We start from the raw sequence: 57,671 nt of genomic DNA, 5'->3' as shown, positions 1-57,671 counted from the left end.
CGGGGCCTCGACGGCCAGGTAAGGACCACGGCGGTCTCTTTGGACCCTCCTCCGGCTACCATCAGGGCCGAACCGGGTCGAGCTCTGATACGGTATAATCTTACTTTACCTCCCCATAAGAAAGTTTACCTCCATTTCCGGGTAGATCTGGATAAGGAAATCGCTGAGGACCCGGCCCTCATTTCCACCGGATTTTCTGCCGCCACCATCATGCTGGCGGGCCGCTATCACCAGTGGGAACGGGAATGCACCCAATTCCACACGGACAACACCTCTCTAAACAACATGTTGCAGACGGCCCTGACGGACCTGGCTGCCCTCCAGACCGATTACCCGGGGGAAGGGCGCATCCTTGATGCCGGCATACCATGGTATGCAGCTCCCTTCGGCCGCGACTCCCTTATTACTTCCTGGCAGACCTTAATCGTCAATCCGGATATTGCCAGAAATACTCTCCGCTTCCTCGCCCGCTACCAGGGAAGGCGGGAGGATAAATGGCGGGAGGAAGCACCCGGCAAGATCTTGCACGAACTCCGCCGGGGAGAAATGACCCGTTGTCGGGAAGTCCCCCACAGCCCCTATTATGGTTCCATCGATGCCACCCTTTGGTTTGTGATTCTTCTCGGTGCCCTCTACCGCTGGACCCTGGATAAAGACCTCCTGAGGGACATGGCCGAGCCCCTGCGACGCTGCATCCGGTGGTGCCTTTGGTACGGGGACCTGGATAACGATGGCTACCTGGAGTACCTGCGGACATCTCCCGCCGGGCTAACCAACCAGGGTTGGAAGGATTCCTGGGACGGCGTAATTGACCCTGAAGGCCGTGTCCCCGCCGGCCCCATTGCTCTGGTAGAGGTGCAGGCCTATTATTACTTGGCCCTGCAGGAAGCGGCCTACCTGCTGCAGGTCCTGGGGGAAGGAATGGTAGCCGCCAGCCTGCTCCGGAGGGCCCACAGGCTAAGGGAGCGGTTCATAAGGGATTTCTGGCGGGAGGATGAGGGCTATCTTATTTTTGCCCTGGACGGGTCAAAACGGCCCATTACTACTCTCGTCTCCAACGGGGGGCACTGCCTGTTTACTGGCATTCTGTCGGAGGAACAGGCCCAGCGGGTGGTACGCCGCCTCCTGGCCGAAGATTTTTATTCCGGCTGGGGCATCCGTACCATGAGCAAAAGGGAAAAACCCTACAACCCCATGAGTTACCACAACGGCTCCGTCTGGCCCCACGACAACGCCATAATCGCGGCCGGCATGCGCCGGTACCAGTGCCTCGCCGAGCTGTACCGCCTGGCCTCCGGCCTCTTTGAGGCCAGCGCCTTCTTTTCCTACAACCGCTGGCCCGAACTTTTCTGCGGCTTTACCCGCCGGGGCCTCACCGGTCCCGTCCGCTACCCCATTGCCTGTGATCCCCAGGCCTGGGCGGTGGGAAGTATTTTTTCTTTTTTGCAGAGCTTATTAGGTTTAGATTGCCGGGACAACACCATATATATTAATCGGCCGCTTCTTTTACCGGGAGCCAAACGACTGGAGATGCGCAATCTGGCTGTGGCCCAGAGCCGCATTGATCTGGTCTTCGAGGAGCGGGAGGGGCAAGTCTTTTGCCATGTGCTGCGGAAGGAGGGTAATATAAAGGTTATCATTGAAGCGTAGTCCTGCCCTTCCTTGACTTTCGTCGTGCTCCTGGACTATAATTTTAGTGTTAAACTATTCCATCAGGGGGAGGAATCGCGTATGCGCATCGCCATGTTGCACTGGGCTTTTCCCCCCATTATTGGCGGGGTAGAGTCTCACCTGGCCCTCCTTTGTCCGCGGCTGGTGCAGCAGGGTCATACCGTGAGCCTGGTAACAGCTACAGCTCCGGGAACCTTGGCCTACGAGACCTGGCGGGGAGTGGCCATCCGGCGCTCTCCTCTCCTGGATCTTAACTCTCTAACTCCGGAGCTTATCGAGGCTAAAGCGGTAGAAATACGCCGGGTTATGGAAGACTTCCTCCTCGATTTCCGGCCCGATGTGGTTCATGCCCACAACTTTCACTACTTCAGCTTCGTACATGCTTCCGCCTTACAGGAGATCTGCGCTCGCCATGGCTGGCCCCTCGTACTAACGGCCCATAATGTGTGGGATGATGAATTGTGGAAGCGCATGAATACTCTAGCCCGCGGTTGGGATGCGGTGATCGCCGTGAGCCACTACATACGCCAGGAGTTGATAGTGAACGGCTATCCTCCCGAACGCGTGGTAGTGGTTCACCACGGAATCGACGACCATGCCTTCCAGCCGCCCACGGCTTTGGAATTACAAAATCTCTATCGAGCCTATCCTGCCTTGCGCGGCCGGCGGGTCATCTTCCACCCGGCCCGCATGAGCCTTGCCAAAGGCTGTGACGTCAGCCTCCGCGCCCTGGATCTAATCAGGCGCCAGATACCGGACGCCCTCCTTGTGATGGCGGGAACTTCCAACACCGTAGACTGGGGTCAAAAGCAGCCGGCAGAAATACTCTACATCAACCAGCTCATAGAGGAGCTGGACCTGAAGGACCACGTATTCGTCCGCTTCTTTCCCTGGTTTGAAATGCCTCAAATTTACAAAGGCGCCGAGATCTGCTGGTATCCTTCGTCCTTCCAGGAGCCCTTTGGGCTGGTAATGCTGGAGGCCATGGCCAGCGGCAAGCCCATCATCGTCAGCCGGGCCGGCGGCATGCCTGAAGTAGTACGCCCGGGTTATAACGGTTTCCTGATATCTCCTAAGGATTATGAAGACCTCGCCCGCTACACAATCTTCCTGCTCCACAATCCCGGTATTGCCGCCAATATAGGTCAGAACGGGCGGCGCATGGTAGAAGAGCATTTCACCGTAGAAATCATGACTCGAGCTACCCTTGATGTTTACCAGGACACCTTGGGCCTGTTGCAAGCTCAGACGGGGTAACACTGGTGACAGAAGGGGAGCGGAGAAAATGGACAAGGAAGGCAAAATCGTTTTGGTTTCCAACCGCGGCTCGTACACTATAAAGGATACAGACGGTGGGCCCGAAGCCGTTCCGGCCATCAGCGGCCTGGTATCGGCCGTGGAGCCCGTTCTCATGGAAAGGGGCGGCGTATGGGTAGCGTGGGGTGGCCGGGAAGCCGCAGATGCTGGCGCTCCCGGCCTCAAGATGATGGTACCTCCCGGAGAACCGTCATATCTTTTTTCGGAAGTGCCTTTGACCGCCGAAGAGATCCGGCTCTATTATCACGGTTTCACCAACGGAGCCCTGTGGCCCCTGTGCCATTATTTCCTAGAGAAATGCCGTTATGATCCCCTGGAGTGGGCCGCCTACCGCCAGGTTAATAATAAATTTGCCCTGGCGGCCCTGGCCGAGGCCGGTGACGGCGATACTGTCTGGGTGAACGATTATCACCTGACCCTGGTACCCGCCATCCTGCGGCGCCACCGGCCGTACCTTAAACAGGTATTTTTCTGGCATATACCCTTTCCCCATTACGATCTTTTCGCAACTTTACCCTGGGCCCGGGCCCTGTTGCGGGGCCTGCTGGGCAGCGATATAATAGCCTTTCACCTTATGGACTACAGCCACAACTTTCTGCAAGCCGTTAACAAACTGCTCGATGCGCCCGTAGATTACAACTCCCTAACGGTCCGCTGGAATGGCAGGAAAATTATGGTGCCTGCCTGGCCCATGGGCATCGACTTCGAAGCTTTCCAAAAGTTGGCCCGGGACCCTAACATCCGGCAGCAGGCCGAAGACCTGCGGCGCCAGCTCAGCGTGGAGAAAATCGCCCTGGCCATCGAGCGTTTAGATTACACCAAGGGCATTTTAGAAAGACTCCTGGCCTTCGAGCGTTTCCTGGAAGAAGCGCCGGAATGGCGTGGCCGCCTCGCCCTGCTGCAAATAGCCGTGCCCAGCCGCACGGCGATCCCCGCCTATCAGCAGTTGCGGAGCCGGGTAGAAGAAGCGGTGGGCCGCATTAACGGCCGGTTTAGCTACGGCAGCTATCGGCCGGTGCATTATTTCTGGCGCGGGATTCCCAGGCGCGAGCTAGTAAGCTATTATTTGGCGGCCGACTTGATGCTGGTCACCCCCCTGCGGGACGGCTTAAATTTGGTGGCCAAGGAGTACGTTGCCAGCCGCGTAGACGGTACCGGCGTCCTCATTTTGAGCCGCTTTGCCGGCGCGGCACGGGAACTGAGGGAGGCTCTGATTGTGAATCCCTACGACGTCGAGGGAATGGTGGCCGCCTTAAAAACTGCCCTGGCCATGCCGCTGTCCCAGCAGAAGCAGCGGCTCTACCGCCTGCAGGAGCAAGTCCGGCGCCATGATGTACATTGGTGGATCTCTAGCTTCCAGAGGGCGCTCCTGGAGCGTGAGATTAAGGAAGATGAAGCCGTACGCCGACCCTTGCGCCTTAGCAGCTACAATAGAATCCCATCCACAAGTGCTGTTGATGCTTGACTATGACGGTACCCTGGTTCCCCTAGCCCCGCGACCGGAGCAGGCCAGGCCCGGTCAGGATCTCTTGCGGATCCTAGAAGGCTTGAGCGCAAGGCCCGGTCTTAAGCTGGCGGTTATCAGCGGCCGTCCCCTAGGGGACCTGTACCGCCTGCTCCCCTTAAGCCGGGCCTACCTGGCGGCCTCCCACGGTAGGTTCTTATCCCTTCCCGGTACACGGGATGGGGAGCCGCGTACTGTAATACGCCTGGGCCCGGCCGGCCCCGGCCGCGAAGTCTGGCAGTCGGTGCGGTCCCTGGCCAGGGCTGCGGCCGCTTCCGTAAAGGGAATGTGGGTTGAAGATAAGGAAGAAGGCATAGCGTTACACTACCGGGAGGCCGATGCCGCCCAGCTAGACGGTGCTCTTTCGGCCTTTAGCAGGGAAGTGGAGCCCTGGCTGGCCTCCGGAGACCTGGAGCTGCTGCGAGGTCACAAGGTCTTGGAGGTTAGAATACGAGGAGTCCATAAGGGCTTAGCGGTGGAATATCTCATGGGCCTTTACCCGCAGGCCCTTCCCGTTTACCTGGGCGACGATACCACCGACGAAGACGCCTTTCGCGCCTTAAAGGGCCGGGGACCGGCGGTGCTGGTGGGCCCGCCGCGGCCCTCCCGGGCTTCCCATCGGCTGCCCTCACCGGCAGCCGTAAAGGAGTTCCTAACTTTGTTGCGCGAAGCAGTCCGTCAACCCATATCCGTTCACCAATGCCAGTAAGGAGGTCGTTCCTATGTCTACCATACGCAAGGCTGTGATCCCGGCTGCCGGCTGGGGTACCCGCTTCCTGCCTGCCACGAAAGCCCAGCCCAAAGAAATGCTCCCCATCGTAGATAAGCCGGCCATCCAGTATATAGTAGAAGAAACCGTCCAATCGGGAATAAACAACCTCCTCATAATTACCGGCAAGCACAAGCGGGCCATCGAAGACCACTTCGACCAGTCCGTGGAGCTGGTCAACCTCCTTAAGGAAAAAAACAACCCCGATCTGGTGCAGCTGGTAGAGGAAGTGGCGTCTCTGGCCGATATCCACTATATCCGCCAGAAGGAACAGCTCGGCCTGGGACATGCCGTGTACTGCGCCCGCCAATTCGTAGGTGAAGAGCCCTTTGCGGTCTTGCTGGGCGATGACATCATCATCCACGAGGTTCCCTGCCTCCGGCAGATGATGGAGGCTTACGGGGAAGTGCGGGCAGCCATCGTGGCGGTTCAGGAGGTCCCGGCGGAGGAAACCGGCCGATACGGCATAATCCGCCCGGCGGACGGCTGCGGAAGCAGGCTCTTCCCCGTGAAGGGCCTGGTGGAAAAACCGCGGCCGGAAGAGGCACCGTCTAACCTTGCAGTTATAGGGCGCTATATTTTAGTGCCGGAGATATTCCCCATTTTGGCTGACATTAAACCCGGGGCCGGGGGCGAGATTCAGCTGACCGACGCCTTGCAGGTGCTGGCCCAGGAGGGCCGGGTTTATGCTTATCGCTTTGCCGGTCGGCGCTACGATGTAGGCGACAAGCTCGGCTTTCTCCAGGCCACGGTGGAATTTGCCTTGGAACGTCCGGACCTGGCCGGGCCCTTCCGCCAATACCTGTACCGGCTCCTTTCGGGGCTCGAGGCCGAAGCTGCCTCCGGAGGGGAGCTCTAACCCTTGCGCCCTACCCCTCTCCTTCTTCATTCCGCTCGGTCTTGGCTAAGCGTTCGCGCAAGGTCTCTTGACCTTGCTCTAACAAAGGTTTGTAAGCGGGAGCCGGTTGCCGGTCTTCATCCTGAGGTTGGAGGGCCGGCGGCCGCAGGTTCTGGAGCGGTACCGGCGAGCGCAGGAGGATGGATTTGAGGGAGCGCCAGTCCCAGGGAATCAGGGGCCACAAGTAAGGCACGCCGAAGGATTTAGTGGTCAGCAGCAGCAAGAAGGTGCCCATGGTTACCACTACGAGTCCGGGTAACCTCCATAAGCCCACGCCGATGATAGCCGCGATCCGCACCAGGGTATTGGCCATCCCCAGTTCGTAGCTGGGCGTGGCAAAAATTCCCACAGCAGCAATGGCCACGTAGAGGATAATCTCCGGATTGAAAAAACCTACGGCCACCGCCACCTCACCGATGAGGACAGCGGCAATCAAGCCCAGGGCCGTAGCCAGGGCCGTGGGTGTATGGATGGCCGCCATGCGCATGAGGTTAATGCCGCCCTCGGCCAGCAGGAACTGCCACATCAGGGGCATGCTCGCTATCCTGTTGGGCCCCAACCACTCTAAACCGGGAGGGATTAAGCTGCGGTCCAGGGCAAACAATAGCCATACGGGCGCCAAGAATACGGAAACCCCTACCCCCAGAAAACGGACCCAGCGCAAGAAGGCCCCTACCAGAGGCACCTGGCGATATTCTTCGGCGTGCTGCAGATGGTGAAAGAGGGTGACCGGTAAGATCATGACGCTGGGGGACGTGTCCACCATGATGAGCACATGCCCTTCCAGCAAATGGGTGGCGGCTACGTCGGGCCTCTCCGTGTAACGAACGCGGGGGAAGGGATTCCACCAGTTCCCCGGAGTGATGAGTTCTTCTACCGATTTTTCGGCCATGGGCAAGCCGTCTATTTTTATGGCCTTTATGCGCTTCTTTACCATGTCCACCAGGCGTGGATTGGCGATGTCTTTGATATACGCCACCGCAATGTCGGTCTTAGAACGGCTCCCGGCCTGGAGGTTTTCAATACGCAATCGGGGGTCGCGCAGCCGGCGGCGAAGGAGATTGGTGTTAAAGAGAAGGGTTTCTACAAAACCATCGCGAGAACCCCTAACTACCCTTTCTAAATCAGGCTCGTCGGGATTACGGGCAGGGTATTGGCGAGCCTCAATGAAGATTACTTGCTCAAAGCCGTCGACCACCACGGCTACCCCGCCGGCCAAAATCTTATCTACTACTTTATGGAGATCATCCAGGGCTTCTACTTCTATATAGTGGATGTACTGTTCAAATACCTTCTTAAAAGCGTCGACCGCCAGGTCCTCCCGGTCTAAGCCGGAGAGGGTGCGCAAAATAAAAAGCATGATTTCGTCCTTGACAAAGCCGTCAATGTAAAACAGGCTGGCCTGCCGGCTGGCAAACCTGATATCCCGCCGAATAATGTCAAAGCTCTCGTTAACTCCCAGCTCCTTGTTCAGCCATTCTACATTAACTTCCAGCTTGCGGCTTACCTTTACCCCTTCACCTGTAATAGTCATGGATTTGCCCCCAGTACAAATTCTTGGCTACTTAGCCGCGGGGATTAAATAGAACGGCCATGATATAGCCGAACAGGATTGCTGCCGTCAGCCCCACTGCTCCCGCCTGCAGACCGCCGGCAAAGGCTCCCATCAAACCCTTGGTCTGCACCGCTCCTAAGGCCCCCTGGGCCAAGAGATGGCCGAACCCGCTTAAGGGAATGGTCGCGCCGGCGCCGCCGATGTTCACTAACGGCTGGTACAGACCCAAGGCGCTCAGGATGGCTCCTCCCACCACAAATCCCACGAGAACATGCCCCGGCGTTACTTTGTAGGGGGTTAAATCCATAATCAGTTGGCCCACCACGCAGATGGCCCCGCCTACGATAAAGGCCATAACAACGCTCACCCTATCATCCCCTTTCAATAACTACCCCGTGCCCGATACTGGGGATGGACTCTCCCTGGTAGGTGGAGATGGGACTTAATAAGGCCCCGGTTCCTATGCCGAAGATGCGCTTGTAAGTCCCATCGTTTAACTTGCCCATGAGATGGCCGGCGAAGACCACGGCCGAACAGGCGCAACCGCTTCCTCCGGCATGGGTGCCCTGGCGTTCGGGATCGTAAATAAGAAGGCCGCAGTCCGTGTACTTATCACCCAGTTTATATCCTTTATGTTCCATTAACTTGATGGCCAGCTCATGCCCTACCCTGGCCAGATCACCGGTAATAATGAGGTCGTAATCGTCGGGAGTGCGGCCGGTATCCTGGAAATGCCGGACCATGGTGTCCACGGCAGCGGGTGCCATGGCCGAACCCATATCCTGGGCATCCTTCTGGCCGAGATCCACAACCCGGCCTATGGTGGCATGGGTTATGCGAGGACCGTTACCTGAAGGCGCCAGGAGAACGGCTCCTGCGCCGGTGACCGTCCATTGGGCCGTCGGGGGTTTCTGGACCCCCTGTTCGTTGGGAAAGCGGTATTGCCGTTCCGCCGTGTCGTAATGGCTGCTGCAGGCGGCCACCACATGGGTGGCAAAGCCGCCGTCGATTAACATGCTGGCCAGGGCCATCCCCTCATACATGGTGGAACACGCACCGTAGAGGCCCAGGAAAGGGATGCCCAAATTGCGGGCCGCATAGTTGGCCGAAATGGTCTGGTTCAACAGGTCGCCTGCCAGGAGAAAATCGATGTCCTGCCATTGCAGGTGGGCCTTGGCAATGACCATCTTGACGGCTTCTTCCAGCATCTTGCGTTCGGCCTTTTCCCAGCTGTCTTCGCCAAAATAGGTATCGTCAATGACCATATCGAAGGTGTCCCCCAGGGGACCCTCCCCTTCCTTAGGGCCCACTACCGAGGCGGTAGCCACTACTACCGGCGGGTTGGCAAATTGAATGGTATGTTTTCCCACCCTCTTGGTGGCCGAGCTCAACAGTCCGTCACCTCTATCCCTGCCAAAATAGGCCTTGGTCATATTATCCGCCAATACCAGCCGCCTTTATGCACGAATACGCATCACCCCGCGGTGGAACCGTCCGCCCCGGCATCCCGCCAAGGGCAGCGGAGGGGAGGGTCGAGCCTAGGTTGGTAAGCCACACGGAGTTACATACCGCAAAGCCGGTAATGAAATAATACACCTAAGAAGGGAGGAACACTTATGTTTAAGCACGATAAAAAGCTCCTCGAGATGATTCGCGTAGAGCGGCCTAACCCCAACTATGCCGCCCTCCTCCAGGAACAAATCGGGGGACCCCATGGCGAGCTTAAAGCAGGCCTGCAGTACCTGGCCCAGAGCTTTCGCATTCAGGACCCGGCCATAAGGGATATCTTCCTGGACATTGCTGCCGAGGAACTCAGCCACCTGGAAATGGTTTGCACGGCAGTCAACCTCTTAAACGGCCACGAGCCCCAGGCCATGAACGCTACCATCGGTAATGTTCAGGCCCATGTTACCACCGGCCTCAACCCCTTTTACAGCAACGCCTCGGGCCAGGTGTGGACCGCATCCTACATCGAGGCCACCGGAGACCTGCCGGCAGACCTTCTTTCCAACATCGCCGCCGAGCAGAGGGCCAAAGTAGTGTACGAATACCTCCACCGCCAAATCGCAGACCGTTACGTCCGGCAGATGATAGATTTCCTCCTCAACAGGGAAGAAGCCCATAATACCTTGTTCCGGGAGTGCTTCCAGAAGGTCCAGGGTACCGGCTCTACCAGGGACTGGGGAGTGGACAAGGACGCCCGCCTATTTTTCAACCTCTCCACACCCGGTAATTACGTAGGTTCATCCCTCCAGAACCCGCAACCGCCCTCCTTTACCGACCCCCAGGTCCCGCCCCAGTAAAGCAGGAGCCGCCGTAGACCATCTGGTCCAGGGAGGCTATAGATTAAGAACGTAAATAAAAACAGGGAAGCGAAATCGCCTCCCTGTTTTGTTCTTAAGCTGAAGCTCCACTCCAGGCCCGGCCGAACATCTGCATCTTCGTCCCGGCCCCCTGTAACAAAGGTGTTAGCCTCCCGGGTTCAGGACCGCTGCTACTCCAACTGCTTTATATATATCTTTAACTCTTCCGAGACCGGGCCGGTGGGGTCGATGAAACTCTCGTACTGGAAGGGTCCCCCGGCCGTTTTACCGTAAAAGGTGACCAAAATTTGCCTCGTGCCTCTAACAAACTCGGAGGAAGCCTCGATATTAAGGAGTTCCTCGATGAGCCGCCGGTTCCTGATTTCGACCCGCCGAGGCGCCGTACCTTCCCCGGCCTTGCCGGGTGGTGCCGGGGTCTCCAGGACAACATACTCCACTTCTTCCGGCAGCAGGATGATGCCCTCGTAATACCCCTTTTGCTTTAACCAGGTCATAACCGACCTGTACCCGTCGACGAGGGCGTAGCTCGCGGCTATCCCGTCCTCCTCCACCACGTCCATGATCACGTGGTGTCTCACCCCTGCCGTCATTTCTTCAAAGGTAGCTCCCAGGATATCCTGCTTCAACCTGGCCGTGAACTCCCGGATCTCTTCCCGATCGGACAGAACGACCGGACCCTTGGGCACCCGGTGATCGTCGATTACGACCATTTTTATGTCCTCCGGGTCTTGGTTCAACACTGGGAACCGGGCCTCCTTGTACTCCAGGGACTCGTAAATAGGTTTTAAGAAAGAAGCATACTCCCTTTCGTCCACCTCGTAGCGTCGGGCCAAATGAGTGCCGTCGGCCAGGGTGTAGATGATATACCGGGTTACTCCGGTCTTATTAGAGCGGTCTGCCGCCAGCTCATGGTGGAGGCGGACAATATGCGCGATATTGTTCCGGTCCTCAAAGAACATTTGGTCCCCGTACCTGGGGTCCCCCGGGTCGACGTCTTTGAGCTTCTCCACGTGAATCCATTGTCCTAAACTGCTGCCGAAATAAACTTTCCGGACCTCTTCCGGGTCGGGGACGCGCCGGACATAGCCGGTTACGTCGGAGGCCAGCCCCGCTACCAAAACGGCCACCACCACTCCGTAAACAAGGTAGCCGCGGTAGGCGGACCATACCTTTAAAGACTTCTGGAGCAGGGCTTCCGCTACGAAATAACCTACGAAGGAGCCGAGGAAGTATCCCCAGAGGATTACCGCCGGGCCGCTCCGGTACTCGGCGGCGAAGTAAGCTCCGGCGAGGAGCATGCAGCAGGCCGTGACTCCGTACTTGAAGACGGGCCGCAGGATGGGGAAGGCGACGACATCACCGGCCGCTTCTACCTGCCGTAATCTATAGATAAAGTAAGCGAGGCCAAAGGTGATGACGGTGGCCAAGAGATAGGCGGCCGCAACCCAGGCGGTAAAGTCCTCCCTCCCGGTGCCGGAGGCGAACATCATGAGAGGAAAATTGTAGGGCAGCTCGCCGGGGTAACTTAAGGGGGTATAGCCGTGGAGCCAGCGGCTCAAGTTCTCCACCATGAGGACGTGGAGCCCGTTGGGCAGCACCTGGAGAATGTAGGTAAGGACCAGGTGCGCCGCCGTATTTCCCGTAAACATGCCGACCAAAACGGTAAGGGCGAAAACCAGGGCATCAAAGAGGGCCGTCATACCCATCCAGCGGAAGATGTCCGCCAGGGAATAATACTCCTGCAAAGGAGTAGTTATATTGAGGAGGGCCAGCACCAGGCCGTTAATGATAACGGGCAGAAAAAGCAAGGCCAGCCCCGCCGCGCTGTGGCTTAGGAATAGGGTGAGCCTGGTGCAGGGCAGGCTGTGCATCCAGGCCGCCGCCCGTCCGCTGTGGAGATATCCGAAAACCAACACTCCCAGGACTACGGGAACTACACAGATGAGAAGTGCTTGAATCCCGGCTGAGCCCCCAAAAATGTCTAGGGACCTTTTTAGGATGTCCCGGGCCCATTCCTCCGCGGGAAGCTCCTGCATCATGTGGCTGAAGGGGAGTATTAAGAAAAGCAACAGGCCGTACAGGGCGCTGACCCACCAGAAGCGCTTAAGATCGCTTACTAACAGGCCTTTGTTAAATAAGGACCCTTTGAATATCATAGCCCCTCACCCCCAGCTCATAGATGAAAACCTCCTCCAGGGTCAGCGGCAGGACATCCAGGATAACCGGACCGGCCTGGCGGGCTTCGGCCAGGAGCTGCTCCCTATCTCCCTTGACTACCATGTGGAGGACGCTCCCGTTTTGCTCCCGGTGCAGGACCGTTCCAGACGTAAAAATTTCCTCCGGAGGTTGGCCGGTAAAGGCCAGCTGGAACTTATGGATGTCGCTTCTTAAATCGTCCAGGTTCCTTTCCAGAAGGAGGGAACCGTTGTGGAGGATGCCCACATGATCGCACACGTCCTCCAGTTCCCTCAGGTTGTGGGAGGACACCACTACCGTAGTCTCCCGCTCGGCCACATCCTGGAGGACCAGGCTCCAGACCTTCTTCCGCATGACGGGGTCCAGGCCGTCCACCGGCTCGTCCAGGACCATAACTTGGGGCATGGCGGAAATACCCAGCCAGAAGGCCACCTGTTTCTGCATCCCCCTGGAAAGGCGAGTGATGCGGCGCCCGGGATCGATGGCAAACACCTGTTTTAAGGTTTCATACCTTTTCCAGCTCCAGGTCGGATAGAAACCGGCGTAAAAGCGGGCCGCCTCTTCAATGCTGTAAGGGGAGAAAAAGTAAAGCTCGTCAGGGATATAAACAATAAAGCCCTTCACTTCCGGGTTCTCATAGACCGGCCGGCCGGCCACGGACACCGTCCCCGCATCCTGGCGGTATACGCCCACCAGGTGCTTGATAAGGGTGGTCTTGCCCGCACCGTTGGGGCCTAGGAGGCCGTAAACCGAACCCCTGGCCACTTCAAGGCTGACATCGGCAAGGGCCTCGTGGCTGCCGAACCTCTTGGTCAGATTCCGGACTTCAATCACCCACTCAAACCTCCCTTGTTATAGATGGCGCGGATGGTTTCGATCAGGTTTTCTAGCGGTTCCCGGAGATACATTAGCTCAGCGACGTTACGTTCCAACTCCCGCAGCAGTTCCTCCCGCCGGGGATTCGAGACGGTAGGGTCGCGCTGGGCGACAAAGCTCCCCTTAGAGCGGATGGAGTAAATATAGCCTTCCGCCTCCAGCTCTTTGTAGGCCCGCTGGATGGTGTTGGGGTTGACCGCCAGCATCTGGGCCAGTTCGCGCACCGAAGGTATCCGCTCGTCCGGCTGCAGGACGCCGGTGATGATAAGCTTCTTGACCTGGTCTTTAATCTGCTCGTGGAGGGGGCGACGGTCCCGGAAATCAAGTTGAAACATAGGCACCTCCTCTTTTGTATTAATTAGCTTAATACAGTTAATACAAGATTATAATACCCCGCCCGGAAGGACTTGTCAATAACCATATTTCCGCCCCTCTCCCCCTCTGCTTTTACCCTTAAGAGACCCCGCCATATGGGCTGCTTGAAAACCTGCGGCCCTGACCAGCGCCAGGCCTTAAGTAAAGGTGGACAAAACAGCAAAAACCTTGACAAGTATAATGCTATAGTGTACCATGTTACTAGTACACTAAGAAGGGTCGGTGAAACCGGTGGCCGACTTTGATGAAAGGCGGCCCATTTACCTGCAGATTGTGGAGCTGATCTGCCGGCGGGTGGCGCGAGGCGAGCTGCCTCCCGGCACCCGCCTCCCCTCCCTGCGGGACCTCTCCCAGGAGCTGGCAGTTAATCCCAACACTGTGCAGAGGGCCTATCAAGAGCTGGAACGGCTGGGGGTCGCGGCCACCAGGCGCGGCCAGGGGACCTTTGTCGCCGAAGTGCCGGATCTAGTACCACGCCTGCGTCGGGAGCTGGCCGCCAGGGCTGCCGACAAGTACCTCCAGGAGCTACAGTCCCTGGGGCTCTCCCCTGCCGAGGCCTTACGTCTTCTGGCCGAAAGAACCAAGGAAAGGGATGATGACCTTGCCCGTGGTGGAAGTACGGAACGTAAGTAAACGTTACGGTCCCACGGTAGCACTGCGCGGCGTGAGCCTGGAACTGGAGGCCGGCCGGGTGCTCGGAATCCTGGGACCGAACGGCAGCGGCAAATCCACTTTAATGCGCCTGATGGCGGGTTTAAGCCGGCCCAGTGCCGGCGAGATCCGTATCCTGGGGAAGCCGCCCGGCCCCTCTACCAGGGCAAGGGTGGCCTACGTACCGGAGGTGGATTGTCTCTACCCCTCCCTCCGGGTAGAAGAAATGGTCGATCTCCAGGCCCGTTTCTTCGCCGATTTCGACCGCACCCAAGCGGCGGAACTACTGGAATTTATGCACCTGCCACCGAGGGCTGCGTTGAGGAGCCTCTCCAAGGGACAGAGGGCCCGGCTTAAGCTGGTGCTGGCTCTGGCCCGGCGGGCGGACCTGATACTGCTGGATGAGCCTTTTTCGGGCATCGACCCACCTTCCCGGGAGCGCATCCTCCAGGGGATCCTCGCCACCCACCGTGGGGATAGGTGCCTAATCCTCAGCACCCACCTGGTGCGGGAGGCAGAAAAGCTGTTTGATCGGGTAGTTTTCTTGAGCGGAGGCGAAATCTTCTTGGCGGGCGAGGCCGAAGCCTTAAGGCAGGAACGGGGCATGTCTATAGATGAGATTTTCAGGGAGGAATACAACTGATGCGCAATCTGGGACTCCTTTACTGGAAAGAGATGCGGGAGAACCTGGTGGCGACCCTCATCGGGATGGCCGTGGTGGCTGCCGCCCTGGTGATAGGTACGGCCTTCCTGGACAGGCCGCCCTGGGGAGCGTTCTTGATCGTCATGCCCCTGTATGGGCTGCCCATCTGGTATCTGGCAACGGCTTTTGCCAGCATCCATCACGAGTGGAACCAGCACACCGCCTACTGGCTGCTGTCCCTGCCTGTCCGGGAAGAAACCATCTTGCTGGCCAAGGCTCTGGCCTTGGTCACCAGGGGGCTTTTAATCTCCCTCCCGGCGGTCACCGGCTGGGGTATACTGCTGGAGCGGGCGAGCGTCGGGGCCTTTTGGCCGCACTTTGCCCACACCTACCTGCTTTTGTACCTCCTGTCCCTCCTGGTAGCATTTATGTTAACGGGCCTGGTCTTCCTGGCCTCCCTCTCCGGCCTGGCGGTAATACCCCGCGCCGGGAGGCTGGCCGGCCAGCTTATGCAGGTAGCCGTAATGGTTGCCGGGGTATGGCTGGCCGTGCGCTTCACGGAGTGGCTGGCGGAGGTCCTGGATTTTCTTCCCGCCCTGCCCCTGCTGGGATCCGGCTCTTACGGCCTGGGTCCCCAGGGCTTTAGCCTGACCATCCAGCCTGCCCTGCCCGCGGGCGCGCTACTTGCCTTCGTCCTCCTGGCCGCCCTCTTCCTGTGGCTGGCCGCCCTGGTGATGCGCCTCTGGGTGGAGGTGTAAGTGTAAATCGAAGCTTCCGGCCAGCCCAGTGGAGGCTGAGAAAAAACATGGCAAGGCAGGAAGGAGTCCCATCCCGCGAAGTCGAAAATAGTGTTTCGATTCCCTGAGGTTCGCTAATATAAGCCCTTATACTGGCGGGGGGATACCGTGAAACGGCTGACAGTGGTACTCCTTATCCTGGCGCTCACCGCTTATTTTGCGCCTGGGGCCTTGGCCCATGAACAACAGAAAATCCCGGTGTTCGTGGACGGGCTGCCGGTTGCCTTCGATGTACCTCCGGTTATCCAGAACCAACGTGTTCTAGTCCCCTTCCGGGCCATCGGGGAAGCCTTGAACATAGAAGTATCCTGGGACTATCTTACCCGGACGGTGAGGGCCACCGACGGGGAGAACTCTGTGGTCCTCCCCATTGGCAGCAATACCGCCTACCGCAATGGCTCCCCTATATCCCTGGAAGTTCCGCCGCAGATCCTTAAGGGCCGGACTCTCATACCCCTCCGCTTCTTTGGGGAAGCCTTCGGCTGCCGGGTAGATTGGGATGGTGCCCTCAAGGAAGTCCGCATCGCCTCCCCTCCGGCGGCCATGACGGTTATCGGCTTCTACGCCCTGGGCGACAGCAGGACCAGCAGCTGGACCAACCTCTTCGGGATGCCGTACCCCCGGCACGCCCCCGGAAACACGGACATTGTAGACGAGCTGGCCCTGGGATGGTACAGCCTGGATAAGGACGGCAACCTCCTCACCAGAAGCAGGACCGGCTGGCAGCGGCCCGACGGCTGGGAAAGGGTACTGGAGGCCGCAGAAAAGTATAAACTCAAAACCGAAATGGTCGTTCACGTAACCGACGGGGACGGTACCCTCTCTTCCCTTCTGGCGGATGGTAAGGCAATGGAAAGGGCGATTAATGAGATAACGAGGGAGGGGGTGTTGTACCAGGGTGTTAACCTGGATTTCGAAGGCTTGGGCTATCAAGATACGGGTGCAGAGCTGCAGGCGGTGCGGGACGCCTTCACGGGGTTTGTAGCCAAGCTGGCAGGGAAATTAAAGGTCGCCGGCCTCAACTTAACCCTCACCCTCCACGCCCCCAACAGCGCCTACCGTGGATATGATTACCAGGCTTTAGGGGGACTGGCGGACCGGATCATCATTATGGCCTACGACTACGGCACGACGCCGGAGCCGGTAGACCTGGTGCGGGAAGCCGTGGAGATGGCGCGGGCCGCGGTGCCGGCGGAAAAGCTGGTGCTGGGTATCTCCGTTCCAGCCGAAACGGCGGCCAGCGTCCTCACTAAGATGGGTATGGCCAAACGCTACGGCCTTGACGGTATTGCCCTCTGGCGCCTGGGGCTGGTGCCCGGGGAGATATGGGAGGCGCTGCGTTCCACCATAGTGCCCGGAAATAGACCCGACCTTGGGTAACGGCCGGTGAATACGGCCGGCGCGATCCGTTACTCATACCAATAACCTCGGAGCGCTCAATTGTTGGCCTCCGGCGGAACTCCCCGAACACGGCACCTGGGCGCCTCGCATGTGGGCGCCGGGACCCTTTCGGCTGCAGCCCCTTCTCCTCGTTAACCGGCCGGGCACGCAACCCCTCCAGGGCTCGCCACAGGGCCAGTTTCTCATTCTAGTCCTTGGTAATTATGAGCCATAACCCGCCCTCGGTACAAATCCGGCAGCAGCCATGGAGGCCCGCATTGCGTACCAGGCTTTCAAGCTCGTCCACCGCCATCCACTTCTTGCCCAAGCGGTAATTGAGCTGGCGGGACTCACCGGCTATGCCTTTAATCACGTCCGATGGAGTAAACCTGCCGAACCCGCCGCCTACCAAACCCCTTCCTCCCCTCTTGAGGACGCGGTATATTTCCCGGAGTATATCAGTATCCAAAAAGAAAAAAGCCCCACGGAAAATCAAGCCGTCAAAGGCTTCGCCAGGGAAGGCCAGGGGCTTAAGGGGCGTCTCTACTATGTGGAGCCGGTTGGCAAGCCCCAGTCTCCGGCTTTCTTCCTCCAGCCAGTTCCTTACTTCCTGCCTCTCCTCCCCTATGGTAAAAACAGCATAGGGCGAGGTTTCTGCTAAAGCCCACGTTAAGCCGCCGGAGAAGGGCCCCAGCTCCAGGACTCGCTCAGTTCCGGCGGGTAAGATTTCTTCTACCTGCTTGGCCAGGTATGGGTATACCGGCCGCCATAGCTCATTAAGCCGTATAAGATCCGCCAACTCCATTCGTCGGCTCCTCCCTTCTTAAGGACGCCGGTACAGGGCTCCTTCCCAAGGCCGCTCCTAAAGACTCTGCCGCAACGGCCCTCCCGGGCTCCCCATCCAGCCTATTTTAACCCTCGGCCTTTTCTTCTAAGCACAGTATAGGCCAAAGAAAAAGGAAACACCAGGTGCATTTACAACACCCGGTGCGCCTGACCACATTTGTTTCCTCAACTGAATTTCTTGCCCGGAGGAAAGCCTAACTCACGAAATAGGCAACCAAGCCGATCAGTACCGAGGTGACCAAGCCGTAAATAATCACCGGCCCGGCCACCGTGAAAAGGCGGGCGCCGACGCCGTAGATAAACCCCTCCCGCTTAAACTCCATGGCGGGGGAAACAATGGAATTAGCGAAACCGGTGATGGGTATAATGGAGCCGGCTCCGGCCCGCTTCCCAATTTCATCGTAGACGCCCAGCCCAGTAAGCAGGGCACCTAGAAACACCATTATCATAGCGGTAGCGTTAGAGGCGTCTTGAGCGCTGAGCCCCGCCTCCCTAAAGATCAGGGTAATAATCTGGGCTATACCGCAAATGGTTCCTCCCACCCAAAAGGCATTTAAGACATTTACCCAGACCTTGGGCTTGGGTTTTATCTGTTCGACTAGCTTTTGATACGCCTGCTGCTCATATGCTTGCTGCTGCTGGGCGATCTGTTCGGCCAAGCTCAAGGGCTTCTTGGGAGGGCCCGGCTGTTGGGTTTGATCAGCCATCTTCCTCACCTCAGGTATATTGTTGGTCACTTTTCACCGTCCTTATGCGTAAAAGAATTCCATTAATAATTGGGGCTGAACTAAGACATAATACAGTTAAAATGACAAAAGATGTGGAGGAGGGGATTAAATGGCATCTCACTACGGCGCCCATGAAATCATGGAGCTCCACGAAGTCTTGACCGATACCATCGACGGCATTAACCAGTTCCAGCTGTACCGTCCCCACGTAAAGGACCAGCAGCTCCGTTCCATCCTGGACAAACAGATTCAGTTCATGACCCAGGAATACAACAATATGGTCCAGGCCATCAACCAGCGGGGTATGGGGCATGCGGTTCCTTACCGCGCGCCGCGCACGGCTCGACCGGTTTACGGATTACACCAGCCCGAGAGTCAGGCCCCTAATGTTTCGGCCGACGAAATAGACGACAGGGACATAGCCAGCGGAATGTTGGGGTGTCACAAGGCTTCGGCGGTAATGAGGATGATGGCTTCCCTCGAATGTGCGGACCGGGAACTGCGGAGTATGCTGCAGCAGGGAGCCGTTAATTGTGCTGAGCAGGCTTATGAAGTGTGGCAGTACATGAATCAAAAGGGCTTTTACCAGGTTCCCACCCTCCAGGATGTAACTACCCATACCATGATAAATACCTTTACCACGGCTCCCCATGGGGGTATGCGCTACCAGTTTCAGTAGGATCCTGGAGTCCCTGGCCTCGTCCTTAAGCCCGGGCCAGGCCCTCCATCGCCTCCCTTAAAAAGCTGCGAATTTGGGGCACCTGGCCTGGACCAGGTGCCCCTGTTGTTGCTACTGGTGGTTTAAGGCCGCCCCCACTTCCTTTAAATCGCTTAAGATAAATCCCCGGGTGAACTGGGCCAGGCCCCGGAAGAACTCAGTTTTGGCGTGGTCAAACATATCCTTACTCCATGCCGGTACCCATTGGATCAAGTGGTCACGCAAAAAGTCCTGCTGGCCTTGCAAATACCGCTGCCAATCACTATCTTTGTCTAAACAGTCGGCGCTTTGGGCGCAAAGCCAGGCCATGAACTCCAGCTCCAAACTCAGGTGGTCGTCGGGTTCTCGATAGAGGTTTTTGTTGACCAGGCCGAAGGAATGATAGAACTCGCGCACCGCCAGGGTTTCTTCACCAAAAAGGAGACGGTCGGGAGAACGATATACAGATTCCCACGGCGGCGCCTCTAGGTGGCCGGGACCTACAAAGAGGCGGTTATACTCTTCCTTCAATTTGACGCAGTAAGCGTCCAAATCGTTTTGGTGTCCGGACAGCTCTTGCTGCATGCGCCGGCAGCCCTCGCGGACTTCTTCATTACTTTCTTCCTCGGCCAGCCGGGCCAAGATCCCTTCCCGGTCCAGGGCAGCGAGGATTTCCCTGCTGGGGCCCTCCCTATATAAACGGGCCAGTAAACCGTATATAATCTCCCGGCCCTTCAACCAGTCGGCCAAAAGCTCAAAGTCCATACCCGGATCCTCCTTAAGCCTAAAAGTTAGTTAGCCTTCAAACCTTCCTGGGCCGCCGAGAACCGGCAGCGCAGGCAAAGATCGGTTTGGGGACTGGCCCTGAATTCCTGACCGCAACGGGAGCACTGCAGGGTAACTGCCGTCGCCAGCCGTTTCCTTTCCGCCGACGACACCTCCTTGAGGCTTACCTTTTCTCCCCACGCCAGACTTCCATGAAGACAGACATCTATACAAAGGCCGCAAGCGGTGCACAGGGAGGGTTGAAAGAGGAGCTCGTCCCCCTTTAGAACTAACGCCTCCTGGGGGCAGAGGCGGCTGCATATGTTGCACAGGTAACATGGACCTGCCAGCTTTAGTCCGGGCTGGGGCCAAAGTTCCTTCTTCTCGGCAGAAGCCCGGGTGCTCCAGACCTCCTGCAGGATGGCACGCCGGGAAGCGGGCATCCCGGGCCGGTCCGACACTTGAGATGCGCCTTTTAACCCCAGTCCCCGGACCAGAGCAGCAAAGAACTCCCGCCGACCCATTGCCGCCCGGCCCTCCCCCTCCCTCCGGTATTCTGCGGGTGCCGCCGGGGGAGCTTCGTTCAGGAAGGTAATCCGGTCTTCGGGCAAGCCCAGGCAGGCTATCATTTGACGGGCCAGGGCAAGGAGTTCTTCCCAGATTTCACCTCCACGGGCCAAAGGGCACGAGGTGCACTCCTGCCCCTGGCGGGAGAATACCACCTTCCCCTCCGTGGCCAGGGCCACTACAACCTCCACGGGTATTCCTCCCAGGCAAGTTACCCCTATTAAATGGCTTCCCATCCTGGCTTCTTTGCCCCGGGGAAAACATACAAACCCTACCTGTCCGTAGGTTTGTAGAATCTCCCGTCCGCGGGCCAGGAAGAAGGCGGGGGTCCTCTCCGGGTCCTGCAGGGCTTCGGTAGGACACACGGCGGTACACAGTCCACAGCGGTTACATTCCCCTATTTTAACGCCTTCCCCCGTCAGCTTAACGGCGTCTACGGGGCACGCTTCCAGGCAGCGGCGGCAGGTTGCCCGGGGTGAAAACCGGCGGACACAACGTTCAGCATGGACACCGACCTTCCCCAAGAGGAAACCCGTCAGGCCGGCAACGTCCATCCTACTCCCCCTACCACAGAACTAGGTTCCATAATATTATCACCTTTTCGCTCCGCCTCATCAAGACGCCCGCGCCGGCCCGGCCGCCGAGCACCCCTTTACAAAAAGGCAGGCTAAAGGAATAATTAATGTTAGTAGCCTTTGAGAACGGAGGGATAAGACCTTGAGACTAGCCAGAAGGGCCGCAGGTATAAGCCCCTCTCCCACCCTTTCCATTGATGCCCAAGCCAAAAAAATGAAGGCCCAGGGAATCCAGGTAATCAACTTTAGCGCCGGCGAACCCGATTTCGACACCCCTGAACATATCAAGGAGGCAGCCGTTGAAGCCCTGAAGGCCGGTTTTACCAAGTATACCCCTGTACCGGGAACCGAAGAACTTCGCAAGGCGGTGGCCGATCGGTTGCGGCAGGACCGGGGTGTGGACTACGAGCCGGCCGACATAGTGGTTTCCTGTGGTGCCAAGCACTCCCTCTACAACGCCCTCCAGGTTTGCTGCCAGGAGGGTGACGAGGTTATACTTATAGCACCTTACTGGGTAAGCTACTACGAACAGGTGAAACTGGCCGGAGCCGAACCGGTAGTAGTGCAGACTACCGAGGAAACGGGGTTCAAGCTCACGGCCGCCGCCCTGAAAGGGGCTTTGACGCCGCACAGCAGGCTCCTTATCCTTAACTCTCCGTGCAACCCCACCGGTGCTGTTTACCGGCGGGAAGAGCTAGAAGACCTAGCAAAGATTATCCGGGAGCACGACCTCCTCGTCATTTCCGATGAGATTTACGCCTCCCTAATCTATGACGACCTAACCCACACCAGTATTGCCTCCCTGGGATCGGAAATTAAGGAGCGCACCATCTTAATCGACGGAGTTTCTAAAGCATATGCCATGACGGGTTGGCGCATAGGCTATGCGGCCGCACCCCGGCCCATTGCCAAGGCCATGGCCGACCTCCAGAGCCACTCCACTTCCAATCCCACTTCCATTGCCCAGAAAGCTGCCGTAGCCGCCCTTACGGGGAGCCAAGACCCGGTGGAGAAGATGCGCCGGGAGTTTAATAAACGCCGGGATCGCCTCCTCGCCAGCCTCAGGAATCTCCCCGGAATAAGCTGTAATTGCCCCGGCGGGGCCTTTTACCTGTTCCCCAACGTTTCCGGATTGTTCGGCCGGAAATTCCGCGGGAAAGTACTTTCCTCCGCCACCGATATAGCGTCCGTTCTGCTAGAGCATTTCCAGGTAGCCGTCGTTCCCGGTATAGCCTTCGGCAATGATAACTATCTGCGCCTGTCCTACGCTACGTCCATGGAACAAATCGAAGCCGGCCTGGCCCGGCTGGGCGACTTCGTCAAGCAGTTAGATTGAGGGGAACGCAAGGTCCTTGTGCCGGCATGGGCGTGGACTTAACCCCCATGCTCCATACCACCGTGTGTGTCGCTGGGTACAAGACCGATACACAAATTCCAAGCACCGTTCGTTCAAAGCCTTCAGCCCTTAGCCTTTTAATAACGTGAGGCCAAGGGCTATATCTATGTCACTACCGACCTGCTCAAGCCCATTAAGTCCCTTGACGGCCCCGCGGTATCGCCCAGGGAAGGCTTCGAGCTGCATCCTTTAGAAGAGCTGTAGAACCCCTGTATCCAGCTGGAGGGACAACTCCGAGCTGTCCGCTAAATTGAATGGGTTTTCGATCAGTTCGTTTAAGCGAGAAGCGGCAATTCGGCTCTCCCAACGGACGGACTAAACCTTCGCAATCGTACATGCCGATGCGGGTCGACTAGTGAATTGCGTTCTGAGCGACAACTCTTACATTGTCAGAGGCCGTATCTATCACTTTCGTTGACTCTAAAGGGAGCTGGGGTTTCCGGTGCATAACTTGCTTAACCTACATGCTCCCTTACCTCCCCTTTTTCAATTACAGCGAGATGTGTACGCCGTAGCCACTAATCCTTGCAGGTCGTCATTTAGAATCCAAGGCACGGGAAGAAACGGAAGCCTATCCTGTGGTTCAGCTTTAGACTGTAACTTTCCGCACCTCGAGATTAAGCTATACTTAACCCTCCCTTTCCCGACCACCTCCGATTCACCTCCGTATCAAATCCGTTTATTGAACATATGTGTCATAAAACAGCATTAAATTAGCTTTGTAAAACTCTAGATAGTTCCCTCTGAAGAAGTCCACTTTTTGCACCATATAAGGGAAATGTTATTTCCGAACTGTAGTCCGACTGGTCCCCTCCTTTAAGGAAGATAAGGAAATGGGTTTCAATCCCTCATAGGTAGGCTAAAAACCCTTCGTCATGGCCGATGGCATTTACTTCTCGAACTGTTTCAATCCCTCATAGGTAGGCTAAAAACGACCTTATGAGGGCTATAGATGTGATGCCTGGCGATGTTTCAATCCCTCATAGGTAGGCTAAAAACCCGCACGTGCCGAAATATGGAGACATATTAGAGTTACGGTTTCAATCCCTCATAGGTAGGCTAAAAACCATCCAGTACCGTCTCACATGCTTCGGAGGCTTCTTGTTTCAATCCCTCATAGGTAGGCTAAAAACCTGGGCCAGGCGGATGAGCCAGTATGCCGAACAACGTTTCAATCCCTCATAGGTAGGCTAAAAACGGCTACGGGCAGAGATAAAGCAACTTGAGAGTGACCGTTTCAATCCCTCATAGGTAGGCTAAAAACGAGCATGTCCTAAACGTCGTGGAATTTTGGTGGCGCCCTCTTTCGCGTTTTTTAAGCCGTTTTCACCCTCCTGGAAGTCTCTGGAGTAGTAATGACTTCCAGCAAAGCCGTGGCCAATAAGGGTAACTCTCGGTATCCTTTGATGCGGTTAAACCCCTTCTCGGCCTGAAGCAGTCCAGCTGCAGCCCAGCGCAAAACCTGCATCCCATTTCGCCACCTCTTTACGTTCCGGGTAACAACCCTGACCTTGTCAAAGGCCGTCTCTATTACATTCGTTGACCGTAAAGTTTTCCACAGGGTTTCGGGTAGACCTAGACGGGTAACGGTCAGCGTCTCCTCTAATCCCTCCCGCAGGCTCCTCGCTGCCCCAGGGTACTTATCTTCAAGGGCATCAGCTAGCCTATTTAGTTCCGTTAAAGCCTTATGATAATCCTTTTCTGACCAGGCTTGCTCTAGCTTCTTACCCACCCATTCTTGGGCTCCTTTGGGCAGGTGTTCTAAGACGTTCCGCTTCTTATGCACCTGGCACCTCTGTACTACGGCCCGATTACCAAAAACTTCTTTAACCGCCGCCCTTAAAGCTTTGGAGCCGTCTATGACCACCAGTATACCCTCTTCCACCTTTAGGCCGCGTTCTACAAGGTTGGTAAGAAGAGACCTACAGACTGCAGCATTCTCTGTAGCCCCTTCCCATAAGCCCAAGACCTCTTTTTCGCCTTTGTCAGTGATGCCTAAAGCAGCTACCACTGTATGCCCGGCAAACACAACCCCATCAATTACCAGAACCAAGAAACGTTTGTCTCCCAAAGGCCTGCTTAGCAGCTCCTCTAAGGCCTTACGGGTAGCGTAGATAAATCGCCGGCTTATGGTGCTCTTGGAAGTCCCATGAACAGGTAATTCTTCTCCTATGGGTTCAAGGCTATGCTTATAGTGCCTTATGGATAACCCGTAAAGTATATGCTCTAGAACTGTCTCAGTTATGAACCTTTCATCCTGGAAGGCTTCATAGGTTTTAAGTTTTACTTCTCTGCCGTTTATGGCGCGCACCCGGGGACGCCGGATCGCCACCTTTCGCCCCCCTAACACCACGCTACCTTTCTCGCTCCCATGACGTCTAGCTGTGCGCTCCGGATTGTGCTTTCCTTTGGGTCCCGCTATCTCAGTTACTTCGGCCTCCATCATGGATTGAACCACATCCAAGCCTACGGCAACGGAAAGGGCTAAGAGCCCTTCCTTGGTAAGCGTCAAATACTACCCACCTTGTTGGGTTGCGGTAGTAAGCATAAAAGAACCCCTACTGAAATCATCTAAGGGGTAGGGGCTAAAACAAGCTTAATTATTCATCCGGCAAACAGAAGGCAGAGTTTCCGACCACGGCAGGAGTTGATCTAATTCCTCTTTATCCTGCGGGTCCAGGTTGGGCAGCCTTTCGAAGAGGTAGGTAAGGTAGTGGAAGGGATTTAACCCGTTTTCCTTGGCTGTCTCTATGATGCTGTAGACAATAGCACTCGCTTTAGCACCCCGCGGGGTGTTGGCAAATAACCAGTTCTTACGGCCAATGACGAAGGGTTTTATAGAACGCTCGCTGCGGTTGTTGTCGAGTTCCAAACGCCCGTCTTGTAAAAAGGCGACAAGTTTCTCCCATTGGTCCAGGCAATAATAGACCGCCCGCCCAAAGGCACTTTTGGGCAGCACCTGCGCTTTCTGCTTCTTAAGCCATGCTAAAAATTCGTCCAGCTCTGGTTTGCTGCGCTCCTGCCGGATTTGATATCGTTCTTCCGGGGTTTTGTCTTTAAGTTCGCGCTCTATGGCAAAAAGCCTGTTGCAGAACTTAAGCCCCTCCCGGGCGGCTACTGCTTTGTTTCTTTTATCTTGCGGCAGGGCTTTTAAGGCTTCATCAAACTTGCGCCGGGCGTGAGCCCAGCAGCCCACCAGGGTGACCTCTGAAAGTCCATTGTAGCCCTCATAGCCGTCAACATGCAAATAGCCCTTAAAACCTTTTAGAAACCGGCGGGGGTGTTTGCCGGCCCGGGTGGTCTGGTAGTCGTAGAGGATAATCGGGGGACCGTCCCGCCCGGTACGGTAAAGCCAAAGGAATGATTTGGTGGTAGCTTCCCTTCCCGGTTCATGAAGTACCTGCAACGTGGTCTCATCGGCATGGAGAATGTCTCTTTTAAGAAGGTGTTCATGGAGACGGTCGTAAATAAGGGTTAAGTAGGTGTTAGCTCCATGGAGCACCCAGTTGGCCATGGTCTGCCGGGAAAGGTCTATCCCTAAGCTTTTAAACTGCTGCTCCTGGCGGTAAAGGGGTAATCCTGCCCCGTATTTCTGGGTCATAATGTAGCTAAGAAGCGAGGGAGATACCGGGCTTCCCGGAAGTACAGGAGCAGGCATGGGCGCCGTGATAACAGGAGTGGTTATCTCTTCTTTCTCGCAGCGGCGGCAAGAATAGACGTAGCGCACGTGCTTGACCACTTTCACTTGGGCCGGGATAATTTTGAGCTCCTGCCGCACTTCGGTGCTCATTTCATGTAAAGGGCCACCGCAGCACGGGCAGACCCGCTCCTCTTCCGGCAGGCGGTGCTCTACTACTTCTACCGGCAGCTCTTCCAGGTTCATCTCCCGGCGGCCGCGCGTTTTACGGCGCTGGTAGGTGATGGTCTCCAAATCCGGTTCAACTGCTTCCGGCCGGGCTTCCGCTTCCGCCTCATTAAAAAGCAAAAGCTGCTCTTCTAGTGCGCAAGTCCTCTCGCTGGAAGAACCGAATTGCCGCTTCTTGCTTAAACGGAACTGCTCCATAAACCAGTTTAACTTGGCGGTAAGTTCGGCAACCTGTTGTTCCAATTGAGCACAGTGCTCTCGCAGCTCTTCTATGGTCATGGTAGCTATAGACTTAGCCGTGTCCATGCTTTAATAATTCGACGAATCAGCCCCAATTCCTCTAGAATCAACCATAAGGTAAAAATATTTCTTCCTGAGGCTTTATATTACAAGATGGTGCGCGCTTTTACCTCAGGATGGGCTTTAGGCTGGTTTAAGGGAAGACCATCAAGCAGCCAGCGCAGCTCCCGGCGGCTTATGGTGATGGTAGAAGAAGTATTTCCCACCGGCCATATGAATTTGCCCTTCTCCAGCCGGCGGTAATAAAGCCAAAACCCGTTGTGCTCCCAATGGAGAATCTTCAGTTTGTCCCTCTTACGGTTGCAAAAGACAAAGAGGCAGGAAGAGAAGGGGTCCAGCTCGAAGCCTTCCTTGACCAGCACCGCCAGGCCGTCAATAGATTTACGCAAGTCTGTGGCGCCGCAGGCGAGGTAAACCCGGTCGATACCAACTTCGTTTAGCATAACGCTATCAGCACCCGGACTACCTGGGTGAGCAAGGCCGGGTCAAACCCGGGTCTTACCTCGATGCTGGTCTTGCCTATCCTGACCAGCAAGGAGTTGCCCCCATCCCCAGAAGATGACTCGCTTATTTCTACCGGCAGCCAACGGGTTGGCTTCTCGAGGGAAACTCCGTTTTGGTCTTTATACTTCCGCAGCCAGTACCATAACTGCCTGGGGCTAATGCCCTCATGGGAGGCGCACCATTCTTTAACGCTTTGCCCGCTTTCCCTGTATTCGGCTATACGAGCTTCCCACAGTTGCTGTAATTCGGCTCTGGTCATAAGGGGAAATCCTCCTCAGTTAGTTTTCCGAGGAAGATTATCCCTTAAACTCGAGCACAATGCCAAGGTGGGTTATATTTGACGCTTACATAATAAAAATCCTCCTCAGCTTGTTTTCTGAAGAGGATTATCCCCTAAACTTGGGGGTGGTGCCAAGGTGGGTTGTATTTGACGCTTACCTCGATTCTGATATTCTCGAATTGAAAGCGAGGAAGGAAAAGGGAATCCCCCTTTCGAAAAAATAATTTAGGTAAACAACCATTGAAAGGAGGATTCCCCTGAGTTTTAAAGATTTCTCAAGTTTTATAACATGGTTTATGGAGTTGCGCAAGTCCCAGAGGAAAACATTAGCAGCTTTGGCATATCGGCTCTATCACCGCAAACTGGTAGCAAGTTCCACTACCAAAAGATGCATTCTGGGGCTGTGGCAAGTTGGATATTATACTGAACGCTTTCAAGGTAAGTTGCCGCCGACTATTGGGATTCTTACCTTCCCTGCTACCGTGTATATAGATAGAAAGTGGGGATGACCCAGTTTTAAACTCTCTTGACCAGAATTACGCAACAACTTCAGCCTTCTTAAGCATCGCCTTCAACAATACCTGGGCACACTTAGCAATGTCTTCATAGTCGGTGTACTCATCGGGACAGTGGCTCAAACCCCCTCTACTGGGAGTAAAAATCATTCCTACATCGATAAGCTTAGCCAGGGCTTGGGCATCATGTCCCGCTCCGCTGGCGATGCGCATAAAGGGAATCCCTTCTTCTTTCGCCGCTTGTTCCACTGTATCAATCATGTGATCAGGGAAATGTATAGGAGAAAAACGGACAACTTCTTCAATTTCCACTTCGATGTTACGTTTTTTACAGACTTCCCCGATAAATTGCCGGATGTTATTAATGGCCGTCTCTAGATTTTTTTCATTTATATCCCGGATATCTAAAGTCATCTCCACAATGCCCGGAATTGTATTAATCATACAAGGTTGAACACTAATCCACCCTACGGTACCTACGGTGGTTTCTCCGGCTTCCTTAGCAATCTTTTCCATGGCAATGATAATTTCAGAAGCCGCAACTAAAGCGTCTTTTCTAAATTTCATCGGGGTCGCGCCTGCGTGATCAGCCCTACCCTTTAACGTCACCTTAAGCCAGACCGAACCAAAAATACCTTCTACAACGCCCACCGAAACCCCCTCAGATTCCAGGCAATGACTTTGCTCGATATGCATTTCGAAGAAACACTTGTAATACTTTGGATCAATTTTGACCTCACTAATTTTATTAGGATCATACCCCGCCGCCTCCATCGCTTGGGCGATCGAAATGCCGTCTTTATCTTTATATTTATCCAAAGACTCCCTTGCTACCTCTCCGACCATGGCACGGGCGCCCAGAATTCTCCAGTTAAAACGCGCCCCGTCTTCTTCAACAAAGATAATTACTTCCAGAGGATGTTTAGTTTTAATCTTGTTTTCAGCAATTGTCGTAATTACTTCTAGAGCCCCCAACACCCCTACATTCCCATCAAACATCCCGCCACACTTAACGCTATCAATATGGGACCCGGCAGCAACAACCGGTAAAGAATCATCCAAACCAGCTAAACGTCCAAACACATTACCCATAGCGTCTTCCCGAACCGTCATACCAGCCTCTCGCATCCATTGTTTCACTAGCTCTTTGGCCCTAATATAATCATCAGTCCAAGTAAACCTGCTCCAGCCACCAGCCTCATCCTTGCCGAATTCGGATAAAGCAATCAAACGTTCTTTTAGTCGCTTACCATTGATCTTCAAGGACATTTTTGCCCCTCCCCTAGATATATTTAATTAACTACATAAAAGGCAAATCTTAAAAAACCTTATTCCTTTTTGTATCAATGAAGGAATTCTGTACTTCCATTCATTGAAACATAGGGTATAGTAATAAATTTAGGTTATTCTCTTTTCTTTGGACCAATTATCATATCGTCGAAGCTGCCTAATGACTTCCATATATTCTTCGTATCGCAACAATGTCTTGTAATCATCCAAAGCATTCACTTTTATTCTTACTAACCCTGAATTAGTATAAGGATATTTATTGATTTGCTCTGGGTTTTCTAATAAGCTCGTATTTATTTCTATCACCTCTCCAGATAGCGGTGATTTGATATCCCAAACCTTTCTGTAAGCATCAACCCAACCTAAGATTGAATCCTTAACAATTTTATCTCCGACCTTTGGTAATTCAATAAAGAGTATATCGCCTAGATCTCTTTGTATAAAATCAGTTATACCAAGCGTAAAAACATTATCAGTTTCTTGATGTACCCAAACATGGAAAGTACTAAATCTTAGGTTGTAAGGAGAGTGAGTCTTCATAACCGGTTCATCCTTAACTCTACGCTTGCAAAACGGTACCGGGACAATACGGGCCTTACATTTCTTCTCTCTAATCCCTATTTCAATTTCTGTACCTACATCACTGTATTCCACAGGCACAAATCCCAAACCTGCACTTCTATTAATTAGACTTGGAGAAAGTGGGCCGCTAGTTACATGGCCTATCTGTTTTCCGTTTTTATATATTGGGTATCCATATCTAACAGTGTAGCGTTCGAGGACCTCAAACCCTACCAGCTTTCGACTAATTCCATTCTCTAATATCTTTAATAAAGCTTGTTTGCCAATGAACTCCTTTGAAAATTTAACAACCCATTCTAAACCTACCTCAAATGGATTAGTTTCCTCGTCCATATCATTTCCGTTAAGTAAATAGCCTGCTTCTATTCTTAGACTTTCCCGGGCGGCGACTCCATGCGGAATAATTCCCAGAGGCCTGCCAACTAATAAAAGCTCATCCCATACAAGAGGAGCCAGTTCCCTGGAAACAAAAATTTCATAGCCCAGTTCTCCTGTATACCCCGTCCGACTAATAATACAAGGAACTTCCATGCTTTCTGTACTGATTACTGTGTTTGCAAGCCAATAATACTTTAACTCCGACAGATCTGCTTTTGTTACTCTCTGTAGAACTTCCCTGGAATTTGGTCCCTGCAGAGCGATTAACGCTATTTCGCATGAAAGATTCTTGACTGTCACATTCATTCCTTGCGATTGCTTTAAAACCCACTGATAATCCTCTTCGGTTTTCGTGACATTAACAACCCAAAGAAAATGATCTTCTCCCAAGCGGTAACAAATTAGGTCATCTATAATACCTCCATTCTCATTACACATAACCGCATAAAGGGCTTGATTAATAGAAAGTTTGCTGGCATCATTTGTTATTAACTTCTGTACTAAGGCTAGCGCATCTTTACCCTTTATTTCGAACTCTCCCATATGTGAAACATCACAGATACTAACTCTTTCACGGACCGCATGATGTTCTTGTATATGGCCAAAATATTCTACCGGACGTGCAAAACCCTTAAGGTTAATAACTTTGGAAGCCATCTGCATATGCCTTTCGTATAAGGGGGTATGTTTCATAATAAAGACAAGGCTCCTCTCCAAATATATTCTTAAAATTGGTTTATTTAACTTAAGTTTCCCTCCGATTTCGAGTTGCAGATTTCATAAAAACTTAATCAGAGGGAACCCTCTAGGTTTACAATTCTCTCATTAGGAAATTAAATCATAATCTAAATATTTGTCTTAACTGGTTGAGGCGCAGCTTCTGGTACCTTACGAGATTTTTCTTTAATTAAGTAAACAAATAGTGCAGCTAATAATGCCGAAAGACCCCAGTAGATGAAGGCATTATCATAGACTGTTGTCCCTTGAGGTGTTTTGTAAACCAAAAAACCAGTAACATAGCCTGCCGCAGCTGAGCCATATTGGGCCATTCCATTGACCACTCCAATAGCTACACTACCAAGATCTGGGGAAGAAAGTTCGCTACTCAGGGCTGCCTGTACGGCCCAATGCATATTGAGGAAAAAGCCCGTAACTAGCAGCAATAAAGCCGTTACAATAAAGGGTGTACCTGGTTTAATTAAAGTAACAAATAAAATCATAAACAGTAGGCTCAATAAATTAGAAGCAATCATAAATGGCCTACGCACGCCAATTCGGTCTGAAACTGCGCCACATAGGAATTGGCCAATGGCTCCAGATAAATTGTACAATCCAACTAATATAGCCATAGTCTGCATATTATACTTGTGTACTTCCGTTAAATAGAGGGGAAGCCAAATGTTCATTCCCCAAAATAAGGTGTTGTGGAAAAAGGCTGCCAGGCTTAATAACCAAATAGATACATTTTTATAAACATCGGCAACCCTCAAAGCCGTTCCGTCTTTTTTATTAATAACATCCTTATATGTGATAACCTTTGCAGGGTTCTTTTTTTGTTCTTCTGCTATTTCATCTTCATAGATTTCCTCCAATTCATATTCGGGCATAGTTTTCCCCTTAAAACGATACTGTTCAGGCCGGTCAAAGATAAAATACTTAATTAATAGTAGAGCGGGTAATCCTGCTAAAGCGCAGAAGCCAAACACCCACCTCCAGCTAGTAGCATTCATGAGTGCTACAGCCACTATCGGCGCCCAAATTGGTGTTATTACCCAGGTTGTTGCCCAAACAGCCGACGCTTTACCTCTTTCTCTCTTGGGAAACCATCGGGAAACTAATTGAACTGCAGCCGGGGGATTTAACCCTTCGAACCAACCAAAGATTGCATACCTGAACAAAAAGGATTCAAAGCTTGTCACAAAACCGGTCCACCAGGTGGAAACCGAGAACCCGGCAAGCGCTACCGCCATAACCCTTTTAAGACCTACTCTATTCACTATATAACCTGATATAAATTGCATTGTGGCAAAAATTAAGGTAAACGTACCGATCAAAATACCTATTTGGGCATGATCCAACCCGATATCTTCACGAATAACTGGCATTAAAACCGTAGTTTTTTGACGGTCCAGTTGTAACATACAGTAAGCTATCCACATACAGATTAAGGCTGTATAACGAATTCGCCATTTAGTTTTGGGTTTTTCCATTTTTATTCCCACCTCGAGCATTTAATTTTTAACTTTGTATTCCCTAAAGATTGATATTAGGATGATAATGCTAATAACTATCTGTATCGGAAAAAGGATTTTTTCTCCCAAAGTCCAAATGTTTTCTGGGGTAAACATTATAACCCTCCTTTATCTTCCTTTTTTGGTAAAAATCTCGTTTCTAATAACCTATGAGGATTTTTTATTTCAGGATCACCTCCTTTAAAACCTCTCGATTGACTAATTAAAATTTTTTATGGTTAGGAATCACCCCCTTAGCAAACTGACCGGGGCACCTACCACCCCAACTCGAAACAAGTAATATAACCGTTCCTCTTTAAGTTTTAATCAAAATAATTGAAAACGGCTATCTTTGATAAGCTATTTAATAAGTGAACATAATCATCTTTTGAAAGCTTGGGTTGGAATGTTTTGATTATCTCTTTTGCTTCGTTTGCATTATTAGATAATAAATCAATTATTGTCATAGCAATTAATTTTGCAGGGTTAATATATACCATTTGTTCATCAACGATAGTAAAGTCTCGTTGATGTAGATTGCCTTCAATTCCACCCATCATTGGGTGAACTTGGGGAATAATGTGTCCTACATCCCCCATATCAAATGCACCTTTAAAATGAATGTGTTCAACAAAGCTCTCATTCGGTAATAAAGATTTAAAGTTGTTTTCAAATAACTTGGCCATTTTTTCGTTTGGACTCAGGGGCAAAAAGCCAGGAGTATCTATAATTTCTACCTTAGCTCCCACTGCCATCGCGCCTGCTTTTAAAGCCCGATTTACCTTTTCATTAATAGCGATTGTTGTTTCTATTGTTTTAGCTCTAACTATAATCTCCATACTTACTTCAGCTGGAACAGAAATAGCAATTCTCCCACCTTGCGGCATGATGAGCATGTCCTAAACGTCGTGGAATTTTGGTGGCGCCCTCTTTCGCGTTTTTTAAGCCGTTTTCACCCTCCTGGAAGTCTCTGGAGTAGTAATGACTTCCAGCAAAGCCGTGGCCAATAAGGGTAACTCTCGGTATCCTTTGATGCGGTTAAACCCCTTCTCGGCCTGAAGCAGTCCAGCTGCAGCCCAGCGCAAAACCTGCATCCCATTTCGCCACCTCTTTACGTTCCGGGTAACAACCCTGACCTTGTCAAAGGCCGTCTCTATTACATTCGTTGACCGTAAAGTTTTCCACAGGGTTTCGGGTAGACCTAGACGGGTAACGGTCAGCGTCTCCTCTAATCCCTCCCGCAGGCTCCTCGCTGCCCCAGGGTACTTATCTTCAAGGGCATCAGCTAGCCTATTTAGTTCCGTTAAAGCCTTATGATAATCCTTTTCTGACCAGGCTTGCTCTAGCTTCTTACCCACCCATTCTTGGGCTCCTTTGGGCAGGTGTTCTAAGACGTTCCGCTTCTTATGCACCTGGCACCTCTGTACTACGGCCCGATTACCAAAAACTTCTTTAACCGCCGCCCTTAAAGCTTTGGAGCCGTCTATGACCACCAGTATACCCTCTTCCACCTTTAGGCCGCGTTCTACAAGGTTGGTAAGAAGAGACCTACAGACTGCAGCATTCTCTGTAGCCCCTTCCCATAAGCCCAAGACCTCTTTTTCGCCTTTGTCAGTGATGCCTAAAGCAGCTACCACTGTATGCCCGGCAAACACAACCCCATCAATTACCAGAACCAAGAAACGTTTGTCTCCCAAAGGCCTGCTTAGCAGCTCCTCTAAGGCCTTACGGGTAGCGTAGATAAATCGCCGGCTTATGGTGCTCTTGGAAGTCCCATGAACAGGTAATTCTTCTCCTATGGGTTCAAGGCTATGCTTATAGTGCCTTATGGATAACCCGTAAAGTATATGCTCTAGAACTGTCTCAGTTATGAACCTTTCATCCTGGAAGGCTTCATAGGTTTTAAGTTTTACTTCTCTGCCGTTTATGGCGCGCACCCGGGGACGCCGGATCGCCACCTTTCGCCCCCCTAACACCACGCTACCTTTCTCGCTCCCATGACGTCTAGCTGTGCGCTCCGGATTGTGCTTTCCTTTGGGTCCCGCTATCTCAGTTACTTCGGCCTCCATCATGGATTGAACCACATCCAAGCCTACGGCAACGGAAAGGGCTAAGAGCCCTTCCTTGGCTTTACCTATGATCTCCCTTAAGGATACTTGTACATGGTCAGGTAAGTTAGGAAAGCCTCCGGAGGATATTGGGTTTTCTTTTGACTTGTGATATACTGGCATTGGTGGCGGTTACCTCCTTTTGTATGGATTGTCCACCTCTGTTATATCACAGAGGATTGAGGGACCGCCACCTTCATTTTCCACGATTTTTGGGACAACGCTGGCATGATTCCATGTACTCTTACATAATCTTCTTCTATAAATGTTTCCCTTAATGAATTTATTGCTGTCCATGCTATTGTGGCGGCATTTAGGGCATTAATTCCGAGATGTGGAGCATTTCCAGCGTGAGCTTCCTTTCCAGAGAATATTACTCTCTTTGAAATAAATGCATTACTAGTTATTCTCATTACGTTTTGAGTTCCAGTATGGACAAATAGTGCTAAATCGATATCATCAAATTCCCCTATTCTAATTAACTCCTGCTTACCACCACATGTAAATTTTAATTTTCCTTCCTCTTTTAGCTTGGCTCTGTATTCTGCCTCGAACGGTTCCTCTGCTGGCGTTGCAAAAAGTATAACCCGGCCACAAAGTTCCTGAAGAATCCCTGAATCTAAAAGTCCCATACCAACACCCAACATGTTTACAAGTTGAGCATGATGTCCACAACAATGTGCCGCGCCAGTTTCTTTGTTTGCGGCAGGGTGTTCCGGACAAATAACTGCATCCAATTCTCCCAATACTGCCACCGTTGGGCCGGGTTTGCCCGTATCAATATAAGCCTTAACTCCTGTTATAGCTAGCCCTTTCTTATACGGGAGACCCATTTGTTCTATTTGTTGAGATATAAAGGCAGCAGTATTAAATTCCTTAAAGCCCAACTCCGGATTATGAAATAAATAGTTGCCCATAGATATAAGATCATTGGCCCTTTCGTCTACCGCTTTACAGACCTTTTGTTTCATTTCCCAAATGGATATTCCCAAAGTTAAAACCCCCTCATTTAATGGACTTTACTTTAACTATTCCCTTTTATAGGAAAGCTTAATTTTACACAAGCGTTGACTCTCCTTCGTAATGCCCAAACCTTGCGTATCCCCCTTGAGGTACGGCTTTGTTAGATAGAATGCTTTCTAATGCTGGCAGGCAATTATCGCGAACAGCAGGGACGTCAGTGACGCTTGTTGCCAGTTCCACAAAAAAGGTCGTGTCCCAAACTCTGGAAAGTAGGATTTTATCCCTTCTAGAAAATATCTCTTGCCTGGAAATTGCTAACAACCCAAATCCCTTCTGCTTTGCCAGTTCCATGAAAACTTGGGATGTCTCAGGATGTTTTTTATCTTGACCGACGCTTGATGTTAAAGTAAGATGTTTTAAACACTACAGTTCCGTTTAGCACTAGGAAAGCGTAATTCTAAATCTCTCGTTGCCGTAAGACCATTCCATCTGGAGTAATCTATTTCTTCAGTATTTCCCTTTATCTACCTTTCGCGTCCACTTTTGGTTTTCATTATAAACTAGGGGGGGTTGCATGGGACGCAAAAAATTCTTCGAAGATGACAGGGTGCGGAAAATTATCAGTGAAAGAGTTGGCCTATTCTTAGAAAAGAAAATAAATGAACGTGGCCTAAACCCTTATAGGCTAGCGCGACGCCTTGGTGTAAACCCGTCTACTGTTACTCGCTGGATTACAAGGGACGCTGAACGCCGGTTCCTCCCCAGCCCCGTAATGCTGGAGCGGCTATCCCTTGTATTACACCTCTCAGAGGAAGAAAAAAACAGTCTCTTTTTACTAGCCTCTCAGCCTACCATCCCCAGATTGGTCGGCTTACTACCCCCTGATCCAGAATTTTTAAAATCTCTTTGTGACGATGCCGATCGTCACATCCATGAGGATCGCCTACTTAAGCAAGCGGCTAGATATTTACAAAATGTCCTTGATGTACTAGAAATTTGGTTTGAGCCCAATAAAAAAATACCTCAGGATTTTCAACCTATATATCTTCATGCAGCTACAGGACTCTCTTATTTACAAACGCTTTTTGGCGACTGGGATTCTGTTCTAAGACTGACAAGGAAAGTAGAACAATACGCGAATGAAGGCGCTTTTCCATGGTTTAATTTTATAAGACAATACCATGAGCTTATTGCCTATTTCAACCGCGGCCAAATTCAAAAGGTGTTAGCAATTTCAGAGCCCTTAGCAAAAAAAGTGGTGAAATCTTATGGTTTTGTGGAGAAGCAACCTGTATACATTTACGAGAAAAAGGAGTTGCTTGAGGCCCTTATTAAACGTTATAAAGCATTAGCGTTAGGGCCCTCAAGAGAAGCAGAACGCCTGCTGGGTGAAGCTATCGATGTCTTTACTAAACTTGATGCTGCTCGACCGCAAGTGATTACCCTAGGTAACTGGGCCAAGCTAAAGATACAAAAGCCTTTCACCAAGGTTGCCTTTGATGAAGCATTTTCACTCTTGCGACAGGGACTAGACCTTTGCCAAAAACAACAACACGAGTTCGATGATGCCGGTGGATGGACGAGCAAACGTAAATCTTTAATAAGTATTCTTTCCTACCGTGTACATCTTGTCCTTGATCTTGCTGAGGTATATTTATGGGGAGGAGAATTAGATTCGGCCAAAAGTTTAGCCCAAGAAGGACTTAAGTTGGCTACAAATTTGGACCTTACTGGGCAAAGATTAACGGCAGAACGCATCCTCGGTATTAACAGGTGAAACAGAACTTGCACGTCTAAGCTAATCTTAACTCCCAGGGCTATTAAGTGTGCATAAATCGCCACCGCGCCTGGGCTTTATTGCGGAGAAATACATAAAAAGTGTAAGGTTGAAACTTCCTACCCTAAAAGCGTTGTGAAAAACCCATTCTAATTGGCAGGTATTTGCCAACCAACATCGAATCCTAATTAGTTCCCCCTGAAAAAATCCAGGGATAAAATTCTTAGCGTCACAGAAAACCGAATAGTTTTTAGCAAAACAGAAGGAGTTACCATCCTCTGGATCGAATCTTGTAAGTACGAGAAAACAAGAAAACCCAGAAGGAGGAACTCCTATGAATAACATTCGCCACATCGCCTCCTTTTCCTGCCGGGTGACCCCATGTTAAGGCTAAAAGATCCGCAGCTCACCCTGTGGGATGCCCTGTTGCCATCTGACCTGGTCCAACTCAATCCAGAACTGGCCAGGGTGGATGAACTCCTGGATGACGATAGGTTTATGGCTCCATTCATCAGCCGGTTTGAGGCGCGCCTGGGCAGGCCAACTATCCCTATAGAAACCTACCTGCGCCTGATGTACTTGAAGCACCGCTACGGCCTGGGTTATGAAGTTTTAGTCCAGGAGGTAAATGACAGTATTAAGTGGCGGCGTTTCTGCCGTATTCCCTTAACCCACAAGGTACCCCATGCTACTACTTTGATTAAACTCACCAAACGTTGTGGCCCCGGGGTTGTAGAAGAACTCAATAAAGCCCTGGTTCAGGAAGCCCGGGAGAAAAAGATTATCCGGGGAAAGAAGCTCCAGGTAGATACCACGGTAGTGGAAGCTAATATTCATCATCCTACAGACGCCGGCCTTTTAGCCGATGGAGTACGGGTTATCACCCGTACCGTAAAAAAGATCCCTCTTAAGCCCCGAAATTAGATTGGACAATCTTCCAAATTCATGAGACTATAAGGTCAGGAGGTTGTTCAAGTGGAACGTCGGAAATTTGTAAGCGTCAAATACAACCCACCTTGGCACCAACCCCAAGTACAGGGGATAATCCTTCTCAGAAAATACGCTTGAGGAGGATTTTTTATTATGACCAGAGCCGAACGGCAAAAGTTATGGGAAACCCGGATAGCCGAATACCAAGCGAGCGGGCAAAGCGTTAAAGAATGGTGCGCCTCCCATGAGGGCATTAGCCCCAGGCAGTTATGGTACTGGCTGCGGAAGTATAAAGACCAAAACGGAGTTTCCCTCGAGAAGCCAACCCGTTGGCTGCCGGTAGAAATAAGCGAGTCATCTTCTGGGGATGGGGGCAACTCCTTGCTGGTCAGGATAGGCAAGACCAGCATCGAGGTAAGACCCGGGTTTGACCCGGCCTTGCTCACCCAGGTAGTCCGGGTGCTGATAGCGTTATGCTAAACGAAGTTGGTATCGACCGGGTTTACCTCGCCTGCGGCGCCACAGACTTGCGTAAATCTATTGACGGCCTGGCGGTGCTGGTCAAGGAAGGCTTCGAGCTGGACCCCTTCTCTTCCTGCCTCTTTGTCTTTTGCAACCGTAAGAGGGACAAACTGAAGATTCTCCATTGGGAGCACAACGGGTTTTGGCTTTATTACCGCCGGCTGGAGAAGGGCAAATTCATATGGCCGGTGGGAAATACTTCTTCTACCATCACCATAAGCCGCCGGGAGCTGCGCTGGCTGCTTGATGGTCTTCCCTTAAACCAGCCTAAAGCCCATCCTGAGGTAAAAGCGCGCACCATCTTGTAATATAAAGCCTCAGGAAGAAATATTTTTACCTTATGGTTGATTCTAGAGGAATTGGGGCTGATTCGTCGAATTATTAAAGCATGGACACGGCTAAGTCTATAGCTACCATGACCATAGAAGAGCTGCGAGAGCACTGTGCTCAATTGGAACAACAGGTTGCCGAACTTACCGCCAAGTTAAACTGGTTTATGGAGCAGTTCCGTTTAAGCAAGAAGCGGCAATTCGGTTCTTCCAGCGAGAGGACTTGCGCACTAGAAGAGCAGCTTTTGCTTTTTAATGAGGCGGAAGCGGAAGCCCGGCCGGAAGCAGTTGAACCGGATTTGGAGACCATCACCTACCAGCGCCGTAAAACGCGCGGCCGCCGGGAGATGAACCTGGAAGAGCTGCCGGTAGAAGTAGTAGAGCACCGCCTGCCGGAAGAGGAGCGGGTCTGCCCGTGCTGCGGTGGCCCTTTACATGAAATGAGCACCGAAGTGCGGCAGGAGCTCAAAATTATCCCGGCCCAAGTGAAAGTGGTCAAGCACGTGCGCTACGTCTATTCTTGCCGCCGCTGCGAGAAAGAAGAGATAACCACTCCTGTTATCACGGCGCCCATGCCTGCTCCTGTACTTCCGGGAAGCCCGGTATCTCCCTCGCTTCTTAGCTACATTATGACCCAGAAATACGGGGCAGGATTACCCCTTTACCGCCAGGAGCAGCAGTTTAAAAGCTTAGGGATAGACCTTTCCCGGCAGACCATGGCCAACTGGGTGCTCCATGGAGCTAACACCTACTTAACCCTTATTTACGACCGTCTCCATGAACACCTTCTTAAAAGAGACATTCTCCATGCCGATGAGACCACGTTGCAGGTACTTCATGAACCGGGAAGGGAAGCTACCACCAAATCATTCCTTTGGCTTTACCGTACCGGGCGGGACGGTCCCCCGATTATCCTCTACGACTACCAGACCACCCGGGCCGGCAAACACCCCCGCCGGTTTCTAAAAGGTTTTAAGGGCTATTTGCATGTTGACGGCTATGAGGGCTACAATGGACTTTCAGAGGTCACCCTGGTGGGCTGCTGGGCTCACGCCCGGCGCAAGTTTGATGAAGCCTTAAAAGCCCTGCCGCAAGATAAAAGAAACAAAGCAGTAGCCGCCCGGGAGGGGCTTAAGTTCTGCAACAGGCTTTTTGCCATAGAGCGCGAACTTAAAGACAAAACCCCGGAAGAACGATATCAAATCCGGCAGGAGCGCAGCAAACCAGAGCTGGACGAATTTTTAGCATGGCTTAAGAAGCAGAAAGCGCAGGTGCTGCCCAAAAGTGCCTTTGGGCGGGCGGTCTATTATTGCCTGGACCAATGGGAGAAACTTGTCGCCTTTTTACAAGATGGGCGTTTAGAAATTGACAACAACCGCAGTGAGCGTTCTATAAAACCCTTTGTTATTGGTCGCAAGAACTGGCTATTTGCCAACACCCCTCGGGGTGCTAAAGCCAGCGCTATTGTTTACAGCATTATAGAGACAGCCAAGGAGAACGGGTTAAATCCCTTCTACTACCTTGCTTATCTCTTTGAGAGGCTACCCAACCTGGACCCGCAAGATGAAGAGGCATTGGAACAACTCCTGCCGTGGTCGGAAACTTTGCCCCCTATTTGCCGGATGAATAATTAGGTTTGCTTTAGCCCCTACCTTAGGTGATTAGGTAGGGGTTTCTTTTATGCTTACTGCCGTAACCCGCAAGGTGGGTTGTATTTGACGCTTACGGAACGTCGGAAATTTACCCTAGAGTTCAAGCGCCAGGTCGTCGAACAGGCCATCGCTGCCGGAAATAATTCCGTCGTTGCTCGGAAGTATGATATCCGGCCGAATATTGTCAGCCGATGGGTTCGTCAGTACAAAGCCGGCCAACCCATGCAAGGCAGTAGCCCAAAGGGAAACGCCACCCACGTTACTCAGCAGGAACACGCCCGACTCGTTGCAGAGAACCGTGAGTTAGACAAACAGAATACCCATCTAAAGCAACTTCTGGGCGAAAAAGACCTTGAAATTGCTATATTGCGTGACCTATTAAAAAAAGCCAACCCTCACTTGCAGATAAAGTAGCCATTGCGCACAAGTGGATCACAGCCGGGTACAACGCTACTCTCGTGCTGCGCATAGTGGGGGTTTCTCGATCCACCTATTATTATCAATTAACACATGAACCCAAGCCGCATACCACGACGGGTGGACGTCCGTTTCCTGGTCATTCACTGACTGTGGGCGGCCGCAAGGTCAGTGATGAACAGATTAAGGAATGGATTATGGAGTCTATTTCCGGTGATGGTTACGCCTACGGGTACCGTAAGCTCACTCATATGCTTCGACAAGATCATGAGCTGGTGGTGAACGAGAAAAAGGTATACCGCCTGTGTAAGGAACTGGATATTCTGCGGCCACAACGGAACCTCCGTCGGAAACACCCGCGGAATTTGGCCCAGAACCGCACTATCACAGCGCCAAACCAGCTCTGGGAGGTCGATGTCAAGTACGGATACATTGCAGGAGAAGACCGGTTTTTCTTTGTGCTGTCGTACATTGACGTCTATGACAGGCAGATTGTGGGCTATCATATTGGTCTAACCTGTGAAGCCAGACATGCCGTTGAAACTTTTCGAGCAGCATTGTGGAAACGTCAGATTCTTCAAAGGAATTTACCATTACCCATCATCCGTTCGGATAATGGACCCCAGTTTGTAAGCCATCTGTTTGAATCGGAATGTGAGCGATGGAATGTCCTACACGAGAGAATACCGCCCAAGACACCGAATATGAACGCATATATCGAATCGTACCATCGGCTTCTTGAGGATGAATGCTTGTCGATGGGCGAGTTTGGGACCTACGCGGAGGCATATCAGGCGGTCGTGGAATTCGTTAGCCGTTATAACAACCGCCGACTGCACTCTAGTTTACACTACCTGTCGCCAGCCAAGTTTTACTGTCGTCATATCGAGACAGGATTGCAGCCCAGACATCCCGTGAGGGTGTGACGTAAATTGGTGCGTATTCGAAAGCCTTTGCCCCTTTAAAACTTGAAGAAAAATTGCGAGAGAGCTTAATGTCGGGTGCATATGTCCAATCTGCGGGGGTTAATCCGCTCTCCCGCCCGTTTGCTTTTGACGTAAATATTGCAGTCATCGGCGTAACGGACGAATTTGTGGCCCCTCTTTTCCAGTTCTTTGTCCAGGTCGTCAAGGAGGATGTTGGCCAGTAACGGGCTTATTGGTCCACCCTGGGGCGTTCCTTCTACCGTCTCCATGACCACTCCATTTACCATGACGCCTGCGGTAAGATAGCGGCGGATAAGGGTAAGTACCCTCTTATCCGTTACTTTCCGGGCCACCCGGGCCATGAGGATATCATGGTTTACCCGGTCGAAGTATTTCTCGATGTCCAGGTCTACCGCCCATTCGTATCCTTCTTCCACGTATTGTCGCGCCTTCCTTACCGCGTCATGGGCTCTCCTTCCGGGTCGGAACCCGAAGCTTGCCTCTGAAAATTGCGGTTCGAAGATGGGCGTCAATACTTGCAGAAGGGCCTGCTGGATCAGGCGGTCCATTACGGTGGGTATCCCTAACATCCGTTTGCCTCCCCCGGGTTTCGGGATTTCGACCCGGCGCACGGGCTTTGGTCTGTAGGTTCCCGCGAGCAGTTCTTCCCGGATACGCGGCCATTCGGCGCGGATTTGGTCCCGAAGCCGTTCGGTCGGGATGCCGTCCACGCCGGGCGCGCCTCCGTTCCGCTCTACCCGCTTTAGGGCGGCCAGCATGTTGTGCCTTTCCACCACCTGTTCCATCAGGCCGCTACCTTGGCCTCCGCGAGGTGACGTCCCGCTTTGTGCCGGAGAAGAACTCGGCCCTCCCGCGGTCCCCTGTGGCTTCACCACTTCCTCCCGCGGGCAGGCCCCTTCCGGGGTTTTCTGCTGTCTTCGCCCTTCTCGCGAACGCATCGGTCTCACCTCTGACTTGATGTTCGGGCCTTCCCCTGGAGTTCATGACCCCCAGGGTACTATGCCTTCTGCTGACTCCTGCCGGTTCAGCTGTGCCTTTCGACACGGGTTGCCAGCTTTACCTGGCTTATCCGGCAGGCCTCCCCGGGTAAGAGCGTTAACCTTCGCCCCGCGCCCGCCCCATATACTCTACCATCCCTTGGCAGCCTGGGATTTCGCTGTGTTTCGCCAGCTCATCCGAACGGTCTAGCCTCCTATGGGGTTCTTGTTCATCGGGCCGTGGCTTTGCCTCCGGCTTCCTTCGGATCCCACCTCGCGATGGGCACCCTTGCCTTTGGCTAGCAGACTCGTGCTGCCTCGCCTGCAGTGGACTTTCACCACTAAGTTAACGCCCATGCCGGGCGCACAACTAGGGTGACCTCTGCCCAGTCGGGGTAGAGGTCAACTGTTTCAATCCCTCATAGGTAGGCTAAAAACAAAACACTACTGTCTATCTATATCACGGCACTACGCGGTTTCAATCCCTCATAGGTAGGCTAAAAACTCTTTATATTGCTCAAACATATAATCCCTATAACACGTTTCAATCCCTCATAGGTAGGCTAAAAACTTAGGACACCCTCTCCCGCCCACCGTGGAGTATGTCCCCGGGTTTCAATCCCTCATAGGTAGGCTAAAAACCAAGAATGGTTTGATACCAAGCTAAATAACCTAGTGAAGTTTCAATCCCTCATAGGTAGGCTAAAAACCCCGATACCCGGGAGCAACCAAAAACATATACGGTGTTTCAATCCCTCATAGGTAGGCTAAAAACTGGTCATCTGCCTTTCCTTTCTGGCCCGTTCTATTGGTTTCAATCCCTCATAGGTAGGCTAAAAACCGCTTATAAAACCGGCAATGGCTTGCGGCAGTCCGGGTTTCAATCCCTCATAGGTAGGCTAAAAACGACCGTGACCGGCACCGGCTCGTACCGCACCCCGGCGTTTCAATCCCTCATAGGTAGGCTAAAAACGCGGGAAGGCGGGGATGAGGGGCTGAAGTTATATGGGTTTCAATCCCTCATAGGTAGGCTAAAAACGGTTATTCCGTCATCCTTGTACCATTCCACAACTTCGTTTCAATCCCTCATAGGTAGGCTAAAAACTCAGGACGGCGGTCCGCTCCGGATAGTGTTGGAAGGGTTTCAATCCCTCATAGGTAGGCTAAAAACGCTTGCCAGCGAGTTTGCACAAAAGATTGTAGAAAGTTTCAATCCCTCATAGGTAGGCTAAAAACCCATGCGGTTCAATGGAGTTCCTTGCCAGAAGGCAGAGTTTCAATCCCTCATAGGTAGGCTAAAAACCAAGCCCGATGTCGTCATACTCCTGCCCCTGGTACCGGTTTCAATCCCTCATAGGTAGGCTAAAAACTAGATAACCCAATCCGGCCGCACCTTATCGATATACTGTTTCAATCCCTCATAGGTAGGCTAAAAACCTCACGATGCCCTCATGGTCGGCAGCTACATTAGGGTTTCAATCCCTCATAGGTAGGCTAAAAACCTCCCGGCGAGCCACCTGAGCCACCGGGAGGGAAAGTTTCAATCCCTCATAGGTAGGCTAAAAACCTTTAAGGACTACGCCGTCCCCGTACTGGGCAGCGGAGTTTCAATCCCTCATAGGTAGGCTAAAAACTGGCAAACCCAGGAACTTTTGGCAAGTCCTAGGAGGGAGTTTCAATCCCTCATAGGTAGGCTAAAAACCAGCGAAAAGGAGGTGACAAAGATGTTTTTGATCAGTTTCAATCCCTCATAGGTAGGCTAAAAACTTTGGTATGTATTCAGGAGCCGTCTTCCGGCTCCTGCGTTTCAATCCCTCATAGGTAGGCTAAAAACCAGGCCTATAGCGGCCTGTATGGCCCCGCCGTTAGAGGTTTCAATCCCTCATAGGTAGGCTAAAAACATTATTGACCCTCTCCCTATATATTGGCCCTCTCCCGTTTCAATCCCTCATAGGTAGGCTAAAAACCCGGCGCCATCGTTTCCAGTTTCAGGCAGGGAGCTGGGTTTCAATCCCTCATAGGTAGGCTAAAAACACGACTGCTACGTGAAAAAACTTATCCCGCAAGAAGTTTCAATCCCTCATAGGTAGGCTAAAAACCCCCATCCCCACAGCCTTGCGGCCGGAGGGGAGGGGTTTCAATCCCTCATAGGTAGGCTAAAAACACGGTAATCCTCGACACTCCTGGCGTATTAGACTACTGTTTCAATCCCTCATAGGTAGGCTAAAAACCTTTTGAGGCTATTGGGGGTGCAGTAAATGCTACTGTTTCAATCCCTCATAGGTAGGCTAAAAACGAAGCCCCTGGGCCTGCGGGATTAGTTCCGCGAGTCGTTTCAATCCCTCATAGGTAGGCTAAAAACGTGCTCCCTCAGGGGTTTCGAAGATAAGCGATTCATGTTTCAATCCCTCATAGGTAGGCTAAAAACGCCTTCTCCCGGCGCCAAAAAGGCGCATCGGGAGGAGTTGTTTCAATCCCTCATAGGTAGGCTAAAAACCGATCCACCAACCGGGTTGCATGTCCACGTAGGCGTCGTTTCAATCCCTCATAGGTAGGCTAAAAACCCTACGGTATCAGAGGCACTGAAAAGCTTCTGCTGCGTTTCAATCCCTCATAGGTAGGCTAAAAACGTTAAACAGACCACTGCGCTGTCTAAAGAGGCCCGGAGTTTCAATCCCTCATAGGTAGGCTAAAAACTAATGCTTAGGGCCGAGGATGGGGATTTACTGGTATGGTTTCAATCCCTCATAGGTAGGCTAAAAACTAAAACAGCATTACGAATAATCTCATTCGTATTCCAGTTTCAATCCCTCATAGGTAGGCTAAAAACCCCTTCCGCACAGCGTATATAACACCAAATATCGCGTTTCAATCCCTCATAGGTAGGCTAAAAACGAAATACCGAGGATGATTAGGGAGGCCCTAATATAGTTTCAATCCCTCATAGGTAGGCTAAAAACGGTAAAAACCCCATAGGTAGCAAACAAGAGATAAAATTGTTTCAATCCCTCATAGGTAGGCTAAAAACTGGTCTTGCTGTTCAGCACCAGGTGCAGGTACTCGTGTTTCAATCCCTCATAGGTAGGCTAAAAACTCAAAGCGGCCAGATACCTTCTCACGCCCCACAATGGTTTCAATCCCTCATAGGTAGGCTAAAAACAACCCTTATGTCACGAATGCCATAGCAAACATACTGGTTTCAATCCCTCATAGGTAGGCTAAAAACCCTATTAACCTGCTCCCTTAAGTTATCACCATTAGGGTTTCAATCCCTCATAGGTAGGCTAAAAACCTGGCCAGGCAAGGGGAAGCCCGCATCACGACCAAGCTGTTTCAATCCCTCATAGGTAGGCTAAAAACCGATGAGCACAACCCGGAGGACGTAGACACAAATGGGTTTCAATCCCTCATAGGTAGGCTAAAAACGCGCAGGGAGGGTAGCTGCGGCATTCGCGTTTACTAGGTTTCAATCCCTCATAGGTAGGCTAAAAACCCATTTTGTGCGCATAAATCAAGGAATTAGTCTTGGTCCCCCTATATGGAACTATCTTCCATACCGCAAAGTCTACTCCCTTTATTCGGCTTCAGCTGTGGATTTCTCTTTCTAGCGGGTTGTCGTCGATCCCCGGGCTTTTTTGCTTTATTAGACATCGACGACAGTTTTCCTGCCGGGCCTAAAAAATAGAAGTTGTTTAGAAAATCCAATCCTCTCCGCCCTTACGAATGCCCATAAGTTCTCTCCTGGCATACTTTTCGTTACCAAGTATATAGAACAGCACTGAATCCTCCTTGGGGTTAATCACTCGTGCGAGTTCGCTCCGCAGGGCGCGAAAGGTGGCTTCGGTTAGTTCGCCTTCGAGTACGGAGTTTTGCACCCAGGTGAGGTACCGCCGGGCAGTTTTCAACACTTTACCCACCCGCGATACGTTAACGTCGTAGACAAGAATAACGTACATTATGTCACCACCGGCTTACCAACGACTCACAAAGGGTTCATACAGCTGTTCGCCCATAAGGTGCTTCTCCACCTTATAGAGTTCCATTCGTAAGAGGGTCTGGTAACTTACGTTGCGTCTCAGCCGTCGATGGTGAAAGGTGGACTGAAGCTTCTCTTCAAGCTCCTGGACGTAAAGACGCCGGCCCCGTTCTTTCAGGAAGTAAGCACCGCCACGGCGTTCAAAGTCTTCAGACCCCAACATTTTCTTCCCTACCAGGGTAAAAAGTACGCGGTCGGCAAGGATGGGTTTAAAGATTTCCGCCACGTCTAGGTTGAGGGTGAACCTCCGGAAATTGGTTGCGTGTAGGTAGCCGATCCGTGGATCTAGATGCGTCTTATAAATTTCTGTTAAGATCTTGGCGTAGATGATGGAGTTGCCGAAGCTTATAAGGGCGTTCAGGGGATCGGCAGGAGGACGTTTACTTCTGCCGCTAATGGTAAAGGGCGAACCCTCCAGGATAGTGTTAAAGCTTTCGTAATAGTACTCACGGGCGTTCCCCTCAATGGCCATCAGCTCTTCCACACTGCCGCAGGCGGGCAGGCTTTCCTCTGCAAGGCGGGTAATCGGTTCGACATAGGAGGTCAGTTCTTTGCCCCGGTTCTGGTAATAGCGCAAGACTTGTAAGATGTTGGCCAATGCGCCTTCCACGAACTTCCGGGCCAGCTCTAGGCGACGCGCAGGGTCCAGGTAGTGCTCCGCCTGCCGGAGTATTACATATCCGGAATTGTAATGTTCCCGCGGGTAGAAGCTTCCCACGTAATTGCCATAGTAGCCGAAAAAGTGGAGTATAACCTCGTTCTCCTCCAAAAATTCGAGAAGCTTCTTGTTCAGGTCAACTTCGCCAAAAACGAAAATATCCCGGAGATTTATTACGGGAAAGTATTTTGTCCCCTCTTCGCTATCTACGCAGATAGTATTATCCTTACGCCGGAGCCGGCCGCTCGCAAAGAGATACAGTGTTTTTTGCACGGTTTCAGCCACCCCTTGCCCCTTTCTAAGCCCAACAAAATTCGGCGTACGCACACTTGCCGCAAAACTGGATTTTCTCCGGCGGAGGGGGCTGGTCACGGTAGATCAGCGCTAGAACGCGAACCTTCAATTCTTCCACCTGCCGCGCCAGACTATCATCAAGAATCAAGCGCTCCCGCCGTCGCTCTTCGGGAAAGAGTAATTCGCCCTCCGCTTCAATTCCCATCTCCCGCAGTTCGTAGAGATAAAAAGCAAGCTGCATGCGCGCAGCTTCCCGGGCGCGCGACGATTTCTTCACCTCGCCTACAACAAAATCACGGTCCCCTCGCCGCACCAGGTCGATGCTCAAGTGTTCGAGCCGCACCTCTTTACGCTCGCGTCCGTAGGCCTGGGCACCAATTAAGCGGCCCAGCTCAAGGTACACATTATCCTCGTCGGGACAAATCTGCCGCGACATAAGCCACACCTGCCGCGGGCAGATAAGATAAGCCTGAACATAGCTACCGAGCGCGCGCACTTCTGCACTCATAATGCCTTCACCGCTACCGCAATTAATAGACCAGCGCTCCCTCGTGCTCGATGCGCCTGAAGCCCGTTTCCTTATCGTAAAACTCGTCGACAAGGTATCTGGGAATCACAGGCGGATGCGATTCGCCCGGCAGCCGGTGGAGCAATAGCTCGGCCGGAACAGATAGGAGGTAGCGTCGGAAATCCCGCTTGAGCTCGAGAAAAGCCGCCCATCGCCTACGGATATCCCGCTCCCGGGCCACGGTAGCTTGGTACTGGTTCCAGACCGCTTCGGCGTGAGCATCAGTACACACAAAAATTTCAACATACTGCGGCAGTTCGCGGATAAGGGCAAAATCGCTGACGCCTTTTAGAGCCTCATCGCCGCCCCTCTTCGTAAAGCGAAGGGCGGCCATAGCCTGCAAGATAGCCTCGCTCTCGGCTGCCGATTTGCTCTGGCGCACCGCGCGGAAATAGTCAGCCACTACCTCGAAGAACTCGGGTTCGGCAAGACACGGCCGGCTCGCAAAAAGGCGCTGCGCTACCACAGTGTGAATCTTGCCATAAACGTATGAGGCCAGGGAGCGCCTCCCTTGTTTGTCCCCGTCCACCAAATGCAGGAGTTGCACGTGGCCTTGTTCCCGCCGAAAATGCCGGTTGCAACGCCCGGCAACCTGCACGACGGAGTCGACCGGGCCAAGGTCGCGCCATACCGCGTCAAAGTCCAGGTCCACGCCCGCCTCCACTACCTGCGTGGACACTACTACGGGCTTTTCGCCTCGCGCTAAGCATTCGCGAATTTCAGCCAGGCGCCGTTCCCGCTCTGCTGGGACAATGTTGGTGGAAAGGTAGTAAAGGGCCGGCCCGTGCCCACGCCACGCATCCCGAAGTATGCTGTAGAAGGCAATTGAACTTTTGATCGTATTTAGTACCACGAGGTACGACCGTCCCTCATTGTATTGGTCAAGGAAAGCGGCTGCCGCCTCTTCAACAGTGCGCGGCGTAGTGTCGGCCGTAAGTCTCACCCGGTTCAGGGCCGCAAACTGCCGCCGCACTGTTTCGGCGTCTCCCGCCAGTTCCAGAGCCTCACCCGGACTAAACCACTCCGGGCGTGTGGCGGTCATCAAAACAACCCGCAAATCGAGGTGGGCGCAGGCCTGGCGCAGGCTCTCTTCGACAAGCGGCCAGTACTCTACCGGGATATTCTGCACTTCGTCCAGAATGACTACGGCCCCGCCCAAACGGTGAAATTTTTTGAGCATGCGGTTCTCGAATCCCACCAATGTGCAGAAAAGCTGGACAAAGGTGGTAACCACGACTTCACTCTGCCAGGACTCTATGAGTAAAAGTGCTTCATTCACCGAACGTTCCGCTTCACGGTTTCCGGCTTCCCGATAAGTTGGCTCGGCGAGATGGTGGTGTTTCAGAAGCCAGGAATTGGGAATATGTCCCTCCGGTATGGAAAGCGCCACCCGCAGGACTTCCTCTCCCACGGCGAAGGTCTGGTCGACAATACTGGTGAAGGGCAGGGCGTAGATAATGCGGGGCGGGATGTCCCGCCTCTCGGCCAGACGCTCCCGCAGGCAGAAGGCAGCGGCGAGACCGGCAAGGGTCTTGCCCGCACCGGTGGGCGCGGTAAGGGTGAAAAGCTTCTGCTCGAGGGGCGCCCGGCGTATCCTTTCCATGACCCGCCGGTAGAGGCCCTCTCGCAGAGCGTCTATGGCCGTGCACGGCCGTCCGTAACGCGTAGCCCGGTAGCGCTCTATAGCGTCCCGGGGTATGGGCATCCGACCGGCCTCCCCAACGCGCGCAGCATGGATTTTGTCCGCGTCGATGAGGGCGGAAAAGAGGGTCAACAAGTCAAAGTAAACCGAAAGGTCGGTACCCCCTGCATGCCGCGACCCCGCAGGGCCTGCTTCCCGCTTGTGCCGGCGCCAGATGGAATAGAGCGCTGCATAGGCGTCCTTCCAGTTATCAAGAAATTCCGCGAGGGTCCCGGCCCAGTCACCCCGCAGCCACGCGTAAACGGGCAGCCCGCGCGAGGCGAGTAAGCCAGCCGCACGGCGGGCGGCAGTTCTTAAGGATACGGCCACCGCGCCGGCCCGGCTTTGCAGGTCGGCTACCTGGGCGGCAGTCACCCGCAGCCGCTCGCGAGTGTTAAAATCCAATTCCGCCCAGTCGCCCACCAGGTCCCGCCGGGGAACGAGATACTCTTCCGGGTCGATCAGGTCCTGGTGATGACGCGCTACTGCCAGAAAAAGGGATAATTGCTGCTCCGGCGGCAGGGCCAGCCTCTGGGCCAGGTAGGCAGCCCACAGGCCGGAGAGTAAGGCGTGTTGCTTCTCGGGACCTCCCCGGCCCGTCCGCAGATACTCCTGAAAGTAGCCGCTATACTTGCCGAAGTCGTGTGCCAGCCCGGCCACCAGCGCGGCCGGAAAGAGCTCTTCTTTTTTGGGTAACTCCGCAACCCGCCCGGCCGCCCCTACCGCTACTCCGGCCAGGTGGGCGCTCAGCAGGTAATAACGCCGCTCAAACCGGTGGGCGTAAAAGGGCATGTCTATCCCTCCAGGAAGGCCACCGTTTCCTCGCCTCCAGGAGGGAGGGGGAAGCGGTAAGCCGCGACGCGCAGCCGGACCGGAAGGGGCCTCCCACCAGCCTCGTAAACGACCGCCACAGGAGGCCGCAGCGTCCGGCCCGGGCCGAAGGCATAGGGGGCTCGCTCCCGCACCAGGCGGGCCGTCTCTGCAGTCGGCAGGTCGACCATGTCGAGATGAGCTGCGTTCAGCACGGAGGTGAGGGCGACCGTAGTGCCGGGCGCTACCGTCTGATATTCCCGTACCTCGAAGAGATTTACATACCACGCGGTGGCCAAACACTCGGTGAGGCCGAGATAAAGGGGGAAACAGGTCCGCCCCTCCTCCAGCCGCCTGGCGGCCTCCCGCAGCAAGGCAGCGTCAGGGTGAGCGAAGAAGACGCGGAACCGCAAGAGGCGGTACTCCCCGGCTGGTAGCAGGAATTCCAACGGTGTCTGGGTCCCGGGCACCCGGCCCAGGCGTCGCAGCAGCGGCAGATCTTCCTTTTTAGTGCGGACATAGTTTACTGTCTGTATAAGCCGCCGGGTAGGGGCTTTTACGGCGACAGCGAAGCGGCCGCGGTCGAGCTCTTGGTAATAGGAATCCCGCTCGTAACCCAGGACGGCGGCCACAATACCCATCAGCGCAGTCCGCGGCGGGAAACCGTAGGTCAAAGCCGAGGTGTTGGTGTAGTATTTGCGAAAATGGGCCATGGGCCCGGTCAGATCAAAAACCAGTACTTCGTTCAAATTTATCAGGTCCTTTCCAGGGTTTTCACCTTATCCGCCCCTAGTAGCTCCGCAAGCCAGGCAGCCGCCAGAACCTTCCGTCCCGCCGCTTTAGTGCTGAGGTCCGCGTCCTGGAAGACGAGAACTTGCGCGATTCGCTCCTTGAACCGCGCCAGCCGCTCGCCCAGGCCCGTGAGATCAAGGGTCAGCTCCTTAACCGAGCGCAGGTCCCGGTCAGGGTCCACCACAAGGTCTTCCCGCGGGTCGCCCATAAAGGTTTCTCCGTCTGTGAAGACCACGCGCAGGTAAAGTCGCGGGTACTGACCGATTTTCGAACGGGTAGCCGCGAGTGGTATGGCGTGGACCATAGCCTCATCCAATAGCTTAAGGTCCGCCTCCCCGGTGGCGGCGGCTTCGTTTCCACCGGCACGATCCAGCATCGCACGGGCTCGCCGGGCGCTAACTACGCCGTGGAAGCCGATGAGGGCATAGTAAACCCGGTAGTCCTTGCCGAAGGTCCCCTGCCCGGCCTGCTCCCGAGCGGCGAACTGGGACGAAATGGTGACCGAATCGACCATCTGGACGCGATTAAGGGAATAACCCCAGGCGAATTGCACAGGACCCGTTAAATTGACTGCTTCGCCCTCCCCTTTTTTGGCCCCCTTGATGGGCATCGTCGCCCCGAAGAGGCGCACGTCGATCAATTTTTCCAGCAAGGCCGGCAGGTCGGCACCGCTCACCTCTTCTTTTCCCAGCACCTGTTTCAGCCGGTCGGTCGCCTGCACCACCCCTTCCGCCTTGGTGACGTAGATGGCATAGCCCTTCTCCTCCAGGTAGTCGCGGATGTAACGCTTCAGGCGCACGTCCGACACCAGGCAGCGTTCCCGGTCGGGGTCGAAGCGCGGCCGGTTCTCGTCGTCCGGGTCGCCGTTCGGGTTGCACATCTTGGCATCGTAAAGGAAAAGGATTTCGCTGTTTTTGTCCACAACACTCACTGCTCAGCACTCCCTTCTTGATCATCCTGTTTTTTAGCGTTCTGCTTTTCGGCCCAGGCTTTAAAAGCCATGCGCGTGCCGTAGGCGTAGCCCGAAAGAATGTAGAAGACGTTTTCTTCGGGCGATAGCGGCCAGTCGCGCCGGTGGGGACCGGGCCGGTGGGCGTCAAAAAGTTTCTTCATGGCTGCAAAGAGCCCTTCGTAGTACTTCAGTATGTCGTGCTGCCGGAGCTGGTCCACCAAGATGTTCGCCAGCCGCACCACCTTCGCCCAGGGCATACCGGCGTAGTTCACTTTCTCCAGCACTGGCTTGCTTTCGTAACCGCGGTCACGCTGTTTTTGCCCCACCTGGTTCAAAAGGTAGCCCAGCAGAAAAAGCGCTGCCTCTGGGCCGTCGTAAGTCATGGCCTTAAGATAATCTCGCATCTCTTCCGGCAGCAGTTCCGTTTCCAGTTCCACCGGGGTGCTCAAGGACCTCCCTCCTCGCAACAGGTTTTCTTCTTGCAAAAACTTCAGGAAAAGGTTCGCCTGCAGCAGCCGGCGCGTCCACTCCCACTCCTCGGCGCCCGCTTTCGGCCGCGGCACGTTGGTGCCTTCGTAGTTGCCGGTGTGGTATACCCTGGCCAGGGCCACAAACTCCCGGATGAGAAAGGCACGGTCGAGGGGCGCGCCCGTCAAAAGGCCGTGGTAAATGTGGAGCAGCTTTTTGTACTCCGCCCCGCGCGGCCCTTCGCTTAAGGGGATGAGCCGGTAGATGGCGGCAAGGTCGAGCCACCACCGGTCGGGGCCTAAAAGCGCCGCGGCCTGGTCGGCAAGCTTATGGCTGCGGCGTAGAAGCTGGGCGATCCGGCTCGGGGCCACGTCTTTGATCAGGGAAAGCACCCGGAACTCGCTCCGGCCCCCCTGGTAGTGGTAGAAAAGAAAGTTTAAAAGCGCCGCGTTCTCGTACGGCATATCCTCTAACAGGTCGTGAAGCTCGTCATCCAGCCCCTTGAGTCCGGCCAGGCTCTCCACCCAGCCGGAGGTGTTACTCAGCGCCTCCACGCGGGTCTTGAGCTTCTCCGCCCAGAACTCCAGGTCCGTACGGGAGAGATCTGCTTCCCACAGGAAGGCCGGCAGGACCAGGAAGGATAGCCGGCCCACCCGGAGGCCTAAACGGTCCTGAACGAATCTTTCGGCCAGCAAGAGTCCCCGGAAGCAATCCCTGCAGGCCTGGAAGTTGCGCCCGAACCCTTCCTCCGCTACACCCGAGGCCGCCCCCAGTTTGTCGTTGATGTAGTATTTCAGAAAACTCAGTTGGGTAAAATCCGGCGTTACCGGCCGGTCTTCCGCCCCGCAGACCGAGCAAACACCCGGCTTACCCTTATCCACCGCCTCTTCCTTGCCGAGGAGCAAAACGCGGGCGTAGTCCGGATCGGCGACTAGAGGGACATCATCGACCAGCACCGTCCACAGGGCCGCCTCCGCCGCTTTCAGCTCAAGCTGCTCCAGGACCCACTTTTTCAAGACTTCGGTTACTGCTGCGACCACCGCCTTCGCCCGCTCCTGCGGCTTTCCGGTATTTTCCTCCCAGGTGGCAGCCAGAACGTCTCCTGTTGTCAACCCCAGCCGCTGCGGGTCAAGCACGCGGCTCCCGTCCGGCAACTGGCGGAAGAAGGATTTTACGAGGGCCGACAGCCGCCGGTAAAGGTTCCCGTTTTCAAGCCCAGCTTCCTCAAGCCGCGCTAAAAGGTTGACCGGCGCCTGCCCCACCAGATACTTGAGCTGGTCGGTGGTCAGGTAAAACTGGGGCCGGTTGCCTTTTTCATTTCCTACCCAGCGGTAGCGGGTAAGCGCGGTCTCATCGATCTCCTGCATGTCCACCATCAGCGGCTCGCCAGCGCCCATCCGAAAATTCAGCTTAACGAGGTAAATGGTCTCCACTTTAGGCGGCTTGCGCGGTGGGGGGTTGATGAGATCGGCTACCGGATCGCCACCTCCGGCCAGAGTTCGACCGATCAAAGCCACAGCTTCGAGCAGGGGAATCACCTCCTTCATCCATCGTTACCTGCAACACCTCATCTCCATTTAATGGGGCAACGTAATTTATACCTTAACGGATAACAGAGCTACTGCCGAGACATGGTATTAACATTCTGAGTGGTAGCCGATTACTATGGAGAAATCAAAGAATAACATCCTGCATCCGCTGCCCGCTTATAAGGGCGATCAGGGCACGCATTGAACGAGCCTTTCGCTAAAGCAGCTTGATTAAACGCTGCACCAGTTCCTCGGCCCTCTCACGTATGCTACTGGATGGTGCCGGGTGGTCGTTCATCGCGCAATGGGCCACGTCATTGCGCAGATTGGTCAGCCAGCGCCATAAGTCCGCCACCGCGCCTGCCTCGGGCAAGGCGTCATACCAGGATGGAACGGCCTCGGTATCCCCCTCCTGTAGACGGCGTGCCGCTAGGCCCAAAACCCGCTCCAGTTCTTGGCGCGTATCGCGGTTAAGCCACGGTTTATTTCCCGCCCGCCAGGCCAGCCAGTTAACCAACCATTCGCGACCCATAAGCACGGCCTGGACGATGAGATCCTTTTCAACACAGTGCTTGATGAGCGACAGTTGACGCCGGAGCCCCTCCTCGTCAAGTGCCCGCGCATCACCCGTTGCCAGAGGTGAAAGCTCGTCGGTAAGGCGCAAAAGGACGTGCCGGAAAGGCTTCGCCCAGCGCGCAGCCTCCTGCTCCACCTGCCGGGCAAGGGTCTGCGCTCTCGCCGCCGCCTCCAGTGCCTCCAGAGGTCGCAGCAGCCGCACGGATTGAGAAAACTCCTTAATACATCCCGCCATCCTCTGGAGCTGGCGCGGCAGTTCGCCTTCGCCCCGCTCACCGGAAAGCCAGGGCCGACGGTGCGCCTCATCAAGCAGATCGGCCAGTTTTTGCCCTTCACTCCGAAGGGTGAAAGCCTCCACCGCCTGCAGCCATTCGTGCAGGTCCACCAGCATGGTTAGATCAAAAACAGGCGCACGCTGCACTCCGTCCGGTCCGGTCTCTTTCGCGTCGTATGCCCCATAGACAATGCGCTCCAGCCGGATTCCCTTGGTCCGCCTGAGATAGTTGATGACCCCGAAAATTACGAACGGGAGCGAACGAAATGCGTGCGTTACATCGAGAATGACCTCCGCTCCCTCAGGCACGGCATCAGATACAATATCGAAGATCTGCCAGAGTTCCTCCTCGGTCCTGCCCGAGGGAATAGGCACCAGTTGGAACCGTTGACCAAGTACCCGTTCAATATAGCAGCGGTTCTCATGGGTGCGTGCCTCAGACGTAACCATGAGCAGGAGTTTTTCCGGTCGGAAAAAGGTATCCACGGCCAGGGGGAAAAGAGCCGTGCGATAGGTCCGGGGCTCCTGCCCCGGGGGTGCCCAGGAATACTCGATCTCCTTGTACTCAGTGGGGCCAATGGTGCTGAGCGCTACAAGCATCGGAACATCTCCTTCCTCTGAGGCAGCAGGTTAGCGGAGCTATTCCGCCGGGGTGCAGCAGCCGTAACCCTGGGAGTTTTTGGCTCCCAGGCCGGCGTCGAGGGCGACCTGCAAAAGATCGGGGTCGCCGCGAAGCTCATATTGACCCATCCACCCTTTGACAACGGTTTCTTTATAGTAAGTGACCTTTAGATCCCGGTCATCCACCCGCGCCGGTCGGATGGCAAAGCCATTCACCCGGGCCGGACGGCCGTAAACCAAAAGGTGCTTTTTCGCCAGGTTATTGGCCACCAGCTCGGTAAAGCGCGGCTCAAAGGGCGAATAATAATATGTGTAGGTACGGCCGTCGCCGCCGGAAAGGGTGCTGTAAACAACCAGTGGGGAGAGCATTTGCACCCGAAGAATCCCCTGCATTACCCTTGGGGCTGCCGTGGCTATTTCCTTTACCTCCAGGCGGGCCTCTCCCAGCCGCACCTGCCCCTGGCGGAGAAAACCGGTCCCCAGCTCCTGGAGGATGAAAGGGATGGGAGAACAGATCACCAGTCGCAACGGCGGCGTGAGCACCAGCCGGCCGGCCGCCCGGTCGTAGATCACTGTCCGTCCCATCAAGCGAGAAAAGGTGAAAAGCTTAAAGCGGCGCTTTTCCAGGGCGAAGCCGTGCTCGTGCAGGTAGGTCCTGAGCACCGGATTTTCCATGTGTTGGTAGATAATTCCCTGAAGCAAATGGCCGTACTGAACGGGAACGGCCACCGGGCCTGGGGCGGTAAAAAAGATGGTGAGCTGCATGGTCCCGTTTCTCCCCCTGCTAGGTTTTTTTGAAGCCAGGCCAGTCTTTTAGGGCTTTCCACCGGGGGTCGATGACCTCCACCCCGCTCTTAGAGGTCTTTTCGGGCTCCCTGGTAGAAGCTCCTTTTTGCCTCTTGTCTTTGCCCGACACTTTGGCGGCAGAAGCCTTAACTCCGGCAGCCATCGCCCGGTGCAGCCGGCTTACCCAACCGATAACATAGGCCAGTTCCTCGAAAGAGAGCTCTTTAATAGCCGGGTGGTTCACCCTGCCATTACGAACCTGGAGGATCTCGAGGATCCTCTGATACTGGTTCCGCATACTGTAGCGGGCGAGAGGACTCCCGGGCAACGCTTCAATCAGTGACAGGGCTTGCTTTAACCGGTCCGCTCCTGCCGGAAGGCGAGAAAACTCCCGGAAGATGCCGGCTACGGTGTTGATAGCTGTTTGGCCCGCCCTGTCCGCGGCCCCCGGCCAGCCGGGTTCCTCCAGCAAGCGATAGGCAAGCCCCAAGAGCCGTTCCTTGTCCAACCCCATCCAGCCATTCCCTTC

The 57,671-nt window shown here is 53.6% G+C and carries 47 protein-coding genes, 3 pseudogenes and 2 CRISPR repeat arrays (1 of these 52 running past the window's edge); of the genes and pseudogenes, 19 read left to right on the top strand and 31 right to left on the bottom strand.

Translation table 11 applies throughout. The features are described from left to right. The 5 genes from TAMC210_RS08840 to galU form a co-directional block, all read left to right on the top strand. Positions 1 to 1,650, top strand: the 3' portion of a protein-coding gene (locus tag TAMC210_RS08840; protein ID WP_173298442.1) for an amylo-alpha-1,6-glucosidase. 513 nt of this gene lie to the left of the window's left edge; the window shows 1,650 of its 2,163 coding nt (coding positions 514-2,163); its start codon lies beyond the left edge, outside the window; the stop codon is at positions 1,648 to 1,650. A gap of 81 nt (positions 1,651 to 1,731) precedes the next feature. After that, on the top strand, positions 1,732 to 2,928 hold the full coding sequence (locus TAMC210_RS08835; protein ID WP_173298441.1) for a glycosyltransferase family 4 protein: 1,197 nt from the start codon (positions 1,732 to 1,734) through the stop codon (positions 2,926 to 2,928). A gap of 28 nt (positions 2,929 to 2,956) precedes the next feature. Beyond that, positions 2,957 to 4,453: an alpha,alpha-trehalose-phosphate synthase (UDP-forming) gene (locus TAMC210_RS08830; RefSeq protein ID WP_173298440.1), complete on the top strand. Its 1,497-nt coding sequence runs from the start codon at positions 2,957 to 2,959 to the stop codon at positions 4,451 to 4,453. After that, positions 4,446 to 5,201, top strand: a complete 756-nt coding sequence (gene otsB, locus TAMC210_RS08825) for a trehalose-phosphatase (protein WP_254388631.1) — start codon at positions 4,446 to 4,448, stop codon at positions 5,199 to 5,201. The genes TAMC210_RS08830 and otsB overlap by 8 nt, the downstream gene beginning before the upstream one ends. 13 nt (positions 5,202 to 5,214) lie before the next feature. Further along, positions 5,215 to 6,120 (top strand): UTP--glucose-1-phosphate uridylyltransferase GalU, encoded by a 906-nt coding sequence (gene galU / locus TAMC210_RS08820; protein ID WP_173298438.1) that lies wholly within the window; start codon positions 5,215 to 5,217, stop codon positions 6,118 to 6,120. A 10-nt stretch (positions 6,121 to 6,130) separates the two neighbouring features. Here galU and TAMC210_RS08815 read toward each other — a convergent pair whose 3' ends face one another. The 3 genes from TAMC210_RS08815 to spoVAD are packed head-to-tail and all read right to left on the bottom strand — an operon-like array spanning position 6,131 to position 9,147. After that, a complete protein-coding gene (locus TAMC210_RS08815) occupies positions 6,131 to 7,693 on the bottom strand; it encodes a spore germination protein (RefSeq protein WP_173298437.1) in 1,563 nt (520 codons plus the stop codon). A 31-nt stretch (positions 7,694 to 7,724) separates the two neighbouring features. Next, entirely contained in the window at positions 7,725 to 8,081 is a 357-nt protein-coding gene (gene spoVAE, locus TAMC210_RS08810; RefSeq protein ID WP_217267334.1) for a stage V sporulation protein AE, read from the bottom strand. A 4-nt stretch (positions 8,082 to 8,085) separates the two neighbouring features. Continuing rightward, entirely contained in the window at positions 8,086 to 9,147 is a 1,062-nt protein-coding gene (gene spoVAD / locus TAMC210_RS08805; RefSeq protein ID WP_173298716.1) for a stage V sporulation protein AD, read from the bottom strand. Positions 9,148 to 9,330: 183 nt separating this feature from the next. On the opposite strand from spoVAD, the gene TAMC210_RS08800 reads away from it, so the two are divergent. Then, positions 9,331 to 10,017, top strand: coding sequence for a manganese catalase family protein (locus TAMC210_RS08800; protein ID WP_173298436.1), 687 nt, complete (start codon positions 9,331 to 9,333; stop codon positions 10,015 to 10,017). Between the two features lie 191 nt (positions 10,018 to 10,208). Here the strand turns inward: TAMC210_RS08800 and TAMC210_RS08795 are convergent, their stop codons facing one another. From TAMC210_RS08795 to TAMC210_RS08785, 3 genes and pseudogenes are all read right to left on the bottom strand, one after another. After that, positions 10,209 to 12,194 (bottom strand): DUF6449 domain-containing protein, encoded by a 1,986-nt coding sequence (locus tag TAMC210_RS08795; protein WP_173298435.1) that lies wholly within the window; start codon positions 12,192 to 12,194, stop codon positions 10,209 to 10,211. Next, positions 12,169 to 12,960: pseudogene (locus TAMC210_RS08790) on the bottom strand (ATP-binding cassette domain-containing protein); the annotation flags it as partial. The gene TAMC210_RS08795 and the pseudogene TAMC210_RS08790, both read right to left, overlap by 26 nt. A gap of 104 nt (positions 12,961 to 13,064) precedes the next feature. Further along, a complete protein-coding gene (locus TAMC210_RS08785) occupies positions 13,065 to 13,445 on the bottom strand; it encodes a GntR family transcriptional regulator (RefSeq protein WP_173298433.1) in 381 nt (126 codons plus the stop codon). 271 nt (positions 13,446 to 13,716) lie between these two features. On the opposite strand from TAMC210_RS08785, the gene TAMC210_RS08780 reads away from it, so the two are divergent. The 4 genes from TAMC210_RS08780 (at position 13,717) to TAMC210_RS08765 (ending at position 16,956) form a co-directional block, all read left to right on the top strand. Then, a complete protein-coding gene (locus tag TAMC210_RS08780) occupies positions 13,717 to 14,118 on the top strand; it encodes a GntR family transcriptional regulator (RefSeq protein WP_173298432.1) in 402 nt (133 codons plus the stop codon). Further along, complete coding sequence (locus tag TAMC210_RS08775) at positions 14,093 to 14,779, top strand: ABC transporter ATP-binding protein (protein WP_254388630.1); 687 nt, start codon at positions 14,093 to 14,095, stop codon at positions 14,777 to 14,779. Before TAMC210_RS08780 ends, TAMC210_RS08775 begins: the two co-directional genes overlap by 26 nt. Continuing rightward, on the top strand, positions 14,779 to 15,537 hold the full coding sequence (locus tag TAMC210_RS08770; RefSeq protein WP_173298430.1) for a hypothetical protein: 759 nt from the start codon (positions 14,779 to 14,781) through the stop codon (positions 15,535 to 15,537). Before TAMC210_RS08775 ends, TAMC210_RS08770 begins: the two co-directional genes overlap by 1 nt. Before the next feature lie 147 nt (positions 15,538 to 15,684). Continuing rightward, positions 15,685 to 16,956: a stalk domain-containing protein gene (locus tag TAMC210_RS08765; RefSeq protein WP_173298429.1), complete on the top strand. Its 1,272-nt coding sequence runs from the start codon at positions 15,685 to 15,687 to the stop codon at positions 16,954 to 16,956. Positions 16,957 to 17,164: 208 nt separating this feature from the next. Here the strand turns inward: TAMC210_RS08765 and TAMC210_RS08760 are convergent, their stop codons facing one another. Together TAMC210_RS08760 and spoVAC are read right to left on the bottom strand one after the other, a co-directional pair. Next, entirely contained in the window at positions 17,165 to 17,761 is a 597-nt protein-coding gene (locus tag TAMC210_RS08760) for a class I SAM-dependent methyltransferase (RefSeq protein ID WP_173298428.1), read from the bottom strand. 235 nt (positions 17,762 to 17,996) lie between these two features. Beyond that, complete coding sequence (gene spoVAC / locus TAMC210_RS08755; RefSeq protein ID WP_173298427.1) at positions 17,997 to 18,509, bottom strand: stage V sporulation protein AC; 513 nt, start codon at positions 18,507 to 18,509, stop codon at positions 17,997 to 17,999. 130 nt (positions 18,510 to 18,639) lie between these two features. On the opposite strand from spoVAC, the gene TAMC210_RS08750 reads away from it, so the two are divergent. Continuing rightward, complete coding sequence (locus tag TAMC210_RS08750; RefSeq protein WP_173298426.1) at positions 18,640 to 19,209, top strand: spore coat protein; 570 nt, start codon at positions 18,640 to 18,642, stop codon at positions 19,207 to 19,209. 111 nt (positions 19,210 to 19,320) lie between these two features. Here the strand turns inward: TAMC210_RS08750 and TAMC210_RS08745 are convergent, their stop codons facing one another. Then, positions 19,321 to 19,992, bottom strand: coding sequence for a TorD/DmsD family molecular chaperone (locus tag TAMC210_RS08745; protein WP_173298425.1), 672 nt, complete (start codon positions 19,990 to 19,992; stop codon positions 19,321 to 19,323). Between the two features lie 26 nt (positions 19,993 to 20,018). Continuing rightward, complete coding sequence (locus TAMC210_RS08740) at positions 20,019 to 21,113, bottom strand: DUF362 domain-containing protein (RefSeq protein WP_173298424.1); 1,095 nt, start codon at positions 21,111 to 21,113, stop codon at positions 20,019 to 20,021. 163 nt (positions 21,114 to 21,276) lie between these two features. Here TAMC210_RS08740 and TAMC210_RS08735 point away from each other — a divergent pair, with 163 nt between their 5' ends. Next, complete coding sequence (locus TAMC210_RS08735) at positions 21,277 to 22,470, top strand: pyridoxal phosphate-dependent aminotransferase (protein WP_173298423.1); 1,194 nt, start codon at positions 21,277 to 21,279, stop codon at positions 22,468 to 22,470. A gap of 897 nt (positions 22,471 to 23,367) precedes the next feature. Then, a CRISPR array of direct repeats spans positions 23,368 to 23,794; the repeat unit is 30 nt; unit sequence GTTTCAATCCCTCATAGGTAGGCTAAAAAC. Positions 23,795 to 23,845: 51 nt separating this feature from the next. Here TAMC210_RS08735 and TAMC210_RS08730 read toward each other — a convergent pair. The 10 genes from TAMC210_RS08730 to TAMC210_RS08685 all read right to left on the bottom strand — a co-directional run bounded on the left by TAMC210_RS08730 (position 23,846) and on the right by TAMC210_RS08685 (position 35,575). Continuing rightward, complete coding sequence (locus tag TAMC210_RS08730; protein WP_254388629.1) at positions 23,846 to 24,976, bottom strand: IS256 family transposase; 1,131 nt, start codon at positions 24,974 to 24,976, stop codon at positions 23,846 to 23,848. A 150-nt stretch (positions 24,977 to 25,126) separates the two neighbouring features. Continuing rightward, the gene (gene tnpC, locus TAMC210_RS08725) at positions 25,127 to 26,701 is read right to left on the bottom strand and encodes an IS66 family transposase (protein ID WP_173298422.1); all 1,575 of its coding nucleotides are present in this window, start codon (positions 26,699 to 26,701) and stop codon (positions 25,127 to 25,129) included. An 80-nt stretch (positions 26,702 to 26,781) separates the two neighbouring features. After that, positions 26,782 to 27,138, bottom strand: coding sequence for an IS66 family insertion sequence element accessory protein TnpB (gene tnpB / locus TAMC210_RS08720; protein WP_173297025.1), 357 nt, complete (start codon positions 27,136 to 27,138; stop codon positions 26,782 to 26,784). After that, positions 27,132 to 27,458: an IS66 family insertion sequence element accessory protein TnpA gene (gene tnpA, locus TAMC210_RS08715; protein ID WP_173298421.1), complete on the bottom strand. Its 327-nt coding sequence runs from the start codon at positions 27,456 to 27,458 to the stop codon at positions 27,132 to 27,134. Before tnpA (TAMC210_RS08715) ends, tnpB (TAMC210_RS08720) begins: the two co-directional genes overlap by 7 nt. 557 nt (positions 27,459 to 28,015) lie before the next feature. Beyond that, complete coding sequence (locus TAMC210_RS08710; RefSeq protein ID WP_173298420.1) at positions 28,016 to 29,263, bottom strand: Zn-dependent hydrolase; 1,248 nt, start codon at positions 29,261 to 29,263, stop codon at positions 28,016 to 28,018. Between the two features lie 129 nt (positions 29,264 to 29,392). Continuing rightward, entirely contained in the window at positions 29,393 to 30,937 is a 1,545-nt protein-coding gene (gcvT, locus tag TAMC210_RS08705) for a glycine cleavage system aminomethyltransferase GcvT (RefSeq protein WP_173298419.1), read from the bottom strand. Between the two features lie 152 nt (positions 30,938 to 31,089). Then, positions 31,090 to 32,454, bottom strand: coding sequence for an MFS transporter (locus TAMC210_RS08700; RefSeq protein ID WP_173298418.1), 1,365 nt, complete (start codon positions 32,452 to 32,454; stop codon positions 31,090 to 31,092). Between the two features lie 344 nt (positions 32,455 to 32,798). Then, a complete protein-coding gene (locus tag TAMC210_RS08695) occupies positions 32,799 to 33,371 on the bottom strand; it encodes a hypothetical protein (RefSeq protein WP_173298417.1) in 573 nt (190 codons plus the stop codon). A gap of 45 nt (positions 33,372 to 33,416) precedes the next feature. Then, entirely contained in the window at positions 33,417 to 34,706 is a 1,290-nt protein-coding gene (locus TAMC210_RS08690; protein WP_173298416.1) for an IS256 family transposase, read from the bottom strand. Between the two features lie 41 nt (positions 34,707 to 34,747). Next, positions 34,748 to 35,575 (bottom strand): hypothetical protein, encoded by an 828-nt coding sequence (locus TAMC210_RS08685; protein ID WP_173298415.1) that lies wholly within the window; start codon positions 35,573 to 35,575, stop codon positions 34,748 to 34,750. A gap of 545 nt (positions 35,576 to 36,120) precedes the next feature. Between TAMC210_RS08685 and TAMC210_RS08680 the strand changes: the two genes are divergently transcribed. The 7 genes and pseudogenes from TAMC210_RS08680 (at position 36,121) to TAMC210_RS08650 (ending at position 42,099) form a co-directional block, all read left to right on the top strand. Then, positions 36,121 to 37,323 carry a helix-turn-helix domain-containing protein gene (locus TAMC210_RS08680; RefSeq protein ID WP_173298414.1) on the top strand — a complete coding sequence of 401 codons (1,203 nt, stop codon included), beginning with the start codon at positions 36,121 to 36,123 and terminating at the stop codon, positions 37,321 to 37,323. Between the two features lie 381 nt (positions 37,324 to 37,704). Further along, a pseudogene (locus tag TAMC210_RS08675) lies at positions 37,705 to 38,226 on the top strand (transposase); the annotation flags it as partial. 180 nt (positions 38,227 to 38,406) lie between these two features. Beyond that, the gene (gene tnpA / locus TAMC210_RS08670) at positions 38,407 to 38,733 is read left to right on the top strand and encodes an IS66 family insertion sequence element accessory protein TnpA (RefSeq protein WP_173297026.1); all 327 of its coding nucleotides are present in this window, start codon (positions 38,407 to 38,409) and stop codon (positions 38,731 to 38,733) included. After that, positions 38,727 to 39,083, top strand: coding sequence for an IS66 family insertion sequence element accessory protein TnpB (gene tnpB, locus TAMC210_RS08665; RefSeq protein ID WP_173297025.1), 357 nt, complete (start codon positions 38,727 to 38,729; stop codon positions 39,081 to 39,083). The genes tnpA (TAMC210_RS08670) and tnpB (TAMC210_RS08665) overlap by 7 nt, the downstream gene beginning before the upstream one ends. Positions 39,084 to 39,163: 80 nt before the next feature. Continuing rightward, the gene (gene tnpC / locus TAMC210_RS08660) at positions 39,164 to 40,738 is read left to right on the top strand and encodes an IS66 family transposase (protein WP_173298413.1); all 1,575 of its coding nucleotides are present in this window, start codon (positions 39,164 to 39,166) and stop codon (positions 40,736 to 40,738) included. Positions 40,739 to 40,819: 81 nt separating this feature from the next. Continuing rightward, positions 40,820 to 41,170, top strand: a complete 351-nt coding sequence (locus tag TAMC210_RS08655) for a transposase (RefSeq protein WP_173298412.1) — start codon at positions 40,820 to 40,822, stop codon at positions 41,168 to 41,170. Further along, positions 41,134 to 42,099 carry an IS3 family transposase gene (locus TAMC210_RS08650; RefSeq protein ID WP_308791918.1) on the top strand — a complete coding sequence of 322 codons (966 nt, stop codon included), beginning with the start codon at positions 41,134 to 41,136 and terminating at the stop codon, positions 42,097 to 42,099. Before TAMC210_RS08655 ends, TAMC210_RS08650 begins: the two co-directional genes overlap by 37 nt. 101 nt (positions 42,100 to 42,200) lie before the next feature. Here the strand turns inward: TAMC210_RS08650 and ltrA are convergent. The 11 genes and pseudogenes from ltrA to TAMC210_RS08595 form a co-directional block, all read right to left on the bottom strand. Then, positions 42,201 to 43,058: pseudogene (gene ltrA, locus TAMC210_RS08645) on the bottom strand (group II intron reverse transcriptase/maturase); the annotation flags it as partial. Positions 43,059 to 43,505: 447 nt separating this feature from the next. After that, positions 43,506 to 46,590: direct repeats of the CRISPR family, unit length 30 nt; unit sequence GTTTCAATCCCTCATAGGTAGGCTAAAAAC. A gap of 199 nt (positions 46,591 to 46,789) precedes the next feature. Further along, positions 46,790 to 47,053, bottom strand: a complete 264-nt coding sequence (gene cas2, locus TAMC210_RS08640; protein WP_173298410.1) for a CRISPR-associated endonuclease Cas2 — start codon at positions 47,051 to 47,053, stop codon at positions 46,790 to 46,792. Positions 47,054 to 47,068: 15 nt separating this feature from the next. Further along, positions 47,069 to 48,064: a type I-B CRISPR-associated endonuclease Cas1b gene (gene cas1b, locus TAMC210_RS08635; protein ID WP_173298409.1), complete on the bottom strand. Its 996-nt coding sequence runs from the start codon at positions 48,062 to 48,064 to the stop codon at positions 47,069 to 47,071. 25 nt (positions 48,065 to 48,089) lie between these two features. Further along, entirely contained in the window at positions 48,090 to 48,593 is a 504-nt protein-coding gene (cas4, locus tag TAMC210_RS08630) for a CRISPR-associated protein Cas4 (protein WP_173298408.1), read from the bottom strand. A 22-nt stretch (positions 48,594 to 48,615) separates the two neighbouring features. Further along, complete coding sequence (gene cas3 / locus TAMC210_RS08625) at positions 48,616 to 51,126, bottom strand: CRISPR-associated helicase Cas3' (protein ID WP_173298407.1); 2,511 nt, start codon at positions 51,124 to 51,126, stop codon at positions 48,616 to 48,618. Between the two features lie 2 nt (positions 51,127 to 51,128). Continuing rightward, on the bottom strand, positions 51,129 to 51,893 hold the full coding sequence (gene cas5b, locus TAMC210_RS08620) for a type I-B CRISPR-associated protein Cas5b (RefSeq protein ID WP_173298406.1): 765 nt from the start codon (positions 51,891 to 51,893) through the stop codon (positions 51,129 to 51,131). Between the two features lie 5 nt (positions 51,894 to 51,898). Beyond that, the gene (cas7b, locus tag TAMC210_RS08615) at positions 51,899 to 52,867 is read right to left on the bottom strand and encodes a type I-B CRISPR-associated protein Cas7/Csh2 (protein ID WP_173298405.1); all 969 of its coding nucleotides are present in this window, start codon (positions 52,865 to 52,867) and stop codon (positions 51,899 to 51,901) included. Then, positions 52,864 to 54,903 (bottom strand): type I-B CRISPR-associated protein Cas8b/Csh1, encoded by a 2,040-nt coding sequence (cas8b, locus tag TAMC210_RS08610; protein WP_173298404.1) that lies wholly within the window; start codon positions 54,901 to 54,903, stop codon positions 52,864 to 52,866. The genes cas7b and cas8b overlap by 4 nt, the downstream gene beginning before the upstream one ends. 199 nt (positions 54,904 to 55,102) lie before the next feature. Continuing rightward, positions 55,103 to 56,335, bottom strand: a complete 1,233-nt coding sequence (gene csx2, locus TAMC210_RS08605) for a TIGR02221 family CRISPR-associated protein (protein WP_173298403.1) — start codon at positions 56,333 to 56,335, stop codon at positions 55,103 to 55,105. A 39-nt stretch (positions 56,336 to 56,374) separates the two neighbouring features. Further along, a complete protein-coding gene (cas6, locus tag TAMC210_RS08600; protein WP_173298402.1) occupies positions 56,375 to 57,121 on the bottom strand; it encodes a CRISPR-associated endoribonuclease Cas6 in 747 nt (248 codons plus the stop codon). Positions 57,122 to 57,140: 19 nt separating this feature from the next. Continuing rightward, positions 57,141 to 57,656, bottom strand: coding sequence for a hypothetical protein (locus TAMC210_RS08595; RefSeq protein WP_173298401.1), 516 nt, complete (start codon positions 57,654 to 57,656; stop codon positions 57,141 to 57,143). Positions 57,657 to 57,671: the final 15 nt, after the last annotated feature.

This window comes from Thermanaeromonas sp. C210 (assembly GCF_013167955.1).
Taxonomy (GTDB): domain Bacteria; phylum Bacillota; class DSM-521; order Neomoorellales; family Neomoorellaceae; genus UBA12545.
Note: the sequence above shows the minus strand (reverse complement) of the source record. Positions and strands in the feature narration are given on the sequence as shown.

What these genes read in the sequence shown, in the direction of transcription:
- tnpA (WP_173297026.1), top strand. Translation starts at nt 38,407, where the DNA reads ATGACCAGAGCCGAACGGCAAAAGTTATGGGAAACCCGGATAGCCGAA.
- TAMC210_RS08770 (WP_173298430.1), top strand. Translation starts at nt 14,779, where the DNA reads ATGCGCAATCTGGGACTCCTTTACTGGAAAGAGATGCGGGAGAACCTG.
- tnpC (WP_173298422.1), bottom strand. Translation starts at nt 26,701, where the DNA reads ATGGACACGGCTAAGTCTATAGCTACCATGACCATAGAAGAGCTGCGA.
- TAMC210_RS08680 (WP_173298414.1), top strand. Translation starts at nt 36,121, where the DNA reads ATGGGACGCAAAAAATTCTTCGAAGATGACAGGGTGCGGAAAATTATC.
- spoVAC (WP_173298427.1), bottom strand. Translation starts at nt 18,509, where the DNA reads ATGGCTGATCAAACCCAACAGCCGGGCCCTCCCAAGAAGCCCTTGAGC.
- tnpA (WP_173298421.1), bottom strand. Translation starts at nt 27,458, where the DNA reads ATGACCAGAGCCGAATTACAGCAACTGTGGGAAGCTCGTATAGCCGAA.
- TAMC210_RS08740 (WP_173298424.1), bottom strand. Translation starts at nt 21,113, where the DNA reads ATGGACGTTGCCGGCCTGACGGGTTTCCTCTTGGGGAAGGTCGGTGTC.
- cas8b (WP_173298404.1), bottom strand. Translation starts at nt 54,903, where the DNA reads ATGAAGGAGGTGATTCCCCTGCTCGAAGCTGTGGCTTTGATCGGTCGA.
- otsB (WP_254388631.1), top strand. Translation starts at nt 4,446, where the DNA reads ATGCTTGACTATGACGGTACCCTGGTTCCCCTAGCCCCGCGACCGGAG.
- TAMC210_RS08815 (WP_173298437.1), bottom strand. Translation starts at nt 7,693, where the DNA reads ATGACTATTACAGGTGAAGGGGTAAAGGTAAGCCGCAAGCTGGAAGTT.
- cas4 (WP_173298408.1), bottom strand. Translation starts at nt 48,593, where the DNA reads ATGAGTGCAGAAGTGCGCGCGCTCGGTAGCTATGTTCAGGCTTATCTT.
- TAMC210_RS08690 (WP_173298416.1), bottom strand. Translation starts at nt 34,706, where the DNA reads ATGCCAGTATATCACAAGTCAAAAGAAAACCCAATATCCTCCGGAGGC.
- TAMC210_RS08835 (WP_173298441.1), top strand. Translation starts at nt 1,732, where the DNA reads ATGCGCATCGCCATGTTGCACTGGGCTTTTCCCCCCATTATTGGCGGG.
- tnpC (WP_173298413.1), top strand. Translation starts at nt 39,164, where the DNA reads ATGGACACGGCTAAGTCTATAGCTACCATGACCATAGAAGAGCTGCGA.
- TAMC210_RS08710 (WP_173298420.1), bottom strand. Translation starts at nt 29,263, where the DNA reads ATGTCCTTGAAGATCAATGGTAAGCGACTAAAAGAACGTTTGATTGCT.
- TAMC210_RS08595 (WP_173298401.1), bottom strand. Translation starts at nt 57,656, where the DNA reads ATGGGGTTGGACAAGGAACGGCTCTTGGGGCTTGCCTATCGCTTGCTG.
- TAMC210_RS08700 (WP_173298418.1), bottom strand. Translation starts at nt 32,454, where the DNA reads ATGGAAAAACCCAAAACTAAATGGCGAATTCGTTATACAGCCTTAATC.
- TAMC210_RS08745 (WP_173298425.1), bottom strand. Translation starts at nt 19,992, where the DNA reads ATGGACTTTGAGCTTTTGGCCGACTGGTTGAAGGGCCGGGAGATTATA.
- TAMC210_RS08760 (WP_173298428.1), bottom strand. Translation starts at nt 17,761, where the DNA reads ATGGAGTTGGCGGATCTTATACGGCTTAATGAGCTATGGCGGCCGGTA.
- cas3 (WP_173298407.1), bottom strand. Translation starts at nt 51,126, where the DNA reads ATGCCCTTTTACGCCCACCGGTTTGAGCGGCGTTATTACCTGCTGAGC.
- cas2 (WP_173298410.1), bottom strand. Translation starts at nt 47,053, where the DNA reads ATGTACGTTATTCTTGTCTACGACGTTAACGTATCGCGGGTGGGTAAA.
- gcvT (WP_173298419.1), bottom strand. Translation starts at nt 30,937, where the DNA reads ATGAAACATACCCCCTTATACGAAAGGCATATGCAGATGGCTTCCAAA.
- tnpB (WP_173297025.1), top strand. Translation starts at nt 38,727, where the DNA reads ATGCTAAACGAAGTTGGTATCGACCGGGTTTACCTCGCCTGCGGCGCC.
- cas6 (WP_173298402.1), bottom strand. Translation starts at nt 57,121, where the DNA reads ATGCAGCTCACCATCTTTTTTACCGCCCCAGGCCCGGTGGCCGTTCCC.
- galU (WP_173298438.1), top strand. Translation starts at nt 5,215, where the DNA reads ATGTCTACCATACGCAAGGCTGTGATCCCGGCTGCCGGCTGGGGTACC.
- TAMC210_RS08800 (WP_173298436.1), top strand. Translation starts at nt 9,331, where the DNA reads ATGTTTAAGCACGATAAAAAGCTCCTCGAGATGATTCGCGTAGAGCGG.
- TAMC210_RS08695 (WP_173298417.1), bottom strand. Translation starts at nt 33,371, where the DNA reads ATGCTCATCATGCCGCAAGGTGGGAGAATTGCTATTTCTGTTCCAGCT.
- csx2 (WP_173298403.1), bottom strand. Translation starts at nt 56,335, where the DNA reads ATGCTTGTAGCGCTCAGCACCATTGGCCCCACTGAGTACAAGGAGATC.
- spoVAD (WP_173298716.1), bottom strand. Translation starts at nt 9,147, where the DNA reads ATGACCAAGGCCTATTTTGGCAGGGATAGAGGTGACGGACTGTTGAGC.
- tnpB (WP_173297025.1), bottom strand. Translation starts at nt 27,138, where the DNA reads ATGCTAAACGAAGTTGGTATCGACCGGGTTTACCTCGCCTGCGGCGCC.
- TAMC210_RS08785 (WP_173298433.1), bottom strand. Translation starts at nt 13,445, where the DNA reads ATGTTTCAACTTGATTTCCGGGACCGTCGCCCCCTCCACGAGCAGATT.
- TAMC210_RS08795 (WP_173298435.1), bottom strand. Translation starts at nt 12,194, where the DNA reads ATGATATTCAAAGGGTCCTTATTTAACAAAGGCCTGTTAGTAAGCGAT.
- TAMC210_RS08750 (WP_173298426.1), top strand. Translation starts at nt 18,640, where the DNA reads ATGGCATCTCACTACGGCGCCCATGAAATCATGGAGCTCCACGAAGTC.
- TAMC210_RS08830 (WP_173298440.1), top strand. Translation starts at nt 2,957, where the DNA reads ATGGACAAGGAAGGCAAAATCGTTTTGGTTTCCAACCGCGGCTCGTAC.
- TAMC210_RS08730 (WP_254388629.1), bottom strand. Translation starts at nt 24,976, where the DNA reads ATGATGGAGGCCGAAGTAACTGAGATAGCGGGACCCAAAGGAAAGCAC.